The sequence below is a fragment of the Micromonospora sp. BRA006-A genome, from assembly GCF_033433935.1.
In the GTDB taxonomy this organism is placed as follows: Bacteria; Actinomycetota; Actinomycetes; order Mycobacteriales; family Micromonosporaceae; genus Micromonospora; species Micromonospora aurantiaca.
In genome coordinates, this window is record NZ_JANCLW010000001.1 from 5,433,359 (window position 1) to 5,486,609 (window position 53,251).

At 72.9% G+C, this 53,251-nt stretch carries 62 protein-coding genes, 1 tRNA gene and 1 pseudogene (1 of these 64 only partly in view); 32 read left to right on the forward strand and 32 right to left on the reverse strand.

Going from position 1 to position 53,251, the window contains the following annotated elements:
• Positions 1-781, forward strand: a 781-nt coding sequence (locus NMK34_RS24680; protein ID WP_318335406.1) for a hypothetical protein, incomplete at its 5' end; no start/stop codon positions are given.
• Positions 782-785: 4 nt separating this feature from the next.
• Here the strand turns inward: NMK34_RS24680 and NMK34_RS24685 are convergent.
• From NMK34_RS24685 to NMK34_RS24700, 4 genes are all read right to left on the reverse strand, one after another.
• Positions 786-2,369 (reverse strand): ATP-dependent DNA ligase, encoded by a 1,584-nt coding sequence (locus NMK34_RS24685; protein ID WP_318335407.1) that lies wholly within the window; start codon positions 2,367-2,369, stop codon positions 786-788.
• 89 nt (positions 2,370-2,458) lie between these two features.
• A complete protein-coding gene (locus NMK34_RS24690) occupies positions 2,459-2,665 on the reverse strand; it encodes a hypothetical protein (protein WP_030273275.1) in 207 nt (68 codons plus the stop codon).
• A 78-nt stretch (positions 2,666-2,743) separates the two neighbouring features.
• A complete protein-coding gene (locus NMK34_RS24695; protein ID WP_262014120.1) occupies positions 2,744-4,108 on the reverse strand; it encodes a dipeptidase in 1,365 nt (454 codons plus the stop codon).
• 21 nt (positions 4,109-4,129) lie between these two features.
• Positions 4,130-4,783, reverse strand: a complete 654-nt coding sequence (locus NMK34_RS24700; protein ID WP_412098916.1) for a uridine kinase — start codon at positions 4,781-4,783, stop codon at positions 4,130-4,132.
• Between the two features lie 111 nt (positions 4,784-4,894).
• Here NMK34_RS24700 and NMK34_RS24705 point away from each other — a divergent pair, with 111 nt between their 5' ends.
• Positions 4,895-5,296, forward strand: a complete 402-nt coding sequence (locus NMK34_RS24705; RefSeq protein WP_120573558.1) for a rhodanese-like domain-containing protein — start codon at positions 4,895-4,897, stop codon at positions 5,294-5,296.
• Here NMK34_RS24705 and NMK34_RS24710 read toward each other — a convergent pair.
• The 3 genes from NMK34_RS24710 to ssb form a co-directional block, all read right to left on the reverse strand.
• Positions 5,290-6,834 (reverse strand): cobyric acid synthase, encoded by a 1,545-nt coding sequence (locus NMK34_RS24710; RefSeq protein ID WP_318335408.1) that lies wholly within the window; start codon positions 6,832-6,834, stop codon positions 5,290-5,292. The two genes, NMK34_RS24705 and NMK34_RS24710, sit on opposite strands and share 7 nt — an antisense overlap.
• Positions 6,831-7,883, reverse strand: a complete 1,053-nt coding sequence (locus NMK34_RS24715; RefSeq protein ID WP_412098917.1) for a cobalamin biosynthesis protein — start codon at positions 7,881-7,883, stop codon at positions 6,831-6,833. The genes NMK34_RS24710 and NMK34_RS24715 overlap by 4 nt, the downstream gene beginning before the upstream one ends.
• A gap of 87 nt (positions 7,884-7,970) precedes the next feature.
• On the reverse strand, positions 7,971-8,792 hold the full coding sequence (gene ssb / locus NMK34_RS24720; RefSeq protein WP_318335409.1) for a single-stranded DNA-binding protein: 822 nt from the start codon (positions 8,790-8,792) through the stop codon (positions 7,971-7,973).
• 285 nt (positions 8,793-9,077) lie between these two features.
• On the opposite strand from ssb, the gene NMK34_RS24725 reads away from it, so the two are divergent.
• Complete coding sequence (locus NMK34_RS24725; RefSeq protein WP_135241681.1) at positions 9,078-9,488, forward strand: HPF/RaiA family ribosome-associated protein; 411 nt, start codon at positions 9,078-9,080, stop codon at positions 9,486-9,488.
• Positions 9,489-9,600: 112 nt separating this feature from the next.
• Positions 9,601-10,617, forward strand: coding sequence for an alpha/beta hydrolase (locus tag NMK34_RS24730; protein ID WP_318335410.1), 1,017 nt, complete (start codon positions 9,601-9,603; stop codon positions 10,615-10,617).
• Positions 10,618-10,673: 56 nt separating this feature from the next.
• On the opposite strand, the gene NMK34_RS24735 is transcribed toward NMK34_RS24730, so the two are convergent.
• Positions 10,674-11,408 carry a hypothetical protein gene (locus NMK34_RS24735; RefSeq protein ID WP_318335411.1) on the reverse strand — a complete coding sequence of 245 codons (735 nt, stop codon included), beginning with the start codon at positions 11,406-11,408 and terminating at the stop codon, positions 10,674-10,676.
• 169 nt (positions 11,409-11,577) lie between these two features.
• On the opposite strand from NMK34_RS24735, the gene NMK34_RS24740 reads away from it, so the two are divergent.
• Positions 11,578-11,653: transfer RNA gene (locus NMK34_RS24740), tRNA-Arg, on the forward strand.
• Positions 11,654-11,885: 232 nt separating this feature from the next.
• Complete coding sequence (locus NMK34_RS24745) at positions 11,886-12,413, forward strand: hypothetical protein (protein ID WP_318335412.1); 528 nt, start codon at positions 11,886-11,888, stop codon at positions 12,411-12,413.
• Between the two features lie 324 nt (positions 12,414-12,737).
• Here the strand turns inward: NMK34_RS24745 and NMK34_RS24750 are convergent, their stop codons facing one another.
• Positions 12,738-13,184 (reverse strand): hypothetical protein, encoded by a 447-nt coding sequence (locus tag NMK34_RS24750; RefSeq protein ID WP_030502225.1) that lies wholly within the window; start codon positions 13,182-13,184, stop codon positions 12,738-12,740.
• Positions 13,185-13,259: 75 nt separating this feature from the next.
• On the reverse strand, positions 13,260-13,901 hold the full coding sequence (locus tag NMK34_RS24755) for a hypothetical protein (RefSeq protein ID WP_318335413.1): 642 nt from the start codon (positions 13,899-13,901) through the stop codon (positions 13,260-13,262).
• A 230-nt stretch (positions 13,902-14,131) separates the two neighbouring features.
• Between NMK34_RS24755 and NMK34_RS24760 the strand changes: the two genes are divergently transcribed.
• Positions 14,132-14,263 carry an NUDIX hydrolase gene (locus NMK34_RS24760; protein ID WP_260038822.1) on the forward strand — a complete coding sequence of 44 codons (132 nt, stop codon included), beginning with the start codon at positions 14,132-14,134 and terminating at the stop codon, positions 14,261-14,263.
• A 6-nt stretch (positions 14,264-14,269) separates the two neighbouring features.
• Here NMK34_RS24760 and NMK34_RS24765 read toward each other — a convergent pair whose 3' ends face one another.
• Positions 14,270-14,812: a GrpB family protein gene (locus NMK34_RS24765; protein WP_193599505.1), complete on the reverse strand. Its 543-nt coding sequence runs from the start codon at positions 14,810-14,812 to the stop codon at positions 14,270-14,272.
• Between the two features lie 68 nt (positions 14,813-14,880).
• Positions 14,881-15,609: an SDR family oxidoreductase gene (locus NMK34_RS24770; RefSeq protein ID WP_030502228.1), complete on the reverse strand. Its 729-nt coding sequence runs from the start codon at positions 15,607-15,609 to the stop codon at positions 14,881-14,883.
• Between the two features lie 75 nt (positions 15,610-15,684).
• On the opposite strand from NMK34_RS24770, the gene NMK34_RS24775 reads away from it, so the two are divergent.
• Positions 15,685-16,044 carry a MerR family transcriptional regulator gene (locus NMK34_RS24775; RefSeq protein WP_128138284.1) on the forward strand — a complete coding sequence of 120 codons (360 nt, stop codon included), beginning with the start codon at positions 15,685-15,687 and terminating at the stop codon, positions 16,042-16,044.
• A 1,024-nt stretch (positions 16,045-17,068) separates the two neighbouring features.
• Here the strand turns inward: NMK34_RS24775 and NMK34_RS24780 are convergent.
• Together NMK34_RS24780 and NMK34_RS24785 are read right to left on the reverse strand one after the other, a co-directional pair.
• Entirely contained in the window at positions 17,069-17,479 is a 411-nt protein-coding gene (locus NMK34_RS24780) for a pyridoxamine 5'-phosphate oxidase family protein (protein WP_318335414.1), read from the reverse strand.
• A gap of 42 nt (positions 17,480-17,521) precedes the next feature.
• Entirely contained in the window at positions 17,522-17,962 is a 441-nt protein-coding gene (locus NMK34_RS24785; RefSeq protein ID WP_318335415.1) for a hypothetical protein, read from the reverse strand.
• Between the two features lie 73 nt (positions 17,963-18,035).
• On the opposite strand from NMK34_RS24785, the gene NMK34_RS24790 reads away from it, so the two are divergent.
• From NMK34_RS24790 to NMK34_RS24810, 5 genes are all read left to right on the forward strand, one after another.
• Positions 18,036-18,836, forward strand: coding sequence for a class I SAM-dependent methyltransferase (locus NMK34_RS24790; RefSeq protein ID WP_318335416.1), 801 nt, complete (start codon positions 18,036-18,038; stop codon positions 18,834-18,836).
• 148 nt (positions 18,837-18,984) lie between these two features.
• A complete protein-coding gene (locus tag NMK34_RS24795) occupies positions 18,985-20,160 on the forward strand; it encodes an ATP-binding protein (protein ID WP_318335417.1) in 1,176 nt (391 codons plus the stop codon).
• A complete protein-coding gene (locus tag NMK34_RS24800; protein ID WP_318335418.1) occupies positions 20,150-21,346 on the forward strand; it encodes a hypothetical protein in 1,197 nt (398 codons plus the stop codon). Before NMK34_RS24795 ends, NMK34_RS24800 begins: the two co-directional genes overlap by 11 nt.
• Complete coding sequence (locus NMK34_RS24805) at positions 21,316-22,032, forward strand: response regulator transcription factor (RefSeq protein ID WP_318335419.1); 717 nt, start codon at positions 21,316-21,318, stop codon at positions 22,030-22,032. The genes NMK34_RS24800 and NMK34_RS24805 overlap by 31 nt, the downstream gene beginning before the upstream one ends.
• Before the next feature lie 74 nt (positions 22,033-22,106).
• Positions 22,107-22,841, forward strand: coding sequence for a hypothetical protein (locus NMK34_RS24810; RefSeq protein ID WP_318335420.1), 735 nt, complete (start codon positions 22,107-22,109; stop codon positions 22,839-22,841).
• 34 nt (positions 22,842-22,875) lie between these two features.
• On the opposite strand, the gene NMK34_RS24815 is transcribed toward NMK34_RS24810, so the two are convergent.
• Positions 22,876-23,628, reverse strand: coding sequence for a lysophospholipid acyltransferase family protein (locus NMK34_RS24815; protein WP_318335421.1), 753 nt, complete (start codon positions 23,626-23,628; stop codon positions 22,876-22,878).
• A 118-nt stretch (positions 23,629-23,746) separates the two neighbouring features.
• Here NMK34_RS24815 and NMK34_RS24820 point away from each other — a divergent pair, with 118 nt between their 5' ends.
• Positions 23,747-24,136, forward strand: a complete 390-nt coding sequence (locus NMK34_RS24820; protein WP_194800686.1) for a VOC family protein — start codon at positions 23,747-23,749, stop codon at positions 24,134-24,136.
• 6 nt (positions 24,137-24,142) lie between these two features.
• Here NMK34_RS24820 and NMK34_RS24825 read toward each other — a convergent pair whose 3' ends face one another.
• The 7 genes from NMK34_RS24825 to NMK34_RS24855 form a co-directional block, all read right to left on the reverse strand.
• A complete protein-coding gene (locus tag NMK34_RS24825; protein ID WP_318335422.1) occupies positions 24,143-26,206 on the reverse strand; it encodes a glycogen debranching N-terminal domain-containing protein in 2,064 nt (687 codons plus the stop codon).
• On the reverse strand, positions 26,206-26,577 hold the full coding sequence (locus tag NMK34_RS24830; RefSeq protein ID WP_030502239.1) for an SCP2 sterol-binding domain-containing protein: 372 nt from the start codon (positions 26,575-26,577) through the stop codon (positions 26,206-26,208). The genes NMK34_RS24825 and NMK34_RS24830 overlap by 1 nt, the downstream gene beginning before the upstream one ends.
• 162 nt (positions 26,578-26,739) lie before the next feature.
• Positions 26,740-27,156, reverse strand: a complete 417-nt coding sequence (locus NMK34_RS24835) for a CBS domain-containing protein (protein WP_318335423.1) — start codon at positions 27,154-27,156, stop codon at positions 26,740-26,742.
• Between the two features lie 65 nt (positions 27,157-27,221).
• A complete protein-coding gene (locus NMK34_RS24840; protein ID WP_030502241.1) occupies positions 27,222-27,899 on the reverse strand; it encodes a TMEM175 family protein in 678 nt (225 codons plus the stop codon).
• 101 nt (positions 27,900-28,000) lie between these two features.
• A complete protein-coding gene (locus NMK34_RS24845) occupies positions 28,001-29,023 on the reverse strand; it encodes an aspartate-semialdehyde dehydrogenase (RefSeq protein WP_013475427.1) in 1,023 nt (340 codons plus the stop codon).
• Between the two features lie 97 nt (positions 29,024-29,120).
• Positions 29,121-30,464, reverse strand: coding sequence for a pitrilysin family protein (locus NMK34_RS24850; protein ID WP_318335424.1), 1,344 nt, complete (start codon positions 30,462-30,464; stop codon positions 29,121-29,123).
• Positions 30,464-31,753, reverse strand: coding sequence for a pitrilysin family protein (locus tag NMK34_RS24855; RefSeq protein ID WP_318335425.1), 1,290 nt, complete (start codon positions 31,751-31,753; stop codon positions 30,464-30,466). Before NMK34_RS24855 ends, NMK34_RS24850 begins: the two co-directional genes overlap by 1 nt.
• Before the next feature lie 85 nt (positions 31,754-31,838).
• Here NMK34_RS24855 and NMK34_RS24860 point away from each other — a divergent pair, with 85 nt between their 5' ends.
• Positions 31,839-32,552 (forward strand): phosphodiesterase, encoded by a 714-nt coding sequence (locus NMK34_RS24860; RefSeq protein WP_318335426.1) that lies wholly within the window; start codon positions 31,839-31,841, stop codon positions 32,550-32,552.
• Here the strand turns inward: NMK34_RS24860 and NMK34_RS24865 are convergent.
• Complete coding sequence (locus tag NMK34_RS24865) at positions 32,527-32,748, reverse strand: hypothetical protein (RefSeq protein ID WP_091423325.1); 222 nt, start codon at positions 32,746-32,748, stop codon at positions 32,527-32,529. The genes NMK34_RS24860 and NMK34_RS24865 overlap by 26 nt on opposite strands.
• A 253-nt stretch (positions 32,749-33,001) precedes the next feature.
• Between NMK34_RS24865 and NMK34_RS24870 the strand changes: the two genes are divergently transcribed.
• The 3 genes from NMK34_RS24870 to NMK34_RS24880 are packed head-to-tail and all read left to right on the forward strand — an operon-like array spanning position 33,002 to position 34,608.
• Positions 33,002-34,099 (forward strand): 3-deoxy-7-phosphoheptulonate synthase, encoded by a 1,098-nt coding sequence (locus tag NMK34_RS24870; RefSeq protein ID WP_135241713.1) that lies wholly within the window; start codon positions 33,002-33,004, stop codon positions 34,097-34,099.
• Between the two features lie 40 nt (positions 34,100-34,139).
• Complete coding sequence (locus NMK34_RS24875) at positions 34,140-34,373, forward strand: hypothetical protein (RefSeq protein WP_018786980.1); 234 nt, start codon at positions 34,140-34,142, stop codon at positions 34,371-34,373.
• 25 nt (positions 34,374-34,398) lie between these two features.
• Positions 34,399-34,608 carry a hypothetical protein gene (locus tag NMK34_RS24880; protein WP_318335427.1) on the forward strand — a complete coding sequence of 70 codons (210 nt, stop codon included), beginning with the start codon at positions 34,399-34,401 and terminating at the stop codon, positions 34,606-34,608.
• A gap of 60 nt (positions 34,609-34,668) precedes the next feature.
• On the opposite strand, the gene NMK34_RS24885 is transcribed toward NMK34_RS24880, so the two are convergent.
• The 3 genes from NMK34_RS24885 to NMK34_RS24895 are packed head-to-tail and all read right to left on the reverse strand — an operon-like array spanning position 34,669 to position 35,853.
• Positions 34,669-35,208 (reverse strand): DUF1360 domain-containing protein, encoded by a 540-nt coding sequence (locus NMK34_RS24885; protein WP_013288145.1) that lies wholly within the window; start codon positions 35,206-35,208, stop codon positions 34,669-34,671.
• Positions 35,209-35,242: 34 nt separating this feature from the next.
• Entirely contained in the window at positions 35,243-35,560 is a 318-nt protein-coding gene (locus tag NMK34_RS24890) for a hypothetical protein (protein ID WP_135241714.1), read from the reverse strand.
• Positions 35,560-35,853 (reverse strand): DUF6158 family protein, encoded by a 294-nt coding sequence (locus tag NMK34_RS24895; protein ID WP_135241715.1) that lies wholly within the window; start codon positions 35,851-35,853, stop codon positions 35,560-35,562. Before NMK34_RS24895 ends, NMK34_RS24890 begins: the two co-directional genes overlap by 1 nt.
• Before the next feature lie 124 nt (positions 35,854-35,977).
• Here NMK34_RS24895 and NMK34_RS24900 point away from each other — a divergent pair, with 124 nt between their 5' ends.
• Both NMK34_RS24900 and NMK34_RS24905 read left to right on the forward strand, forming a co-directional pair.
• Positions 35,978-36,406 (forward strand): hypothetical protein, encoded by a 429-nt coding sequence (locus tag NMK34_RS24900; RefSeq protein ID WP_318335428.1) that lies wholly within the window; start codon positions 35,978-35,980, stop codon positions 36,404-36,406.
• 25 nt (positions 36,407-36,431) lie between these two features.
• A complete protein-coding gene (locus NMK34_RS24905; protein ID WP_318335429.1) occupies positions 36,432-36,761 on the forward strand; it encodes a DUF3817 domain-containing protein in 330 nt (109 codons plus the stop codon).
• A gap of 7 nt (positions 36,762-36,768) precedes the next feature.
• Here the strand turns inward: NMK34_RS24905 and NMK34_RS24910 are convergent, their stop codons facing one another.
• Entirely contained in the window at positions 36,769-37,287 is a 519-nt protein-coding gene (locus NMK34_RS24910; RefSeq protein ID WP_318335430.1) for a DUF6232 family protein, read from the reverse strand.
• Positions 37,288-37,702: 415 nt separating this feature from the next.
• On the opposite strand from NMK34_RS24910, the gene NMK34_RS24915 reads away from it, so the two are divergent.
• A complete protein-coding gene (locus NMK34_RS24915) occupies positions 37,703-38,668 on the forward strand; it encodes an NlpC/P60 family protein (protein WP_318335431.1) in 966 nt (321 codons plus the stop codon).
• Between the two features lie 72 nt (positions 38,669-38,740).
• On the opposite strand, the gene NMK34_RS24920 is transcribed toward NMK34_RS24915, so the two are convergent.
• From NMK34_RS24920 to NMK34_RS24930, 3 genes are all read right to left on the reverse strand, one after another.
• A complete protein-coding gene (locus tag NMK34_RS24920) occupies positions 38,741-39,730 on the reverse strand; it encodes an RNA polymerase sigma factor RpoD/SigA (RefSeq protein ID WP_194800735.1) in 990 nt (329 codons plus the stop codon).
• 520 nt (positions 39,731-40,250) lie between these two features.
• Positions 40,251-41,198: an N-acetylmuramic acid 6-phosphate etherase gene (murQ, locus tag NMK34_RS24925; RefSeq protein WP_135241720.1), complete on the reverse strand. Its 948-nt coding sequence runs from the start codon at positions 41,196-41,198 to the stop codon at positions 40,251-40,253.
• Entirely contained in the window at positions 41,195-42,109 is a 915-nt protein-coding gene (locus tag NMK34_RS24930) for a MurR/RpiR family transcriptional regulator (protein ID WP_135241721.1), read from the reverse strand. The genes murQ and NMK34_RS24930 overlap by 4 nt, the downstream gene beginning before the upstream one ends.
• 268 nt (positions 42,110-42,377) lie before the next feature.
• Here NMK34_RS24930 and NMK34_RS24935 point away from each other — a divergent pair, with 268 nt between their 5' ends.
• Positions 42,378-43,055: an SDR family NAD(P)-dependent oxidoreductase gene (locus tag NMK34_RS24935; protein WP_318335432.1), complete on the forward strand. Its 678-nt coding sequence runs from the start codon at positions 42,378-42,380 to the stop codon at positions 43,053-43,055.
• Here the strand turns inward: NMK34_RS24935 and NMK34_RS24940 are convergent.
• Entirely contained in the window at positions 43,040-43,786 is a 747-nt protein-coding gene (locus NMK34_RS24940) for a dTMP kinase (protein WP_318335433.1), read from the reverse strand. The two genes, NMK34_RS24935 and NMK34_RS24940, sit on opposite strands and share 16 nt — an antisense overlap.
• 149 nt (positions 43,787-43,935) lie before the next feature.
• Between NMK34_RS24940 and NMK34_RS24945 the strand changes: the two genes are divergently transcribed.
• From NMK34_RS24945 to NMK34_RS24965, 5 genes and pseudogenes are all read left to right on the forward strand, one after another.
• Positions 43,936-44,517 carry a nucleotidyltransferase gene (locus tag NMK34_RS24945; RefSeq protein ID WP_318335434.1) on the forward strand — a complete coding sequence of 194 codons (582 nt, stop codon included), beginning with the start codon at positions 43,936-43,938 and terminating at the stop codon, positions 44,515-44,517.
• A 56-nt stretch (positions 44,518-44,573) separates the two neighbouring features.
• On the forward strand, positions 44,574-44,783 hold the full coding sequence (locus NMK34_RS24950; protein WP_318336417.1) for a hypothetical protein: 210 nt from the start codon (positions 44,574-44,576) through the stop codon (positions 44,781-44,783).
• A 10-nt stretch (positions 44,784-44,793) separates the two neighbouring features.
• Positions 44,794-45,574: pseudogene (locus NMK34_RS24955) on the forward strand (metallophosphoesterase family protein).
• Entirely contained in the window at positions 45,565-45,711 is a 147-nt protein-coding gene (locus NMK34_RS24960; RefSeq protein WP_013288160.1) for a GPGG-motif small membrane protein, read from the forward strand. Before NMK34_RS24955 ends, NMK34_RS24960 begins: the two are co-directional and overlap by 10 nt.
• A 151-nt stretch (positions 45,712-45,862) precedes the next feature.
• Positions 45,863-46,360, forward strand: a complete 498-nt coding sequence (locus NMK34_RS24965) for a TspO/MBR family protein (RefSeq protein ID WP_318335435.1) — start codon at positions 45,863-45,865, stop codon at positions 46,358-46,360.
• Positions 46,361-46,403: 43 nt separating this feature from the next.
• On the opposite strand, the gene NMK34_RS24970 is transcribed toward NMK34_RS24965, so the two are convergent.
• Positions 46,404-47,180 (reverse strand): M23 family metallopeptidase, encoded by a 777-nt coding sequence (locus NMK34_RS24970; protein ID WP_013288162.1) that lies wholly within the window; start codon positions 47,178-47,180, stop codon positions 46,404-46,406.
• Between the two features lie 237 nt (positions 47,181-47,417).
• On the opposite strand from NMK34_RS24970, the gene NMK34_RS24975 reads away from it, so the two are divergent.
• From NMK34_RS24975 to NMK34_RS24995, 5 genes are all read left to right on the forward strand, one after another.
• The gene (locus NMK34_RS24975) at positions 47,418-48,758 is read left to right on the forward strand and encodes an ABC transporter substrate-binding protein (RefSeq protein ID WP_318335436.1); all 1,341 of its coding nucleotides are present in this window, start codon (positions 47,418-47,420) and stop codon (positions 48,756-48,758) included.
• Between the two features lie 71 nt (positions 48,759-48,829).
• Positions 48,830-49,876 (forward strand): sugar ABC transporter permease, encoded by a 1,047-nt coding sequence (locus NMK34_RS24980; RefSeq protein WP_318335437.1) that lies wholly within the window; start codon positions 48,830-48,832, stop codon positions 49,874-49,876.
• A 1-nt stretch (position 49,877) separates the two neighbouring features.
• Complete coding sequence (locus NMK34_RS24985; RefSeq protein ID WP_318335438.1) at positions 49,878-50,837, forward strand: carbohydrate ABC transporter permease; 960 nt, start codon at positions 49,878-49,880, stop codon at positions 50,835-50,837.
• A 61-nt stretch (positions 50,838-50,898) separates the two neighbouring features.
• Positions 50,899-51,969, forward strand: coding sequence for a LacI family DNA-binding transcriptional regulator (locus tag NMK34_RS24990; protein ID WP_318335439.1), 1,071 nt, complete (start codon positions 50,899-50,901; stop codon positions 51,967-51,969).
• A 41-nt stretch (positions 51,970-52,010) separates the two neighbouring features.
• Positions 52,011-53,251: the 5' portion of an alpha-amylase family glycosyl hydrolase gene (locus tag NMK34_RS24995; RefSeq protein ID WP_318336418.1), read on the forward strand. Its footprint extends 403 nt past the window's final position; 1,241 of the gene's 1,644 nt are visible here — the first part of the coding sequence; it begins with the start codon at positions 52,011-52,013; its stop codon lies beyond the right edge, outside the window.

A 53,251-nucleotide genomic window follows, 5' to 3' on the forward strand; every position in this document is an offset into this window, starting at 1 on the left:
CCGCCCGAGGCGGTCCGCGCCCCGGTGCTGCCCGCGCCCGCCGCGCCGGTGCGCGCCGCCCGCGTACGACCCCTGGTCGGCCATGCCGCCCGCCATCGCGCCGCCCACCGAGCAGTTCCCGGTGATCGCCGCGCCGGACGCACCGGTCACCCCCGCGCCGTTCTCCGCCCCGCCGGCGCCGCTCTCCGCACCGCCCGCACCGGTCTCCGCACCGCCGCCCACCGCGCAGTTCCCAGCCGCGCCGCAGTTCTCCGCACCGCCCGCGCAGTACTCGGCGCCACCCGCGCAGTACTCGGCGCCACCCGCCCAGTACTCGGCGCCACCCGCGCAGTTCTCCGCGCCGCCGGTGCCACAGGCCGGGGCGGTCGCGCCGCACTACGGGCCGACGACCGGGCCGTACCCGCCGGGCGGGCCGGTGCCGCCCGCCCAGTCGGCGGTGGCGGTGCAGATCGCCGAGATCGTGGTGACGCCGCCGGTCATCCGTACCCCGGCCGGTGTCCTGCCGCTCGCCGGCGCCTCCTGGTACGTGACCGACTACTGGCAGAAGGAGGAGAAGATCGCGCCCTGGGCCGTCGTCGCCGCGATCCTCGGCTTCTTCTGCCTGACCGTGTTCAGCCTCCTGTTCCTGCTGGTCAAGGAGACGCGGCACTACGGGACCGTGCAGGTGACGGTGAGCAGCGGCGGGCACCAGTACGTCGCGCGGATCCCGGTCACCGACCAGTTCCAGGTGCAGCAGCTCAACAACCAGGTCAACTACGCCCGGTCGCTGTCGGCGGGCTGAGCCGTCAGCCGGTGACCCGGCCGGCGTGGATGGCGCGGACCGCGTCGATGGTGTCCGCCTCGGCGGCGGTCTTGTCGTCGCGGTAGCGCAGCACGCGGGCGAAGCGCAACGCCATGCCGCCCGGGTACCGGCTGCTCGTCTGCACGCCGTCGAACGCGATCTCGACCACCTGCTCGGGCCGGACCCGCACCACCCAGTCGCCCTTCTCCACGGCGAGCGACAGGAACCGTTCGGTCTGCCAGCGCAGCAGCTCGTCGGTGAGCCCCTTGAACGTCTTGCCGAGCATGACGAACTCACCGGTACGCGGGTCGCGGGCGCCGAGGTGCAGGTTGGACAGCCAGCCCTCCCGCCGGCCGCTGCCCCACTCGACCGCGAGGACCACCAGGTCGAGCGTGTGCCGCGGCTTGACCTTGACCCAGGCCGAGCCGCGCCGGCCGGCGTCGTAGGGCGCGGCCGGATCCTTTACCACCACGCCCTCCTGGCCGGCGTCGACAGCCGCGGCGAACGCCGTGGCCGCCTGCTCCGCGTCGTCCACCTCGACCCGGTCGACGAGCAGCGAACCGTCGACAGCGCGCGCCAGAGCCGCCCACCGCTCATGGCCGGGAGCGTCGATCAGGTCGGCGCCGTCGAGGTGCAGCAGGTCGAAGAAGTACGGCGTGAGCACCGGTTCGCCGGTGCGCTCGGCGGCGGCCAGCACGGCGGGCGCGACCGGCGCCTGCCCGGTGGTGCTGGGTGTGGTGCGCCGGGCCGCCCGGCTGGACGTCTCCTGGAACGGCAGCGGCCGGCCGGCGGCGTCCAGCCCGATCGCCTCACCGTCGAGCACCAGCTCACGGGCGGGCAGCGCGCGGACGGCTGCCACCACCTGGGGCAGCCGGCCGGTGATCTCGTCCAGGCTGCGGGTGAAGACCGCGATGTCGGCCCCGGAGCGGTGCACCTGGATGCGGATGCCGTCGAGTTTGACGTCGACCACCGCCGGCACGCCGGTGGCGGTGAGCGCCTCGTCAACCGAGGGCGCGCTCTGCGCCAGCATCGGCGCGAGCGGCCGGCCCACCTGGAGCCCGAACCCGGTCAGCGCGGCGGCGCCGCCGGTGAGCGCCGCGACCGCCACCGCCCGCAGGTCACCGGCGAGCAGCAGGGCCCGGCGTACGGCGGTCAGTGGCACGTCGGCGGCACGCGCGATTGCGTCGGTCAGCAGCCCGGCCTGCGCGCCCTGGCGCAGTTCGCCCCGGAACAGGCCGGTCAGCAGGCGCTGCTCGTCGGCGGTGGCGGCGGCGAAGAGGCGGCCGACCAGATCCCGCCGCCGGGCCTGGGATCCGGCCCCGGCGACGCGGGAGATCTCCTCGATCGCCGCGTCGACGGCGGCGACGGTGAGCGTCGGCTCGGCGGCCGGCGGGGGCAGGTCACGCAGACCCGCCCAGCCGACACCGGTCTGACGCTGGCGCAGCTCACCGGCGAGGTAGCCGGCACCGGCCGGGATCTCGCCCGGCTCCAGCCCGCGCAGCGCGGCGGCCAGCAGCTCCACCTTGGCCCGACGGCCGCTGGTGGCGCCGACCGCGGCCGAGGTGGCCGCCAGCTCCGCGAAACGCACGTCCACATCCTGCCAGCCGCCTGTGACATCGGGGCGGATCCGGCGACCCGGCACACCGCACGGGTGCGCCGGGGTCGCCGGGCCGACGGTCAGGCCGAGACCGGTTCCTCGATGCGCAGGCCGCGCCCGCGCACGCCCTCGGCGACCCGGGTGAGCAGCGCGTCGAGCGTGACCAGGGCGGCGGAGAGCTCGCCGATCTGTTCGTTGAGCGTGTCCTCGGACCACGCGGAGACGTCGACGTCCCCCAGAGCACGGACGGCGGCCTGAAGCCGCTCCATCTCGTCGTTCGTACGCATGTTCGAAAGGCTATAACACCCCGCCCGCCGACACACCACAAACTCCGACATCGGCCCCGAAGTTACGGTTTCGACACCTCAGGAGCGGTTTCCGGCCTCCGCCACCCGGGCCAGCAGCAGCGCCTCGGCCAGGCACACCCGGGCGAACTCGCCCAGGTGCAGGCTCTCGTTCGGGCCGTGCGCCCGCGCGTGCGGATCCTCCACACCGGTCACCAGGATCGCGGCCCGCGGGAACATCTCCTGGAACGTGGCGATGAACGGGATCGATCCGCCCACCCCGATGTCGACCGGGTCGGTGCCGTCCCAGGCCGTCCGGAACGCCGACCGGGCGGCGTCGAACATCGGCCCGGAGGCGTCGATGACGCAGGGCGCGCCGTCGTGCTCGAACGTCACTGACACCTGCGCACCCCACGGCGCGTGCCGCTCCAGGTGCGCGGTCAGCGCCGCGTACGCCTTCTTCGGGTCGTCGCCCGGCGCCAGCCGTACGCTCAGCTTCGCCTTCGCGGACGGCACCAGCGCGTTCGGGGCCTCGCCGGTGGACGGCGCGTCCACGCCCAGGATCGCCAGCGCCGGCTTGGTCCAGAGCCGGTCGGTGATCCGCCCGGTGCCGAACAGCGTCGCGCCGTCGACCAGGCCGGCCTCGGCGCGGAACCGGTCCTCCGGGTAGTCGACGCTGGCGCCCTCGCGGCCGACCAGCCCGTCCACCGCGACGTCGCCCGCCTCGTCGTGCAGCGTGCCGAGCAGCTTCACCAGCGCGGTGAGCGCGTCCGGCACGGCGCCGCCGAACATGCCGCTGTGCACCGCGTGGTCGAGCGTGCGCACCTCCACGAAGCAGTTGACGATGCCGCGCAGCGAGGTGGTCAGCGCCGGCACGCCCACGTCCCAGTTGGTGGAGTCGGCGATCACGATGACGTCGGACGCCAGGTCGTCACGGTGCTCGGCGAGCAGCCGCTCCAGCGAGTCCGAGCCGTACTCCTCCTCGCCCTCGATGAACAGCACCACGCCGACCGGGAGCCGGTCGCCGAACGCGCGCAGCGCGGCGACGTGCGCCATGATGCCGGCCTTGTCGTCCGCGGCACCCCGGCCGTAGAGCCGGCCGTCGCGCTCCACCGGCTCGAACGGGTCCGACTCCCACAGCGACAGGTCGCCGACCGGCTGCACGTCGTGGTGCGCGTACATGAGCACGGTGGGGGCGCCGGGCGGGGCCGCCTTCGTGCCGATCACCGCGGGCTGGCCGCCGGACCGGACGATCCGCGTGTCGAGGCCGCAGCCGCGCAGCAGCTCCGCCACCGCCTCGGCGGAACGCTCCACGTGCGAGTGGTCGAAGCCCTCGAAGGCGATGCCCGGGATGCGGACGAGTCGCTCGAGGTCGGCACGGACGCCGGGGAGTTCCCGCTCGACGGCGGCCCGCACCTCGGACTCGGAGAGGATCGGAGTGGTCATGACCGGAATCGTATGCTGGCCTTACCCCGCCACGTCGCCCGAGCCCGATCGCCGCCCCACTCGCACGTAGTAGCGGTCCGCGTCGTGCGGCAGGTCCGGGGCGCCGTCGACGACCAGGTCCACCGCTGCCGCAGTACCGTCGGCGGCGAAGTGCGACCGCTCCCCCGCGTGCCAGCGGCGCAGCTCCGGCAGGATCCGCTCGCCGTCGCGGGCCAGCGCCCGGCGCAACCGCAGCTCGGCCGGCGCGGTGACGAGCACCGACAGCGTCAGCTCGGGGCGTACCGCGGCGCGGGCGGCGCTCACCCCCTCGACGATCAGCACCGGACCGGCCGGCACCGGCACCACCCGGTCCAGGAAACGACGGCGCACCCAGCTGTAGCGGCGGTAACCGCCCGCCCGGCCGGCCCGCAGCGGGCCGAGCACCTGCTCCTCCAGCCGGGTCCAGAACGTGAGCTGGTCGTCCCAGCCGTCGAGCAGGTCGTCGGTGTGCACGAGCGGCGGGCGCACGCCGCCCGCCCGCTCCGCGAGGGCGTCCGCGAGGCGCGTCGCGAACCGGCTCTTGCCCGCGCCGCTGGGCCCGTCGACGGCGACCAGCCGGGTACGCCCCAACCGCGCCGGACCGGCCAGCACCCGACCGGCCAGCCCGGCGTACGCCTCGATCACCGCCACGTTCACCCGACCGACGCTAACGTTCCCCCGTCCGCTGGAAACTGCGACCCGGGCGGACCGTTTCGCCGAGCGGCGGCGCGGCCCGCTGGGCATCATCGGGGGGTGCTCCATGACGTGATGTGTCCGGGCGTCGACGCCCTCCTGGAACAGGCCCGCGCCGGTCTCCGCCGGCTGACCCCGCACGAGACCGTCGAGGCGGTCCGTGGCGGCGCGCTGCTTATCGACACGCGTACCGAGGCGCAGCGCCGCGAGGAGGGTGAGCTGCCCGGCGCGATCGTCATCGACCGCACCGTGCTGGAGTGGCGGCTCGACCCGGCCAGCGCGTGGCGCATCCCGGAGGCCACCGGGTACGACCGCGAGGTCATCGTGGTGTGCCGGGAGGGGTACAGCTCCAGCCTGGCCGCTGCCAGTCTCCAGACGCTGGGGCTGCGGCAGGCCACCGACATGATCGGCGGGGTGCAGGGCTGGCGGGAGGCCGGGCTGCCGATGTCCGACCGCCCGGCCGACGTGCGCTACTGAGCCGGTGGCGCGCCGGGTGGCACGAACGGCAGTCCCGGCGGTGGCCCGGACTCGATGAGCCGCCACAGCGCGTCCGTGTCGAGGTGCTCCTCCACCAGGTCGCCGAGCAGATCGAGCGTCCGTTCCCGGGCCGCCGCGAAGGACGTGTCCGGCGCGACCTTGAACCCGGTACGCCCGGCCGCCTCCGCCACCTCGGTCAGGAACCGGCGGCGGAACGCGTCGGAGGAGAAGGCGCCGTGCCAGTGCGTGCCGTACACCGTGCCGAGGCGGGCGCCCTCGCCGGTGCCGTCGGCGTAGCGCAGCAGCGGCGCGAGTCCCGGGTCGGCGGCCGTGACCCGGCCGTGGTGGATCTCGTATCCGTGCACCGGCACGTCGCCGGCGGCGGTGCCCTCGGCCCGGCGGACCGTCTTGCGCGGCTCGAAGGTGATCTCGACGGGCAGCAGCCCGAGGCCCGGTACGGTGCCCCGGCGGCTCTCCACCCCGTCGTGGATCGCCCGGCCCAGCATCTGGAAGCCGCCGCAGATGCCGAGCAGCGGCCGTCCGGCGGCGGCGTGCGCCCGGACCGCGTCGGCCAGGCCGGTCTCCCGCAGCCAGGCCAGGTCGGCGACAGTCGACTTGGTGCCGGGGAGCACCACCACGTCGGCGGCGGCCAGTTCGGCCGGCTCGACGGTGAGGCGGACCCGTACGCCCGGCTCGGTCGCGAGGGCCTCCACGTCGGTGGCGTTGCTGATCCGCGGTAGCCGCACCACGGCGACGTCGAGCCAATCGGTGCCCCGGGGTGCCGCCGGGCGGCCGAGCACCCGCCCGTACGCGAGCGAGTCCTCCGCGTCCAGCCACAGGTCCAGTGCCCAGGGCACCACCCCGTACGTCGGGCGGCCGGTGACCCGGCGCAGCATGTCCAGCCCCGGCTGGAGCAGGCCGCGGTCGCCCCGGAACTTGTTCACCACGAACCCGGCCAGCAGCGCCTGGTCGGCCGCGTCGAGCAGGGCGACGGTGCCGAACATCGAGGCGAACACGCCGCCCCTGTCGATGTCGCCGACCACGATCGTGGGCAGCCCCGCCTGCCGCGCCAGCCCCATGTTGACGTAGTCACCGTCGCGCAGGTTGATCTCGGCGGGGCTGCCCGCGCCCTCGCAGATCACCACCTCGTACTCGGCCCGCAGCTCGGCCAGCGCGGCGTACGCAGTGGTGGCGAGCCGGGACCGTACCTCGTGGTAGTTGCCGGCGGTGACCGTGTCGACGGCTTCGCCGAGCAGCACCACCTGGCTGGCGTGGTCGCTACCCGGCTTGAGCAGCACCGGGTTGAAGCGCAGGTCGGCGTCGAGCCCGCAGGCGGCGGCCTGCATCGCCTGGGCACGGCCCAGTTCGCCGCCGCGACCGTCCGGGCCGACCACCACGGCGGAGTTGTTCGACATGTTCTGCGCCTTGAACGGGGCGACCCGGACGCCCCGGCGGCGCAGCCATCGGCAGATGCCGGCGGTGAGCACGCTCTTGCCGGCGTCGGAGGTGGTGCCGGCGACGAGCAGCCCGCCGCTCACCGCCCGCTCCCCCGGTGCCCGCTGCCCGCCTCGGCCGCGCTGCCCGAGGCGCGAGCCGCTCGGCTGAGGGCGCCCAACGCGGCCCGGCCGGCGGCCCCGGCCAGACGGCCGACCGTCACCGGGTAGAGCGCGGCCAGGCCGAGCGCTGCCACACCGACCGCACCGGAGATCCGGGCGGCCCGCTTCAGGTGCCGCGCCTCGGGGCGGGGCCCGTCACCGAGGAACGGCCGGGTCTCGGCGCGGCCGAAGTAGACGTTACGGCCGCCGAGCCGGACGCCGAGCGCGCCCGCCATGGCCGCCTCGCACTGACCGGCGTTCGGGCTCGGGTGATCGGTCCGGTCCCGCCGCCACACGTGCCACGCGGCGGCGCGGTCCCCGTGCGCCACCGGCGCGACGGCCACCGTGAGCAGCCCGGTGAGCCGGGACGGCACCAGGTTCAGCGCGTCGTCCAGCCGGGCGGCGGGGGTGCCGAAGCGGGCGTACCGGGGTGAGCGGTGGCCGACCATCGCGTCGAGCGTGTTCGCCGCCCGGTAGCCGAGCAGGCCGGGCAGGCCCGCGACGGCGCCCCAGACCAGCGGGGCGACCACGGCGTCCGAGGTGTTCTCGGCGACCGATTCGACAGTGGCGCGGGCGAGTTCGGGCTCGTCGAGGGCGGACGGGTCGCGCCCGCAGAGGTTGCCCAGGCGGGCCCGGGCGGCGGGCAGGTCGGCCCGGCCCAGTGCCCGCGCCATCACCCGGGACTCGTGCCGCAGCGTGCGCCCGCCGAGCACCGTCCAGGTGCCGGCGGCCACCAGCGTGGCGCGCGCGATCGGATGGTGCCGGGTCGCCAGCGCGGAGGCGGCACCGAGCAGGACCGGCGCGCCGACGGCGAGCGCCGTGAACGCGGTGCCGGCCGCCCGGTCGGGGCGGTAGACCCGCCGTTCCAGCGCACCGGCCGCCGTGCCGAAGCCGGCCACCGGATGCCACCGGCGGGGGTCGCCGAGCAGCGCGTCGAGCGCGTAGCCCGCCACCAACCCGGTCGCGTTCGCCATGGCGGTCGCCTGCCGCACCCGTCACCACCTCCGGCCGGCCAGCCTAGTCGTACCGCGGGGTGGTGACGCCGGCGTCACCACCCCGCGCCCCCGTCGGACGAAGGGTCAGGCGGGCACCGGGGTCCGCCGACGACCGCGGCGCACCGACGCGGACCCGCCGGTCCCGCCCGGGCTCGCGCCGCCCGCCTCGCCCTCACCCGGTCCGGAACCACCCGGTCCGCCGACCTCCGGCGGTGCGACCTCGCCCAGTTCGTCGTCCTCGGCCGTCACCGGGCCGTCGTCCACCGCGTCGCCCAGCTCGTCCTCCTCCTCGGCCGGGCCACCCGAGCCGGGGTCGAAGCCGGTGGCCTGCCGCACACCGGGCCGGGCGTCGAACGGGTCGGGCTCGCCGGTGCCGGCCGACCCGACCCGGCCGCCCCCGTACTCCGGTGGCGGGAAATCGTCGTCGAAGGGCCGGTCGTCGAACGTCGCCGGGGCCTGCGCGTCCGGCACGGGCTCGGTCGCCTCGCCGTGCACCCGCTGCTCGGCCGCCGCGTCCTCGACGGTGCTGGTGGCCGCGCGCGGCTGGTTACGCAGGAAGCGGGCGCGGCCCCGGGACAGGTCGTGCCCGACGGCGACCGCCTCCAGCTCGTAGAGCGTGCGGTGGGTGCCCGCCTCGTCGGTCCAGTCCCGCGTGTAGAGGCGCCCGGCCACGATGACCGGGTCACCGACCGCCACCGAGGCGGCCACCCCCTCGGCGAGGCGGCGCCAGCAGTTGACGCGTACCCGAAGGCTGTTGCCGTCGACCCAGCGGCCGCTGTCGCGGTCGAGGCGGCGCGCGGTCGAGGCGACCTTGAAGTTGGCCACCAGCGTTCCGCTCTGCGTGGTGCGGCGCCACTCCGGCGCGGTCAGCACGTTGCCGACGATCGTCACGTACGTATCGAACATCGCCCCTCCCAGGGATCGACTTGTCCCGGTGAGCGTCGGCCGGACGCCCGGCCCGGGCCACCCGCCGGCCCGGACCTGTGGATGACGAGCGGGCCTGTGGACAACCACCTGATCAAGGTCCCGATCTGCTAGGCCGACCGACCCTAGGTGCCTGAGCTGCAAAGACGCACGATCGAGTGGAGCCGGCAAGCAGGCGTTCCGGAATCACGCCGGTTGGGTAAGTACTTGATCAACCGAGAGAAAGGGAGCTCCCATGCTTCTCCGAGACGTCCGCGAGGCAGCGCGATGAGCGCCGTGGCGAACCCCGCGACCGTGGCCGAGTGCCTGCGGGTCGGCGCCGGGTTCTCCCAGGGCGACCGCAACTGGATCGCCGAGCAGTTCGGAACCCTGGACGCCCGGCTCGCCGGCTTCCACGCCGACGCCACCGAGCTGGAGGTGTCCGTCAAGGATCGCGAGGCCCGGGGCCAGAAGGTGACCCTGGAGTGCTGGATCGCCGGGCGGCAGAAGATCGTCACCACCTCGACCGAGGAGGATCTGCACGCCGCGCTCAACGACGTCCGGGACGACCTGCGCCGCAAGCTCAACGACGCGAAGACCCGGCAGGAGCCCCGCCACAACAAGCACCTGCGCGCCGTCGACCAGCCCGAGGGCGCCCCGTTGCAGGACGCCGAGCGCGAGGACGCCGAGACCGCCTGACGTCCGGCACGGCCCGCCCGCAGGGTGCAGGCGGGCGGGCCGTGCCGTTTGGGCCCCCTCCTTACAACCCAGCCCCTACCGCCGGGTAGCAAGGCGGCGTACCGTCGCGGTCGTGGAACCGGACGTGCTGGGCGCCCCCTACGAGCGGCGGACGATCGAGCTGGGCACCGACGACGAGGGGCCGGTGGTCGCGACCCTCGTGCGGCGGCGTGCCGACCGCCCGACCGGCCGCGCCGTGCTCTACGTGCACGGCTTCGTCGACTACTTCTTCCAGACCCACGTGGCCGACTTCTTCGCCGAGCGCGGCTGGGACTTCTACGCGCTCGACCTGCGCAAGTACGGCCGCAGCCTGCTCCCGCACCAGACCCCGAACTTCTGCCGCGACCTGAGTGACTACTTCCCCGAGCTGGACGCCGCCGCGGAGATCATCCGCGCCGAGGAGGGTCACGACACCCTGCTCGCCATGGGCCACTCGACCGGCGGCCTGATCATCTCGCTGTGGGCGCACGACCGCCGCGACGCCGGCCTGGTCGACGGCATCGTGCTCAACAGCCCCTTCTTCGACATCAACGCGCCCTGGATGGTCCGTCGACCCCTCGCGGCCGCCGTCTCCCGCCTGGGCCGCAGGGCGCCTCAGCGTGTCCTGCCGTTCGGCCTGGGCACGGTGTACGGCGAGAGCCTGCACGCCGACCACCGGGGCGAGTGGCGGTACGACCTGGCCTGGAAGCCACTCGCCGGGTTCCCGGTCCGGGCCGGCTGGCTCAACGCGATCCGTACCGGTCAACGTCGCCTGCGGGCGGGGCTGAACATCCCGGTGCCGGTGCTGCTCGCCTGTTCCACGCGTAGTTTCCGGGGCACCAAGTGGCACGACAGCGCCACCGGCGCCGACGCGGTGCTCGACGTCGAGCACATGGTGCGCTGGGCGCCCCGCCTCGGCCGGCACGTCACGCTGGCCCGCTTCGACGGCGGGCTGCACGACCTCACGCTGTCCAGTCCCGGCGTACGCGAGAAGGTCTTCGCGGAGGTCGGACGGTGGGCGGAGGGATTCCTCCGCGCCGGGCCGACCGAGCCGGAGCCCACGACGCCGCCGGCCCCTCGGCGGCCGGCCGACGCGACCGCCGAGGGCTGAGGCCGGTCCGTCCCGCGCCACCGCTCGATTCGGGCGCGAGGGCCGGGACGGCCGGCTCAGTCGGTGACGACCGCCGTGAGCGCGGCGCGGATCCGGTCGAACGTGGCGATCGGATGGCCACCGGCCTGCGGCGGCAGCACCACGCCGAGGCAGCGCAGCGCGGGCCCGCCGTCCGGCCCGGCCTCGACCGCGAACACGGGCGCGCCCACGTAGCCTGCGGGCAGTTCCGTCGTGACCCGCACCTCGCCGCCGTCCCGGGCGACCCGCTCGACGACCGCCTCCAACGGTCGCGACCCGCCGTCGCTGACGCCCAGGGCCAGCACGAACGCCGACGCGGGCGCCGCGCCGATCCGCGCGACCGAGTCGGCCGGCGCGGCCACCGCCTCGGTGACCTGCTGGGTACGCCAGCGCCAGCCCCGATCGTCGGCCCAGCCGTGCAGACCGCCGGTCGGCATCGCGGCGAGCCCCAGTTCCGGCAGGTGCAGCCAGTGGTCGGCGAAACCGGGCAGGTCGATCGGCTCGTCCGCCCCCTCGGCCGGGTCGGTGACGCTCGGCCGCAAGCCGATCTCGCCGTACGCCCGGTCGGTGAGCGCGTCGGCGGTGAGCAGCCACTCGTGCGCGATCTCGCCGTCGTCCGTGGCGCCGACCAGCTCGCTGTAGAAGAAGGCCGTGCCGAGGACGCCCGCCGGGGCGCCCGGCCCGTCCGAGCCGGTGAGGGGCAGGATCGCCCGTCCGAGGAGCTGACACAGCTCGAAGACGATCTCGTTCTCGGTTTCCTGGTCGAGCAGCATCCGACGAGGGTACGGATCGCGTCCCGCCCGGCCCGCCCGGACCCGCCGGAACTGTGGTGCCGGTCCGGGCCCCGGCGTGGGACGCTGGACGGCGGAACGGACGCGCCGACCCGTACCCCCGGGCACGCCGGGACCGGCGGTACCCTCTTGGCGCGACGACCGTCGCCGCGCGCCCGTAGCTCAGCGGATAGAGCAGGGGACTTCTAATCCCAAGGCCGCAGGTTCGAATCCTGCCGGGCGCACCACCGTCATCGCAGGTCAGCGGCTTTCCGGTCTCGGTCGAGACGATCACCGCAGCCCTCGTGAAGCCAAATCAGCCGAAGACGAGACGTCCTGTCATGCGATAGCCGTGCGTACCTTGCCTGGATAGCGTGGGTGGCGTGACGGAGCCTGACTACAGTCTCGCGAAGATCAGGGTCATGGAGTTCGACGATTCCGTACGCGAGCGGCCCGGTATGTACTTCGGGGTGGGCAGGCATGATCCGTGTCTGGCGACTCGGGTGCTTTTGCGCGGTCGTAGGACACGCGTTTCATCCGGCAGCCACTGTCGCCGCGAGCCACACCCCCGACGTCGTAGCCGAGATCACCGCTGATCTCACTTTCTCGGTGACCGACGACCAGACGGACGTCCTGACCGGCCGGGGAACGCCGAAGCTCGGCTACTACGGCTCGCTGCTCACCAGCGAGCGTTGGTCGAGTGCCGCCGCGGCGGCGGTGAGTTCGCAGACCACTGTCGAGGTCTGGCGACACGGCCACGGCTTTCGGCAGCGCCTCGTCGGCTTGCGGCCGGTCGAGCCACCTGCGGAGTTCTCCGCTCCCGTCGGAGCCGGTACCCGTGTGGCCTTCGTCCTCGATCCCGCCTACTTCGGCTCGGCCGCGATCACCACCGATATCGCCAGCCTCGACGTGCACGGCCCGGCCTGCACCAACACCACCGGGTCCGGCAAGGTCGTGATTCGGGACCGCAGAGGGAGGAGTCGCCCGAACGAATACCGGTGTGCCTGACTCGGGCATCCGGATCTGCCCCGAGCTGGTCCAGGAACCGCTTGTGGGCCGGCGTGATGAACACCGTCAGGTCATGGACGCTGTTGACGGCCGCTGACTCGACGTCGAATTCCGACTGCTCCAGGTCTACGTCGCGGTCCTCCAGATAACTCCGGACGTGCAGCATGCAGTACCCCGACCAGTCGTACGTCTCGTGGAGTTCGCGGCCGTGTTCGGCCAGGTACGAGCGAAGTGACGAGGACGAGGTGCGGGCCGACCGAGCCAGTTCGGGGACGCTGCTCCTGGGGATCAAGGTCAGTGACGCGACAGCAGACAAGGCAGCCCTCAGAGTTGCCGCCGCAGATCGCCCACCGCGGCTATCAGAACCACCGGACCGTGGGTGTCGCACAGGCCGACGCCGACACAGACGCTCCGGTCTCCAAGGTGCCAGGCGGACACCTCCGACACGATTCCGGCGAGGAACCCGGGAAGTTTCGGCACCGACTCGCCGCGCACCATGCTGTCCATGAACGGCCGGAGGTCGACGCCCACTGCCGGCCCCCACAACTCGCTCACCGCCGCTTCGAGGCCGGCGCAGTCCTGCTCGAAGCGCTCCAGGACCTCGACCACGTGTCCGTTGTCCTCGAACTCTTCGCTGGCACTCAAGTACAGGACCAGGTAGCCGTGTCCCACGAGCCGCGAAGCGGCGGTATCGGGACCGGGTAGGGGTTGCGTTGCGAGATCAAGCGTCCGAAGGTCGAGCACCCGCTCCACGCAGCCGACGAGATCCACAGCCCGGACTCTAAGCGCTCCGCGATCTCCGTCTGTCCCGAGCCCGCAGGTTCGACACGCCCCCGGGCCATCGGCCTAGCCTTGGAGCCGCTGCGCCCAGTACGCCTGCCCGTCCGAACCCATGTAGACGAGGGCCAGCAGCAGGTCGGACATCTGCACCGGAGCGGTCGCCGTCGACGTCTCCGGATCAGGCTTCTCGGCGTACGGGAAGAGCGCGACGAAGGTGACCGGGGATGCCTTCTCGTCTGCCACATGCAGCCTGCTGCCGTTGCTCCGCCACTCGTCGTCCCCGAACGTGGCGTCACCAGCGCCACGGAGCCAGGAGTAGCGCTCGGCGATCCGGTGCTCGATGCCCGCGCTGCCGATGCCGACGGCCGCCTGTGGAGCGGCCACGCCGAAGACCGCTGGCTTGGAGTCGGTGCGCTTGTCGATGAGGAAGACCGCGAAGTAGCCGCCGTGGAGAGGCCGGGGCGGGGTCTGCCAGGTGAGCCGGCCGAGCACCAACTGGTCACGTCCGGAGGCGAACGGAGCGGATCCGTTCTCACCGAGTGCGGCCTGGGCCTCCTCGTTCGTCACGAAGCTGAGCGAGGACCGGAGAGCCAGCGCCTCGGGGCCGTACGGCGGATGGTTCTGCCACCACTGCCAGGCGATGACCGAGACCATCGCCACGATGGCCGCCAGGGCAGTCGCGACAAGCCGGCCCGTCCGCCACCTCATGCTCGACAGTGAAGCACGCGCGCACCGACTCTCAGGGTCGCCGAATTGACAGCTGCGGCCGTCCCCGGCGGACCGTACCGTGCCCTGATGGCCATCTCCCCGCACCTGGCCCGGCTCCGGATGATGATCGGCCACGAGCTGATCCAGATGCCGTCGGTGTCGGTCGTCGTCGTCGACGACCGCGCACGGATCCCGCTGGTACGTCACGCGAGGACGGGAACGGGTGGGCGGTGCCCGGCGGCGCCGTCGACATCGGAGAGTCCCCGGCCCAGGCGGCCGTGCGTGAGATCCGCGAGGAGATCGGCGTTCGGATCAGCCGGCCACGGCTGCTGGACGCGCTCGGCGCCCCGACTACGAGGTGACCTACCCTAACGGCGACCCGCGAATCGGCTCCACAGGCGGGCCTCGGCTGACAACTGCGCAAACACCTCCTCCTTTGCTGCGCCGTACTGGGCGCGACTGTGGGGATGCAGCTGGGCCGCACGCCTCTTTGCCGCCTCGTAGCGGCGGGCAGCGTCCGGACTGGCCGCGAGGTAGGCGCGAAAGACTCGGTTCGCCTCTGGCACCGGCGACGTGACGCCGAAAACGTGTAGGTGGTGGCTTCGCTTCCCGGCTGTGTCCTTCACGAAGAACAAGTGCTCTTCGTCGTCCGGGAAGGCCCACGGACGATAGGCGTACCCGAGCTGCTCGAGTGGCCGGACGTCGGCGGCGACCGCACCTACCTCAGATACGACCACCAGGATGTCGATGACGGGTTTGGCAGCCAGTCCGGGAACGCTGGTAGAACCGAAATGCTCGACGCTCAGCGCCGCGGGCAGTGCCTCGGACAACAGCCGTTCTTCGATCCTGAATCGCTCGGGCCAGGCCGGGTCGTAGGGCACCACCTCGACTACAGGCGCGTCGTCGCTCACGTCGGTCACCGTAACGGCTGGCACTCTCTACCGACCGAGGGACGGGGACAGGGCCGGGTGAACCTCGCTCAGGCCGCCGTCAGCGCCGCCAAGGCCCGGTCCATCGCGGCGTTGAACTCCTCCGGCGTCAGCGTCAGCCGGGACTTGACGTCGCGGCTCCACTGGTCGGCCAGCACCTCGGCGGCACCCGCCTCGACGCCGTCGAGCGCCGCGTCGGCCAGATCGGACGGCGCGATCTTGTCGACGGGCCACCCGGCGGACATGTCGGTGTCGGCCAGCCCGAGGTGCACCGCCGTCACGAGCGTGCCCTGGCCGGCGAGTTCCAGGCGTACGCCGTTCGTCATCGCCCAGGCTGCGGCCTTGGTCAGGTGGTACGCGCCTGCGCCCCTGGTCCCGAACCACGACATGGCGGAGAGCACGTTGACGATCGCGCCTCCGCCGTTGCCGGCGAGTGCCGGCGCGAACGCGCGGATCATCTCCAGGTGCCCGAGCACGTTGGTGTCCACCTCGTGTCGCACCGCGTCCAGCGAACCGGTCACCAGGTCGGTTCCGGTCTGGATGCCGGCGTTGTTGACGAGCAGCGTGACGTCCGGGGCGGCAGCGGCGACGGCGCGTACGGATGCGGGACTGGTGATGTCCAGCGGCAGCACCTCGACGCCGGGCAGGTCCACGGTCTCCGGACGGCGGGCTGTCGCGTAGACCTTGCGGGCGCCGCGTTCGCGCAGGCGCTGGGCGAAGGCGCGACCCAGGCCGCGGTTGGCGCCGGTGACGAGAGCGATCGAGTCGTTGATGTCCATGCCCGGTACGCTAAAACCTGACGTTGACGTCAGAGGCAAGTGTTGACCGCCGGGACCGGGGTGAGAGGGGTCACCGTGACCGAGCCGCTGATCCGCATCGGTGAGGTGGCGCGCGACGCCGGTGTCTCGGTGCGCGCCGTGCGCTACTACGAGGAACAGGGCCTTCTCTTCCCCCGGCGCAGCGCGTCCGGCCAGCGCCTCTACCGGCCGGACACGGTCACGCTGGTGCGCTTCATCCAGCAGATGTACGCGGCGGGCCTGACCAGCAGCCGGATTGCGGAACTCCTGCCGTGCTGGGACTCCGGGCACACCGACCCCGCACAGCGGGCCATGCTGCGCGCCGAGCGCGAGCGCATCCAGGCCAAGGTCGACGATCTCCGGGCCGCGCTGGACCGCCTCGACGAGGTCATCGCGATCACCGATTCGCACCCGTAGGCGCGACCACCCGCGCAAGGGAGACACGGACGGGCGTTCTCGCGGGAGGCACGCAACGCACCGGCGACCGCCAGTCCCGCACCGCCGAGAGCGACAGCCGTCTCCACTGCCGAGGACACCTCAAGGGCACCTCCCGCCGAGCCACCCACGCTCACCATGAATCCCGGTTGCAGGAAGGCGTCCCTGGCGGGCTCGACGAACGTCCACCAACTCGCCCACGCGGAGGCGAGATCCGCGCAGGCCCGCACGGCGACCACCGCCAGCAGGACCATCCCCGCCGTGAGGAGCCCGCGCCGGTCGCCCCGCCATCCGGACCACGCCAGCACCCCGGCGGTCACGAGCGCGGCGAGCAACGCCGGCTGCAGCGCCAGGAGCAGCTCGGGCAGCGGCGGGTCGCCGGGCGTCGCCGCCACGCTCAGCCCGCACCAGACGAGCACGGCCACCGCCAGGACCGTCGTCACCACACCCCGCCGTCCGCCGCGTGCCGGCAACGCCGGCACGGCAACGGAAAGCAGGAGTACGCCGAGAGCCAGGCCCCACGTGGTCAGGCGTTGCCGGTCCAGGCCCTCCCGCAGGCTCTCCACAAGGTACGTCCGCGTCGCCGCCTGGCTCCCCGGCGGCTCGCCCCCGTCCGCCACCCGTTCTCGGTGCCAGAGCAGGTTCGCGGCTGCCACCAGAGCGAACAGCCCGGCGCCGACGGCGACGGCCCATCGCACCCGGGGCGTACCGGATGCCGTGAGCGCGTGGCCGCACAGCGCCGCGAGCGTGACCACGGCCCAGAGAAGCGATGCGTCCGGCATGGCGAGCAGTGCCGCTCCGACCGACAGCAGGCCGGCCACGGCCGCGGCGACTCCCAGGCTTGGCGACAGACGCATGGCGCAGAGAGTGGCACAGGAATCCCGACCACGTTGACCCGCCGGTTTCGTCGGTGGTCTCCGGCATGATCGCCTGCGCCGCCCGACGGTGGCGGCGACGAGCGGGATCACCGGGAGGCAGCGTGGGCGCATCGGGCTGGCTCCGGTGACTAGCGTGCCGTTCCGGCCAGCAGCCACCGCCGGGCGGGCACCTCCAGCAGCACCCGCTCACCGTCCGGCGTGACCGGCTGCCGGATGTCCCATCCGCCGTACTTCTCCGCGAACGCCGCCACGATCGCGGGCGGGAAGTCGGCACGGTGCAGGCGGGCGACACCCTCCGCGACGACCGGGTGGACGCCGTCCTCCAGGGCGAGCGAGACGCGGGGGTCGGCCGTCACGTTGCGGGCCTTGACGCTGCGCCCCTCGCAGCCGATCCACCAGACGCCGTCCGCGTAGACGAACCACACCGGCGTGACGTGCGGGGAGCCGTCACGGCGCAGCGTGCAGAGCCAGACGTTGCGCTCGCGGGCGAGCCGGTCCTCGACGGCCGGCGGGAGCGATGTGGCGGGAGATGAGGCCATGCGACAAGTGGATCAGGTGTCACGCGGCGGCACGCGACCGGCTCACTCGCAGATCCGCCACTCGCCGTCTTCCTTGACCATCGGGAACGACTGGGTCACGTTCGTGCCGACCGAAGGCGTGAAGCGGATGGTCGTCGACCCGCTCACCCGCCCGTTGTTGTTCGACACGTTCAGCCCGGTGATCTCGTAGCCGGTGAACTCCGGCTGGGAGGACTGCTGCCGGGTGAAGTCCGCCTCGCTGACCCGGTCGCGTACGCGGGAGCAGAGCTGCCGGTACGCGGCCGGATAGTCGCGGTCGACGATCGCCTCGGCGAACGTCTCCGCTGTGGACCGCGCCGGGCCGGTGGCTTCCTGCACGGCCCGGAAGAGGAAGAAACCGGCGAGCACACCGCCGGAGCAACAGATCGCCAGCACCACGCCGAGCACGATGAACAGTGTTCGCTTGGACTTCTTCGGCGGCACCATGGCCGGCTGGTATGCCATACCCCGCAGGGTAGGAGTCGCCGGCAACCGTAAACCGGATGCTGTGGCTCCACTTCTCGGCGACCATTGATCGATGTCCGCACACCGACCGGCCGAACCGGACGTCAGTCGCTACTACACCGAGGTCTACGTCGAGGCCGACCGGCTGGACGGGTCGCCGCAGGGCCGGCTGGAGGCACGACGTACCCGGGATCTGCTCGCCCGCCTGCTGCCCGCCGCGCCGGCGGACGTGCTGGACGTCGGCGGTGGTCCCGGCGCGTACGCGGGTCCGCTCGCCGCGGCCGGTTACCGGGTGCACCTGGTCGACCTGGTGCCCGCGCACGTCGCGGCGGCGCGGTCCGCGTACCCGCTGGTGACCGCGTCGGTGGGTGACGCCCGCGCGTTGCCGTCGCCCGGCGCGGCGGCGGACGCGACGCTGCTGCTCGGTCCGCTCTACCACCTGCCGCGGCAGGCCGACCGGGTGGCCGCGCTGCGTGAGGCGGCGCGGGTGACCCGGCCGGGCGGGACGATCGTGGCAGCGGCGATCAGCCGGCACGCCGCGTTGATCGACCTGACCGTGCAGGGCCGCCTGGACGACGACAGCCGGCAGTTGCTGCGCGCCGAGTACGAGACCGGGGTGAACGATCCCCGGACCGGCTTCACCACCGCGTTCTTCCACCGGCCGGAGGAACTGGCCGCCGACTTCGTCGCGGCCGGACTGCCCACCCCGGAGGTGTACGGCGTGGAGGGTCCGCTGTGGCCGGCGCTGAACGTGCTCGGCACCGGGCCGGACGAGCGGCTGTTCGCCGACGCGGTGGCCTGCGCCGAGACGTTCGAGCGGGATGCCGCGATCCTCGGCGCCAGCGCTCACCTGCTCGCCGCCGCGCGCCGCTGACCGCCGGGCCGGGCGGCCTGCTGCTTTACGCCGGAGCGAAACTCGTCAAGCACCAAGGGTGACCAGTTGCGACAAAACATGTTATTCTCCAGCGTCAATCTATGCCGCGCGGACCCGGCCGGGTCGCAACCGGAAGGACATCTCCCCGATGCCGGTCGCTGCCGCCATACCCCTGCCACGGCCCCCGCTGGCCCGCCCGGCGGGTGACGCGTTCAGCCTGATCTTCACCACCCTGCCCGCACTGCTGCGGCTCACCTGCGGTCTGGTCGGCGCGATCGTCGCGCTGTCGGTGCGTACGCCGCCGGTGCGGGTGGCGCTGCTGATCCCCGCGGTCGCGGTGCTCACCACCTGGTCGGTCTGGTACGCGTGGCGCGCGCTGCGGCACGGCATCGGCGGCGCGCTCGTCGCCGGTGACGTGGCGCTGACCACCGCCGCCGCGCTCGCCGTACCGTGGCTCGTCGCGCCGGAGGTGCTACCGGGCGAGGCGAGCTGGATCGCGGTGCTGGCCAGCTCGACGGTCATCAACGCGCAGGCCACCGCCCCGGCCCGCTGGTCGGTGCCGGCCGGCCTGCTGGTCACCGCCGCGTACGTCACCGGCACCACGCTGGCCGGCAACCCGGTCGAGGCGCGGGCGCACGCCGGGACGCTGCTGGTGCAGACCGGCAGCGCGGCGGTGATGACGGCGGTGATGCGCCGCCGGATCGCCCGCGCCGACGCCGCGTTCGCCGACTACCAGCGGTTGTCCCACGAGGCGGTGGTGGCACGCGCCGCCCGCGAGGACGAACGGCGGCAGAACCGCGACCTGCACGACACCGTGCTGGGCACGCTCACCATGGTCGGCCTCGGTGCCGTACCCGACTCGGCGACGTTGCGCGAGCGGTGCGCGGACGACCTGCGTACCCTCACCGCCCTGGCGGGTGCGCGGACCGCGACCGCGGCCGGTGAGGCCGACCTGGACGAACGGCTGCGCCAGGTGCTCGCCGCGACGCCCGGGCCGGCGGTGACCGCGACGCTCGCACCGTGCCGGCTGCCGGCGGAGGTCGCCACGGCGCTCGCCGACAGCGCCGCCGCCGCGCTGGCGAACGTGGCGCGGCACGCGCCGGGCGCGACCGCGTCGCTGCGCCTGGCCCGCGAGGGTGGCACCGTCGTGGTCGAGGTGGTCGACGACGGTCCCGGTTTCGACCCGTCCACGGTCCCGGCGCACCGGTACGGGCTGCGCGAGTCGATCCACGGCCGGATGAGCACTGTTGGCGGTCGGGCGGTGGTGACCTCCGCCCCTGGCGCCGGTACCCGGATTCGGCTGGAGTGGTCCGATGGCGAGTGAGTCGGGTACGGCGGTGACGGCCGGACACGCGCTGCGCCCGCTGCCCCGGCCGCGGGTGGCGACGCGCTCCGGAGCGGCCACCGCCCCGCCGGAGGCGCACGCGGTGGCCGACGCGTCGGACCAGGGCGCGCGGGTCGCCGTGATCGTCATCGCGGCCGCCTGGCACCTGGGGGTCGCGTTGCCGGCCGTGTTGCGGGCCGGGCAGGGGATGGCGGATCCCGCCGTGGTGGCGGCGGGCTGGCTGGTGACCGCGCTGGTCGGGGCCGGGACCGGGGTACGGCTGCTGCGCCGCGGGCTGCCGCCGGCCGGGCCGCTGGCAGTGGCGCTGCTGGCGGTGGACGCGGCGGTGGTCGCCGGGGCCGGCGAGCGGTTCCTGTTCAGCACCGCCAACTGGGTGTGGGGCGGCCTGGCCTGGTTCTTCCTGCTGGTGCTCTGGCGGCGGCCGGTGCGCTGGCTGCTGCTCATGCTCGCCGCGCACGGCACGATCGCGCTGGCGGCGGTGGTGCTGTACGGCGCGACCGCACCGGCCGACCTGAGCCGCGCCGCCATGTACGTCTACGGCACCTCCACCCTGCCGGTGGCGGTCTTCGTCGGCGCGGCGGCGCTCACCGCACAGGCCCGGGACCGGGCGGCCACCGCGGCGGCGACGCTCGCCGTGGCCGCGGAGCAGGAGGCGGCCGAGCGGGCCCGCACCGAGCGGCAGGCGCGGCTGGCGCTGGTCAGCGGCACCGCCGAGGAGGTGCTGGCCGGGCTGGCGGCGGGCGACGCCGACCCGGCCGACCCGGCGGTACGGCGGCGCGCGGTGCTGGCCGCGGCCCGGCTGCGCCGGCTGATCGCCGAGTCGGACGACGTGCCGGACGCGCTGCTGCACGAACTGCGCGCGGCGGCCGACCTGGCCGAGCGCAACGGGCTGCCGATCGACCTGGTGTCGGTCGGTACGCCTCCGGAGCTGCCGGTGGGGATCCGGCGCGGGCTGGCCGACCCGCTCACGGCCGCGCTCGCCGGGGCCGAGGGCTGGGCTCGGCTCACCGTGGTGGCGGGCCCGGACGAGGTGGTGGTCAGCCTGGTGACGCCGGATCACGACGGCCCGGAGGAGCCGGCGACCGGCGGGGACGGGCCGGTGGAACACCTGCACGAGCGGGACGGGGAGATCAGATGGACGCAGACCCGCTGGCGGCGGACGTGAACGCCGGCACCCCGATCGGGGTGGCGATCGTGGACGACCATCCGGTGGTGATCGACGGGGTGCGTGCCTGGCTCGCCGGCGAACCGCGGTTGCGGGTGCTGGCCACCGGCGACGACCCGGACGAGGTGCTGCGGGCCGCGCCGGACGCCGAGGTGGTGCTGCTCGACCTGCGCCTGCACGGCCGGATGGTGCTGGACAAGCTGGCCGAGCTGAGCACGACCGGGCGCCGGGTGGTGGTCTACTCCGAGCACAGCGACCCGCAGACCATGCTCGCCGCCCTGGACGCGGGCGCGGTCGCGTTCCTGGCCAAGCACGAGGGACGCGAGCACTGCGTGGCCACGGTGCTGGCGGCGGCGAGCGACCGGCCGTACGTGCCGCCGGCGCTGGCCGGAGCGATGGTCGGTGACGCCCGTCCGGATCGTCCGTCCCTGTCGGACAAGGAGCGCGAGGCGCTGCTGCTGTGGTTCCAGTCGATGTCGAAGGCGTCGGTGGCGCGCCGGATGCAGATCAGCGAGCACACGGTGAAGCAGTACGTCGACCGTGCGCGGATCAAGTACACCCGAGCGGGCCGTCCGGCCGCCACGAAGGCGGCGCTGCTCGCCCGGGCGATCGAGGACGGACTCGTCCGACCGGAAGATATCGGCATCTACCGGTCGCAGGCGTCGGCCGACCGGCCGACCCCCTAACAGGTGTCATGACAGTCACCCCAGGAATCGGGCAGGCTCACCGGTACCGCCAACCGTCACCGGGAGGTCGTACCGTGCCGGAGGACGCCACACCTTTCTTCGTCGGGCCGCATCGGTTCGACGCCGACGGCGACCCCACCCGTCCCGTGCTCGACCGGCGCTACGAGCTGGTGCCCGAGCCGGGCGAGCGCCTGCTCGGTCAGCACTGCCTGCGCGTCGCCGGTCACCTGCTCGGCCCGACCGAGGACGTCCGCTGCTGGTCGCTGCCGGCACCGGCGACGATCACCGTGACCGAGCGCCGCCTGGCGTACGTCTGCACCGGCTCGGACCTGTCGGTGGTCTCCGGGCGGGACGGCCGGGCGGCCGCCCGGCACCGGCGTCCGGTCCGGTCGTCCCGCCTGGTCAGTGGGCAGATCCGCTGGCAGTGGCCGTCCCGGCTGGAACTGGCCGAGGTGGGCGACGGCACCGCCGAGCTGCGCATCGTCTGCGACGCGCTGCGCACCATCCGGCAGCCGGCGCTGGCACTGACCGGCCCGGTCGGTCAGGTGGCCGCGCTGGCCCGGCAGGTACGCCGCGCCGTGGCCGGTTTCCGGCTGGCGAACGCCGAACTGGTGGACCTGTCCCCGCCGGAGCGGGACGTGCTCGCCGTCCGGGTGGCCGCCTCCCCCGGCCCGACGCTGGGCACCGTGACGCTGCCGGGCTCGCTGCCGGTGGAGTTCCTGTCCCGCGACGACTACTACCGTCCGGCGGAGGCCGAGGCGTCGCCGTGGGGATGGTCCGGCTTCCCCCAGCCCGGCTCCGCCTGCTGACGCTCCCCCGTCGCGGGCGGGCGGCCGGGCGCGGTCAGGAGGCGCTGCGGGTGCGGCGCTCGGACCGGTCCAGCTCGACCGCCTCCTCCGGGGTCGGCGCGCTGCCGCCCAGGTGGGCCGGCTGCCACCAGGTGTCGTCCGGGCCGGACGGCTTGTCCGGGTACTCCCGCTGGGCCCGGTCGACCAGCGCCGACAGGCGGGTACGCAGGTCGGCGGTCATGACCGTGGCGTCCGGGTAGGCGGCCGGGTCCATCGGCTCGCCGACGATGATGGTGATCGGCGTGTGCCGGCGGGTCAGCGTGCGCGGGCGACCCTTGGTCCACAGCCGCTGGGTGCCCCAGAGCGCGACCGGCAGCAGCGGCACGCCCGCCTCCTGCGACATCCGGGCCGCGCCGTTCTTCAGATCCTTCACCATGAAGGAACGGCTGATCGTCGCCTCCGGGAAGACGCCGACCACCTCGCCCCGGCGCAACGCGCCGACGGCCGTGGCGTACGAGCCGGCGCCGGCGGCCCGGTTCACCGGGATGTGCTTCATGCCGCGCATCAGCGGACCGGAGACGCGGTGCCGGAAGACGCTGTCCTTGGCCATGAACCGGACCAGCCGCTTGGCCGGGTGCGCGCCGTAGCCACAGAAGATGAAGTCCAGGTAGCTCACGTGGTTGGACGCGAGCACCGCGCCGCCGCTGTGCGGCACGTGCTCGCTGCCGGACACGTCCAGGCGCAGGTCGAGCAGCCGGAACATCGTCTTCGCGGCGGTGATCACAGGTGGGTACACGAGTTCCGACATGGCGAAACTTTACCCCGAGTAGGTTACGCGACCGTAGGGCCGATCTGCCCTCGGCAGACAGGCAGCCGCGTTCCTGGACAGCGTCCTGCCCGCAGGCGCGGGCGACTAGGTTCGAGGCATGCCCGACCTCGCCGCGATCGTCATCCACTGCCGCGACCCCTACCTGCTCGCCCCGTTCTGGAGTGCGGTCACCGGGCTGCCGGTGGTCGAGGCGGACCGGGTGAAGCTCGCCGAGGGCACGCTCGCGCCGACGGAGGCGGTGCTGCTGCGCGACCCGCACGGGCGGCGCCCGGACCTGTGGATCAGCCCGGCCGAGACGCTGCCGGAGCCCGGCCGCATCCACCTGGACCTGGTCGGCGACGCCGAGGAGCGGGCCGCGGTGCTGGAGGCCGGCGCGACGGTCGTGCGTGAGCTGCCGCGCTGGACCGTGCTGGCCGACCCGGAGGGCAACGAGTTCTGCCTGCTCCCGCCGAACGAGGCGCACGACGCGTCGCCGCCCGGGCACTGACCGGGCTCAGTCGGCCAGTTCCTCGAGGTTGAGCCGCCCCCTGGCGAACGCGTCCACCCGGCCCCAGCGACCAGGGATGTCCAGCACCTCGATCCGTCCCATGCCCACCGGCAGCCGCGGGTCGACAGCCAGATGCTGCTCGTGCGGCTCCAGCCCGAGCATGGTGCGCAGCAGCAGCAGCGGCGCACCGGTGGACCAGGCCTGCGGGCTGCACGCGGTCGGGTACTCCACCGGGAACTTGGTCAGCTCGCGCTGGTAGCCGCCGAACGCCTCCGGCAGCCGGCCGTCGAAGTAGGTGGCCGCGTCGAGGATGCCGTTGGCGACCGTGGCGGCCTCCTCGGCGAAGCCGTACCGGCGCAGACCCCAGGCGACGAACGAGTTGTCGAACGGCCAGATCGTGCCGTTGTGGTAGCCGATCGGGTTGTAGCGGACCTCGCCCTCGGCCAGCGTCCGCACCCCCCAGCCGGACCAGAGCCGGGGACCGACCAGATGCTCGGCGACCTTCGGCGCCCGCTCGTCGTCCACGATCCCGCTCCACAGCAGGTGGCCCATGTTGGAGCTGAGCACGTCGCACTGACGCCCGTCCGGGTCCAGCGCGAGCGCGTAGAAGCCGCGGTCGGCGACCCACCAGTCGTTGTTGAAGCGCCGCTTCAGCTCCGCCGCCTCGCGTTCCAGCTGATCGGCGTACGCGGGGTCGTCCCAGAACAGCCGGGCCATCCGGGCGGCCCGCATCTTCGCGTCGTACGCGTACCCCTGCACCTCGCAGGTGGCGCGGGGGAACGGCGGCAGCGTCCCGTCGGCGTACGAGATGGAGTCCCACGAGTCCTTCCAGCACTGGTTCTCCAGGCCGGTGTCGGTGTTGCGCCGCTCGTACCAGATGTAGCCGTTGCCGAGCAGGTCGGCGTAGTCGTCGATCCATTTCAGCGCCGCCCGGCACTCCCGTTCCAGTTCCTTGACCAGCGCGCCGTCGCCGCTCCACCGCTCGTACTCGTCGAGCAGCACCACGAACAGCGGCGTCGCGTCCACCGAGCCGTAGTACGGCGAGTGCGGCTGCTCCTCGAACGCGGCGGTCTCGCCGTACCGCATCTCGTGCAGGATCCGGCCCGGATCCTCGTCCCGGAAGTCGTCGAACCGGGTGCCCTGGAGCGCACCGAGGATCCGCAGCGTGGTCTTGGACATCTCCGGCGCGAACGGCAGCACCTGGAGGCAGGTGAGGATGCTGTCCCGGCCGAAGATGGTCATGAACCAGGGCAGGCCGGCCGCCGGCAGCGTCTGCCCGCCCAGCGACAGCGGCGAGAAGCGCAGCGCCGCGAGGTCGACGAGGCTCCGCCGGTACGTCGCGGCGAGTTCCTCGTGCTCGCTGTTCAGCTTCGGGGCCCGGCTGATCCACTCCTCCAGGTCGTGCTGGAGCGCGAGCCGCTCGGTGCCGTGCGCGCGCAGTCCCATCCGCAGGTTCCGGCCGCCGGGGCCGATCGCGAACGTCTGCACATCGATGACGGCGTCCCACTGCTCGTTGGGTTCCAGCCGGATGCTCCAGGCGAAGCCGCGCTGGTCGTAGCGGGCCGGCTGGTTGGCGGAGACGAGCGTCTCGCGCCGGAAGTTGCCGCGCCGGTAGCCCAGGCGCAGCCGGTCCGACTCGGCCTCGGCGTAGTGTTCGCCCTTCTTGTTCAGGATCTCGTCCTTGACCTGGAACAGGTCGGCGAAGTCGGACCCGGCGTCCATCCGGATCTCCAGGTCGACCGGCTTCTCGTCGTGGTTGAGGATGGTCAGCGTCTCGCGGAAGCTGCCGCCGACGGCCCGCTCCCGGATGATCGACAGCTTCGCGTCGACGTAGTGCGTGGCCATGCCGGGCACCAGGAAGAACCGGGCCTCGTAGTACTGGAGGTCGTCGTAGGACAGCGCGTTGAGGCGCTCGCCGTTGACGGTGAGCACCCACTTCGACAGGTAGCGCGTGTCGAGCGAGAACAGGCCGGTCGGCTCGCTCGGGGTGGCCTCGATGTCGCCGGTGTCCTCGCTGACCACGAACGTGTTGCCGTCCAGGATCCGGACGGTGTTGCCGCTGCCGGGCATCAGGCACCCCTCCCGCCGAACGTGTGGTGTGGTCCCCGGGAGTCCGGCGGGCCGGGGAAGACCCGCTCGACCTGCAACACGAGCCGCAGGTCGCCGACGACAGTCATGTCGCCGCGCAGCAGCGCCGCGATGGCGTTCTCCTCACCGCCGACCAGCTCGGCGAACAGGCGCGGCTCGGTGCCCACCACCGTGTCCGCCTCGCCGTCCTCCTGCCGGACCCGCAGGTTGCCGTGATCGATCTCCAGCAGCCAGTGCGTGGTGTGCGGACCCTCGTGCAGGTCGAACCGGAGCGTTCCGGATGTCTTGACCAGCAGCGGCTCGAACCCCCGCCGGTCCAGGTCCTCGAAGAATCTCGTGGTCATGTCCACCATCCGGGCGACTCCTCCCGCGATCCGCGGTCTCCCTGTCCGAGGCTCCGTGTCCCCACCCGTTCCGAGGCCAACCTCGCCCGAACCGGGTGAACGCCGCGCCACCGCGCGCACGCGCGACGCCGGCCCCCGAACCGGGAGCCGGCGTCTTCGCGGCGGACAGGTCTAGTTGTTGGGGTCGTCGGCGCTGATGTCCGCGAGCACCGACTGGGGTTCCCGCTCCACCGCCAGGTCACCCATCGAGATCAGGCCGATCAGCCGGCCGTCGTCGACCACCGGGAGGCGGCGGACCGCGTACGTGCGCATCAGGTCGGCGGCGGCCACCGCGTCGTCGTACTGGCTCACCGTCACCACGTCCTTGCTGGTGATCTGGTTGAGCCGGGTGGTGGTGGGGTCCATGTTCTCGGCCACGCCCCGTACCGTGATGTCCCGGTCCGTCACGATGCCGACCACGTTGTCGCCGTCGGTCACCACCACGTCGCCGATGGCACTGTCGCGCATCTCCTGCGCCGCGGCGATGAGCGTGTCGTTGCCGTCCATCGTCACCAACCGGGTCGTCATGAACTCTCCGACCGTTGTCATGGTGCTTCCCCTCTCGGTGTCGGCACGGCCGTCTACCCGCCGCCGCAGGCGGGGTAACGCCCGCGTCACCGCCGGGGGCGCAGGCGCCGGCGCAGGTCGTAGGAGCCGTTGCTGGACAGCCCGTAGAAGATCGGCAACAGCAGGAGCACCACGAGCGCCGCCGGCACGCTCAGCAGCACGCCCACCAGACCGGCGATCGCGTACGCGAGCACGCCGAGCAGCGCCCGGACGCGTTCGGCCTCGAAGAACCGGGCGGTGACGTGCGGTTCCAGCAGCTCCCGGTGCCGGCTCAGGTAGTGGTAGAGCCAGAGCCAGGTCATCGACAGGATCACGCCGACCAGCGCGTACGCGGACACCGCGACCCGCTCGTCGGCGACGTCGCCCTCCTCGACGGCGCGGGAGACGAGCCCGGTGACGAACGGCAGCAGCGCCACGCTGAACAGCACGCCGAGGTTCGCCCAGTGCAGTCCCCGGTCGGCGCAGCGGACCCGGTGGAACGTCCCCTTGTGGTTCAGCCAGTTGACCGCCACGTACAGGTACGACGTGACGTAGGCGAGGTAGACCGGCCACTGGTCGCGCAGCGCGCGCAGCATCCCGCCCGGCGCCGTCTCGGGCACCCGCAGGTCGAGCACCAGCAGCGTGATGACGATGGCGAAGACCGCGTCGCTGAACCCGATCGCCCGGACCGTGTCCGAGCGCATCCCGTCGGTCGCGGCGTCCCCGGTGTCCCCTCCGGCCGTCATCGGCACCCCCGCCCTGCCGGCGCGGGGCGGCCGGCGACCCGGCGGGCATACCCGCTGTGCGGGCGTCCGTGCCGGGTGGCAGGGCACGGACGCCCGGCGGGTCAGCGCTCGGCGGCGACCAGCTCGGCGAGCTGCACGGCGTTGAGCGCCGCGCCCTTGCGCAGGTTGTCGTTGGCGCAGAACAGCGCGAGCCCGTGCTCGACGGTCTCGTCGGCGCGGATCCGGCCGACGTACGTCGGGTCCTGGCCGGCCGCCTCCAGCGGCGTCGGCACGTCGCGCAGCGCCACGCCGGGCGCGCCGTCGAGCAGCTCGCGGGCCCGGGCCGGGTCGATCGGCCGGGCGAACCGGGCGTTGATCTGCAACGAGTGGCCGGTGAAGACCGGCACCCGCACGCACGTGCCGGAGACCTTCAGGCCGGGGATCTCCAGGATCTTGCGGCTCTCGTTGCGCAGCTTCTGCTCCTCGTCGGTCTCGTCGGAGCCGTCGTCGACGATCGAGCCGGCGAGCGGGAGCACGTTGAAGGCGATCGGGCGGGCGAACGAGCGCGGCGCCGGGAACTCCACCGCCGCGCCGTCGAAGGCGAGCCCGGCGGCGTCCTCGGCCACCTTGCGGACCTGCTCGTCCAGTTCCGCCACACCGGCCAGGCCGGCGCCGGAGACCGCCTGGTAGGTGGCGACGACGAGGCTGACCAGTCCGGCCTCGTCGTGCAGCGGGCGCAGCACCGGCATGGCGGCCATCGTGGTGCAGTTCGGGTTGGCCACGATGCCCTTCGGGCGGTCCGCGATCGCGTGCGGGTTGACCTCGGCCACCACCAGCGGCACCTGCGGGTCCATCCGGAACGCCGAGGAGTTGTCGATCACCACGGCGCCGGCCTCGGCGACCCGGGGAGCCAGCTCCTTCGCGGTCCCCTTGCCCGCCGAGAAGAGCACGATGTCCAGGCCGCGGTAGTCCGCGGTGGCCGCGTCCTCCACGGTGACCTCGCCGTCGCGCCAGGGCAGCGTGCGCCCGGCCGACCGGGCCGAGGCGAACAGGCGCACCTGCTCCGCCGGGAACTCGCGCTCCGCCAGCACCTGCCGCATGACGCCACCGACCTGACCGGTGGCTCCCACAATGCCGATCCTCATGCCCGCGAGGCTACCCAGCCGGGCGGTGCGGGTGGGAAACGTTTCCCACCGCGCGGATGCGGGGCGACGGGAATCACAGGCCCGCCGCCCCGCCCGGTCACGTGTGGTCGACCACCTCGCCGAGACCGCTGGCGACCAGCTCGTCCCGGATGACCGCCGCGTCCCCCTCGATCACCATCGTCAGCGACTCCGGGTGCAGATAGGTGGCGGCCGCCGCGGAGACGTCCTCGACCGTCGCCGCGAGCAGTTGCTCCCGCAGCCGCGCGTGGTAGTCGTCCGGCAGGTCGTGCACGACCAGCGTGGTCAGGGCCGCGGCGATGGCCCGCGGGCTCTGCAACTCGACCGAGAGCTGCCCGGCCCGCCAGGAACGCGCCACCTCCAGCTCGTCCTCGGTGACGCCGGTGAGCCGGGTACGCGAGATCTCGCCCACCGACTCGACGAGCGCCGGCGCGGTCACCGCCGTCTGGACGCCGGAGCTGACCGCGAACCGGCCGAACCGCCGGGACGAGGCGAAGTCGCCCCGGATCCCGTACGTGTAGCCGCGCACCTCGCGGATCAGGTGGTTGAGCCGGGACGTGAACGCGCCGCCGAGCACGGTGCCGGCGAGCGTCATCGGCACGTGGTCGGGGTGGGCGCGGTGCGGGGACGGATGGCCGAGCCGCAGCGTGGACTGCACCGAGCCGGGCCGGTCGACCAGGATGACCCGGCGCTGCCCGGCCAGCGGCACGTCGATCGGGCCGCCGCGTTCCACCGGGCCGCCGCCGGCGCCGGCGAACGCCGTCGCGGCGAGCGCGTCCAGGTCGATCCGCTCCAGGTCGCCGGCGACGACGAGCGTGCCGGGGCGGATGAACCACTCCGAGTGGAAGACGGTGACGTCGTCCACCTCCAGCGCGGCCACGCTGTCCGGGTCGCCGTAGAGCGGGCGGCCCCACCGGTGCTGCGCGCCGAACAGCTCGGCCCGCAGCACCGCGTCGGCACGCGGGCCGGGGTTGGCCCAATCCATCCGCAGCGCGGTGGCCTCGTCGTCGCGTACGCGCAGCACGTCGGCCGGGTCGAGCCGGGGCGTACGGACCGCCTCGGCCAGCAGCTCCACGGCGGCGGTCAGCCGGTCCACCGGCACCTGCACGCTCACCTGGAACGAGTCCCAGTCGAGCCCGGTCGCCAGCTCGGTGCCGAGCGCCTCGATGGCCAGCGCGTACGCGGTGGCGTCCCGCTGCGCGGTGCCCTCCTCCAGCGCCTTGGCCAGCACCGCGCCGAGGCCCTCCTTGCCGACCGGCTCCCGGCCCGCGCCGCCGTCGAGCAGCAGCAACGCGACGGCGAGGTTCTGCCCGGGCAGGTGCGCGGCGACCACCTGACCGCCGGCCACCGTCCGCCGGACCACCTGCGGGAACCGGTAGGCGCGGGCGGCGCCGGGGCCGGGACGGGTGGCGATCAGCGACATCAGTTCTCCTCGGGCAGGTAGGTCAGGATCACCCGGTCGGCGGCGCCGAGCAGCTCGGCGGCCTGCTCGGCGATCTGCTCCGCGGTCACCGCGAGCCAGGCCGGCAGCCGGTCGGCCGCGCGGGCCGGGTCGCCGAACTGGGTGGCGTAGCGGCCGAGCGTGTCCGCCCGACCGTCGACGGTGGACATCTGCCGCCACCACATGGTGCTCAGCAGCGCCTTGGCGCGGTCCAGCTCGGCGGCGGTCACCGGCACGGTGGCCAGCTCGTCGACCACCTCGGCGAGCCCGTCGCGCAGCCGCTCGGCGCTCACCCCGGGACGGGCCGTGGCGGTGGCGATCAGCGGGGCGGGCGCGTGCGCGAGGTCCACCCCGTACGCGCCGACCAGGTCCGGCTGGGCGATCCGCTCACCGTCGGCGAGCCGCTGGTAGAGGCGGCTGCCCCGGCCGCTGCCGAGGACCGTGGCCAGCACCGTCGTCACGTCGTACCCCGGGGTGCCGAACGGGTGGGTGCGGTGCGCGACGTAGACGCGGGGGGCGGGCACGTCGGCGGTGACCGTCTCCACCGCCGGAGCGCCGGTGGCGGGCACCGTGCGGCCGTCCGGCGCGGCCGGGATGTCGGCCCGCGCGGCCAGGCCGCCGAAGTACTTGTCGGCGAGCCCGAACACCTCCGCCGCCGTGGTGTCGCCGACCACTGTGAGGACCGCGTTGTTCGGCGCGTAGTAGGTGCTGTGGAACTCCTGGAAGGTGGCCAGGTCGGCGGCGTTCAGGTCGGCCATCGACCCGATCGTCGCGTGGTGGTACGGGTGGCCCGGCGGGTAGAGCAGCGGCAGCAGGCGCAGCCAGGCGTCGCCGTACGGCATGTTCTCGTAGCGCTGGCGGCGCTCGTTCTTCACCACGTCACGCTGGTTGTCCAGCGTCTCCTGGGTCAGCGCCGGCACCAGCCCGCCCATCCGGTCGGCCTCCAGCCAGAGCGCCAGTTCCAGGTGCTCGGCCGGGACCGTCTCGAAGTAGTTGGTCCGGTCCGGGTTGGTGGTCGCGTTGAGCGAGCCGCCCGCGCCCTGGATCAGCTTCATGTGCTCGGTCTTCGCCACGTTCACCGAGCCCTCGAACATGAGGTGCTCGAAGAGGTGGGCGAAGCCGGTCTGTCCCGCCGGTTCGTGGCGTGAGCCCACGTCGTACCAGAGGTTGACCGCCACGGCCGGGGCGGTGCGGTCCTCGCTCACCACCACGCGCAGGCCGTTGTCCAGTCGGGTCGTCTCGATCGGCCAGGGGAAACCGCTGTCGGGCATGAGACGACGCTATCCGATCTCGGCGGCGGAAAGGTGACACGCGCGCCGGAGCATCGTCGGTGCGCGCCGGGGTACCCGTGCGGGCATGGCCGCCATCAGACCCTCCGCCGTCGAGCGCGCCGCCGCCGCGCTGGCCCGGCTCCGGCACGCCCGGCTGCTGCACCCGGCCGGGCGGACGTTCGCCGGCGAGACCCGGATCTGGGGTACGCCGGGACCGCCGACCGGTGTGCCGCTGCTCGACCTGCCGGGCCGGTGGCCGGCCACGATCCGCCTGTCCAAGGGCGTGCCGACGCCGGGTGCCTGGCCGGACGTGCTGGGCGTGGCGGTACGGCTGCACCGCGCTCCGGAGCCGCCGGTGGACCTGCTGTGGAGTTCCAGCGGCGCCGCGCCGGTGCTGCGGAACCTGCCGCTGCCCCGGCGGCGCTTCACCGGGACGTACACGTCGATCATGCCGTTCCGGGCCGGCGGGCGGCGGCTGTTCCTGGCCGTGCTGGCCGACCCGGAGTCACCCGACCTGGGTCGCGGCCTGGCCGGGGCGGGCGCGGCGGTCGCGGCGGACGAGCCCCGGCTGGTGCTGGCGGTGGCCTCGGCGGTGGGCCGGTGGCGGCCGTTCGGCGAGGTACGCCTCGACGACGAGCGCGGCGCCGCCGAGGACGCCGCGCTCGCGTTCGACCCGATCGGCAACGTGCCGCCGGGGTTGCGCCTGGCCGGCCCGCTGGCCCGGCTGCGGGACGACAGTTACCGGGGTTCCCGCCGGGCCCGGGGCGCCGGGCTCAGTCGGGCGGCTCGACGGGGGTGACGGTCTGCTCGGAGGTGCGGTGCTCCAGCACCGTGTCGGGGGCGGCGTTCTGGTCCGCCTCGCGGATGTCGGACTCGGTGAGGATCGCGTCGGCCTGCGCCTGGGCGTCGTCGCTGCCCGCCGCCGCCTCCTCCGGCAGCAGATGCGCTCGGGACTCGATCCGTTCCTGGTCACTCGGGTCGTGGCTCGTGGTCATGCCGATCACTTACCCCGCGTTCCGCACTTCGGAACGAGCGCGGGCTTTCCGCCGCGCGTCGGGTACGCTGGCCGACGTGACGCGGTCGTATCGATGGTTTAGGCAGCCGGCTGGAGGAGCCGGTGACTCGACCATGAGCTGACGTCACCACCTCTTCGAGCCGGCGGGCAGGGATCGATTTCCCTGCCCTTTCGTATGCGAGCAGCCGGCTCGATCCCCCGGACCCGGCACGGGGGCACGGTCGGCGGAAGGAATCCCCACCGTGACCACGTCCCAGGACGCCCATCGGGTCATCGACCAGCGCATCGACCGTGTGGTGCCGCTGACCACCCCGGCCCTGCTGCACCACCACCTGCCGCTCGACACCCCGCTGGCCGAGGCCGTCGTGGCGGGCCGCCGTGCCGTCGGCCGCGTGCTGGACCGCGACGACGACCGGCTGCTCGTCGTCGTCGGCCCCTGCTCCGTGCACGACCCGGCCGCCGCCCTGGAGTACGCGGGCCGGCTGCGCGAGGCCGCCGCCCGGGTCGCCGACGACCTGCTCGTGGTGATGCGTGTCTACTTCGAGAAGCCGCGCTCGACGGTGGGCTGGAAGGGCCTGATCAACGACCCGGCGCTGGACGGCTCCGGCGACGTGAACACCGGTCTGCGTACCGCGCGGGCGCTCCTGCTCGACGTGCTGCGGCTGGGTCTGCCGGTGGGCTGCGAGTTCCTCGACCCGATCACCCCGCAGTACATCGCGGACACGGTGGCCTGGGGCGCGATCGGCGCGCGGACGGTGGAGAGCCAGGTGCACCGGCAGCTCGCCTCCGGGCTGTCCATGCCGATCGGCATGAAGAACCGCCCGGACGGCAGCATCGCCACCGCCGTGGACGCGATCCGGGCGGCCGGGGTGCCGCACGTGTTCCCCGGCATCGACGTCTCCGGCACCCCGGCGATCATGCACACCCGGGGCAACGCGGACGGGCACCTGGTGCTGCGCGGCGGGGGCGGCCGGCCGAACTACGACGCGGAGTCGGTGGCCGGGGCGCTGGAACTGCTGCGGGCCGCGGGCCTGCCGGAGCGGGTGGTGGTGGACGCCAGCCACGCCAACAGCGGCAAGGACCACCGCAACCAGCCGCTCGTCGCCGCCGACGTGGCCGCGCAGCTCGCCGCCGGTCAGCGCGGGATCGCCGGCATCATGCTGGAGAGCTTCCTGGTGCCGGGCCGGCAGGACCTGGACCCGACCCGGGAGCTGGCGTACGGCCAGTCGGTCACCGACGCCTGCATCGGCTGGGACACCACGGCCGAGGTTCTGGAGCACCTGGCCCAGGCCGTCCGGGCCCGCCGGGCCACGCTTCCGGCCCGGGCCTGAGCGGGGTTGGGGCGAGTTTGACCGGTTCGGTGCCGGGTAGGTGGTCGGCGTGACCGATGACGCGCCCGTGACCGAGCAGCCCGACACGCGGCCGCTCGACGACCTGCTCGACGACATCTACCACGGCCAGGAGCGGATCACCCAGGCGGACATCTACCGCCGGGCGGTGGCCGCCGAACTCCCCGCGGAGCTGCTCACCCGGATCGCCGCGCTCCCCCAGGGCGAGTACGCGGCGGACGAGGCGGCCGATCTGCTGGGCGGCACGGTCGCCTGAGCCCCCGCCGACGAGAGGACGCGAGATGACCGACCGCAACCCCGAGCACGAGCACCTGGCGGCGCTCGGCCAGCCCCCGGAGGGCGTCGACACGCTGCCGGAGCCGGACTTCGCCAACGAGCACGACCGCACCGCCGTGGACCGGGACGTCGTCACCGGCGAGGACGAGGACGAGCGGGAGCCGGAGGCGTCGCGCGGCTGGGCCGGCGAGGACCACGGCACCACCCCCACCTGACGGTGGGAGACACGGAAAAGGGGGGCCGGCGTGCGCCGGCCCCCCTTTCGTGTGTTCGTCTCACGCCTCGTGGCGACCGCCCTCGGCCGCCTGCTGGGCGACCGCGTACCCCATCTGGAGGAAGTCGGAGGCGGCCACCGCGGTCAGCGCGGTGGCGACCAGCCGGGTCAGCCGGGGCGCCAGCACCAGGCCGCCGGTGAGCCCGGTGGCGACCCAGACCGCCAGGCAGAACGGGCAGCTCACCAGCTCGCCGAGCGCGTGCCGGGTCGGGCTGCCCTCGTCGCGGACCTGCTCCATCACCTCGCCGCTGCCGATCGGGTGGTCGTAGCGGGTGAACGGCGCCCGCAGCGGACTGGTGATCGCGTCCTTGGACAGCAGCCGGCTGAGCTTGTGCGTGGCGATCGAGAGCAGCACCACGTCCGCCGGCGTGGGCCGCTCGGGCACCGGCCGGCCGGTCGCCCGGACCAGGCCGACGAGCGCGGCCGTCACACCCGCGTACGTGCCCATCGCCTTCAGGTAGCCCTCCAGCGGCCGATGCTCGTGCGGCGCGTACGCCTGGCGCAGGCGCGCCACCTTCTGCTTCAGGCCACTCCCGGTCAACCCGGCCTCCTCGTGCTCGTCGTGCGGGCCGGGCTCAGCCGGCGGTCAGGTTGTCGGCCACCTCGCGGTCGAGGTTGGCCAGGATCTCGTCGGCCAGGTCGTGGTCCGGCCCGGCCAGGTCCAGCCGTACCCGGGCACCGCCCGCGCCGGCCGGCTCCACGTCGATCTCGGCGGACCAGTCCGCGGCGCTCCACCGGGCCCGCATGTCGTCGGCGTCGACGACCTCCACCCGGCAGGTGCCGGAGGTACGCAGCCGCTCGGGCAGCCAGGCCGAGGAGCGGTCCGGATCAGTGGCGGTGTTGAACACCACCTCCGGCGGCGCGGACATGCCGCGCTCGGCGTGGCTGGCCATCAGGCGTCCCGCAGCCGGCTCGGGTCGACCTCCCGGCCGGGGTGCCGGGCCAGGTACTCCGTCTCCAGTTCGGCGGTGCGCCGCAGGTGGTTGGCGAGCGCCGAGTCGGTGGCGTGGCGCAGCGTGTCCAGCCGGGTGCGGTGCAGGCTCTGCATCTCCCGGACGAGGTCCTCGTCGCCCAGTTCCACCGGGTCCACCCCGAGCTGATCGCCGTCGACGGTGCGGGCGTGATCGCCGTCCCACTCCGCGACCCGCTGTTCCGGGCTCGCGTCCCGGCGTACCGATTCGGTCATCGTCGCCCCCTCGTCTCGTTCGGGTTGGCACCTGTTCGGATGCCCAGCGGGCGTGCCACCAAACCACCGCCCGGACTACGACGCCGTGTCGGAGAAGCCCGGCGGCCCCGGTACTCTCGTGGGCATGGAACGGCTCTGGACACCGGCGTGGATCGTCCGCCACGTGGCCATGGTCGTGCTGGTGGCGGGTTGCCTCGGGATGGGCTGGTGGCAGGTCACCCGCGCCGCCGGGGGGAACGCGATCAGCTTCGGTTACGCGATCGAGTGGCCGGTGTTCGCCGGTTTCGTGGTCTTCGTCTGGTGGCGTGAGGTCCGCCAGACGCTGCGCGCGACACCGGGCGACGCGCGGCCGGCGGCCGATCCGGCGCCGTCGGCGGCTGCCGGCACCGCGCCGGTCGCCACCACCCCTGCGGTACGCCGGCCGGTGCGCGTCGTGCGGGTGCCGGCCGCCCCGGCCGACGGGGCGGACGACGCCGAGCTGGCCGCGTACAACAGCTACCTATCCTGGTTGAACGCCAATCCGGGCGCCCGGCCCGGCGACTATCCCGGCTGAGGCCGGCGCGGAAGGACGGACGACGGTGGGCGGAGCCTTTACCCGGTACCGCGTGATCGCCTGGATCGTGGGCGTGGCGCTCGTGGTGCTGGTCCTGATCGGCATGCCGCTGAAGTACGGCTTCGACAACCCGAGCGTGGTGGGCGTGGTCGGCGTGGCGCACGGCTGGCTGTACATGCTCTATCTGGCGCTCACGTTCGACCTGTCGCGCCGGGCGAACTGGCCGCTGAAGCGGATGCTGCTGGTGATGCTCGCCGGCACCGTGCCGTTCGTCTCCTTCTACGCCGAGCGGCGGGTGAGCCACTGGGTGGCCGCCGAGGCCCGGCCGCGGACGCCGGAGCCGGTCGCGGGCTGACCGCCGGTCACCGGGCCGGCCGCCACGGCTCGGCCGCCGGCGGGTCGGCCCAGCCGCCCAGCCGTGCCGCCTCCCGGGCCCGCCCCAGCGCGCGGGCGACCTGGCCGAACTGCCGCTCGTCGTCGCTGCTGAACAGCAGCACCTCGGTGCCCCGGACCCGGCCCCACAGCTCGTGCGCCGGGGGCCGCACGCGGTCGCCGACCAGCACGAGCAGCATCGGCACCAGCCCGACGGCACCGAGCAGGAGGTACGCCCCGGCGGTGAGCCGGTGCAGGCCGCCGGTGAAGCCGAGCAGCAGGCCGACCGCGGCGATCATCGCGCCGGACACGGCGACGGCCCGGATCGCGAGCCGGTCGTGCGGCCCCCGGTCGATCCGAAGCTGGGTGATCTCGGCCACCGGCCAGGTGTTGCGGCCGACGGTGAAGCGCTCGGCGGTGACGACGATGCCGGGCCGGGCGTAGAGCAGCCTGGGTCCGGCCGGTCGCGGCGAGCGGGGCGGCTGGGTGGCGGAGCGGTCGGTCTGCACGGCGGCCTCCCGGGAGCAGGGATCCCGTGGTGGGATTTCCCGTCCGGGCTTCATTGTGTTTGCCTCGCGCCACCTGACCTCGGGGTTTCGGCTGTCGCAGGGGTCACCGGCCCGGCCGCACCCGCCGGAAACAGAGAACGATTTCCGTCTTTGTCATGACTTTGCCTGGCGTGGCCTGGCGACATCCGCCCAGAACGACGAATCGGGCGAGTCGCCTCATCCACCCACCGGCTCCCCCTCATCACCTTCCGCCACTTTGCCAACTTTCGCCCCTGCTTGAACTCCCGGCTACTGCGATCACGGGTTAGGTTGTCCAGGTCGGCCCGGTCGACAGCCGTCCACCCGGACGGCCCCGGGCCGGTGTCGCCGGGTCGCGAACGCGCCCGGCGACCGGTGGGAGAGGAGCTTTCCGCTCTTGTCGTCCTTACGGATGCTGCTCCGCTCGCTGGCGGTGGCCGGCCTCTCGGCCGCGTTGCTCGCCCCGGCGCAGGTGGCCCGGGCCGAACCGACCCCCGCCGAGCTGACGAAGCAGATCGAGAAGTCCTCGACTGAGCTGGAGCGAATCGTCGAGTCCTACAACAAGCTCAACGAGGACATCAAGGCCAACAAGGCCACCGCGGCCACGTTGGAGGCCCGGATCGGGCCGCTGCAGGAACAGGCCGAACGCAGCCGCGCCGACGTGGGCGTGCTGGCCGCGACGGCGTACAAGACCGGTGGCATGCGCACCGCGGCGGCCCTGCTGGACCCGGGCGGCCAGGCCACCCTGCCGGAGCGGCTGGGCACGCTCGACCAGCTCACCCGCCAGCGGCAGCGCACCATCAACAGCTTCACCGCCGACCAGAAGCGGCTGATCGACCAGAAGACCGCGCTGGACGTCACGCTCGCCCGGGAGGCGGCGCAGGCCAAGCAGCTCAAGTCCGCGAAGACGCGGATCGAGGCGGACCTGTCCGACCTCTACGAGATGCGGCGCAAGGCGTACGGGCGGGCCACCGAGGCACCCGGCAACCCCAGCTCGGCGGGCAAGCCGCCGGCCGTCTCCGGCGACGCCGGCACGGCGGTGCGGTACGCCTACGGCGCGGTCGGCAAGCCCTACGGCTACGCCCAGGACGGCCCCGGCAGCTACGACTGCTCCGGTCTGACGCTCGCCGCCTGGCGGGCGGCCGGGAAGTCGCTGCCGCACAGCGCGGCGCAGCAGTGGGGGGCCACCACGCGGATCAGCCGCAGCCAGCTGAAACCGGGTGACCTGGTGTTCTACTCCGGGCTCGGGCACGTGGCGCTCTACGTCGGCAACGGCCAGATCATCGACGCGCCCAGCGCCGGACGCAACGTCAGCAAGCGCGGCATGAACATCATGACGATCGCCGGCTACGGCCGGGTCTGAGCACCACGAACACGGCGAACGGCCGGCGTCCCCCTGTCGGACGCCGGCCGTTCGCCGTTCATTGTTACCAGGTCAGGCCGCCTGGAGCCCCTCCGCGCGAGCCAGCTCACGCAGCCGGCCGAGAGCCTGGATCTCCAGCTGGCGGATGCGCTCGCGGGAGAGCGAGAACCGCGACGCGACCTCGGTCAGCGAGTGCTCGCGCCCGTCCTCCAGGCCGTACCGGGCCCGCATGATGCCTGCGGAACGGTCGTCGAGGTGGTTGAGCAGGCCCTCGATCCGCTGCCGCTCCAGGCCGGTGAGCACGATCTCCTCCGGCGACGGCGCGTCGCTGTCGGCGACCAGGTCACCGAGGTTGGTGTCGCCGTCGTCGCCCACCGGGGTGTCCAGCGAGACGGTGTCCTGCGACCAGCGGACCAGCTCGTTCACTCGCTCGACGGTGACGCCGAGCGCGGTCGCGATCTGCTCCGGCTCCGGGTCGCTGCCCAGCTCACGGGTGAGCTGCCGGGCCACGTTGCGCATCCGGTTGACGTCCTCGACCAGGTGCACGGGCAGCCGTACGGTCCGCTCCTGCTGGGCGATCGCCCGGCTGATGGCCTGACGGATCCACCAGGTCGCATAGGTGGAGAACTTGAATCCGCGCTCGTAGTCGAACTTCTCGACCGCCCGGACCAGGCCGGTGTTGCCCTCCTGGATCAGGTCCAGCATGGGCATCCCGGAGCGCACGTAGCGCCGGGCGATCGACACGACCAGTCGCAGGTTCGCGCGGATGAACAGGTCCTTCGCGCGCTCACCCTCGACGACCAGCCGCTCCAGGTCCTCCCGGTCGGCGCCCTCGGGGATCCGGTCCTCGTCGAGCAGGTGCTCGGCGTAGAGGCCGGCCTCGATCGCCTTGGAGAGGTCGACCTCCCGGGCGGCGTCGAGCAGCGGCGTCCGGGAGATCTCGTGCAGGTAGACGCCGACCAGGTCCCGCTCCTCGGCGACCTCGTCGGTACGCATGCCGATGTTCTTGTCCACGATTGCCACGGTCCCCTCGCTCGCGCCGGTTGCCCGGTTCCTTGCCATCCCCACGTTCATCAGCCCTCCCCGTAACCTCCGCTGTGCCCGTAGGTGCTGACACCTACACAACAGATGTGACGCGTCGGGGATTCCATGTCGTGAGTCGAAACTGTCACGAATGCCTGAGTAGTAGCTGAGAGCCCGGTCCATGTTTCCTGTTACCGGCCCGGTTCGGGCGGCTCGCGGGCGCCGTTTTCGGCACACACCGGAGCTGCGAAATCGCCGGTCGCCCATGGAATGGCACCATTGCCTGTTCCATGAACACAGCGAGCCGCGTCACCGAGTCGTTGCGATCCTGGTCACTGCGAGATACGCGCCTGCGGACCGGTCGGTTCAGCCATGCTCAAGGATTACCCTCCGCCTCGTTGAACAATCCGTGCGGGAGGAGTCGTCCCCCTCCCGCACGTGATACGCGTCGCACCCGCCGGGCGGATGCGCCGCGCGGGTGGATCGGACGAGTGGATCGGGCGGACGGACCGGGACGGGGCCAGGACGGGCCGGGCTCGCGGCGAGGGCCCGGAGACGGTCAGGAGGCGAGCAGGGCGAGCGCGCCGCGTACCTGGTGGGCGGAGCGGGCCAGCGCGGCCCGGGCGGCGGGCACCTCGGCGCCGGACACCAGCGCCACCAGCGCCGTCTTGAGGTCGCCGTCGGCCTCCCGCAGGGCGACCCGGCACACCTCCTCGGCGCAACCGGTGGCCTCCACGAGAATCGAGATCATGCGGCCGCGCAGTTTGGCGTTCGTCGCCACCATGTCGATCATGAGGTTCGAGTAGACCCGGCCCAGACGCACCATCACGGCCGTGGAGAACGTGTTGAGCACCAGCTTCTGCGCCGTGCCGGCCTTCATCCGGGTCGACCCGGTGACCACCTCCGGTCCGGTGTCCACCCCGATGAAGACGTCCACCGACGCGGCGGCCTCGGCCTCCGGATTCGCGCAGAGCAGCACCGTACCGGCCCCCTGCGCCCGGGACGCGGCGAGCGCCCCGAGGACGTACGGGGTGCGCCCGCTGGCCGCGAGGCCCACCACGAGGTCACCGGGGCGTACGCACTCGGCGGCGTCGGCGGCGCCACCGCGCTCGTCGTCCTCGGCGTCCTCGACGGCGCGCCACATCGCCTCCGGGCCGCCCGCGAGGTGCGAGCAGAACCAGTGCCGCGGCGAGTTGAACGTGGGCGCCAGCTCGGCGGCGTCGAGCACGCCGAGGCGACCGGAGGTGCCGGCGCCGAAGTAGTGCACGCGGTGCCCGTCACGCAACGCGGCCACGGCCAGGTCGACCGTCTCGGCGATCTCGTCCAGCACCGCGGCGACGGCGGCCGGTACGCGCCGGTCCGCCTCGTTGATGACGGTGAGCACGTCCCGGGTGGACATCAGGTCGAGGTCGACGCTGTGCGGGTTGCGCCGCTCGGTCGGCGCGCCGACTCGCACCACCGGTCGTACCGCCGCCACGCCGTCCCGCTCCACCCGACCCGCCGTCATCCCCGCCTCCGCCCGGGACCGACCCGGTGCGACTGGACCGCCTCGGCGGTGGCCTCCAGGGCCTTCTTGGTCCGGGCCCGGCTGCGGGCGGCCACACCGACGAAGAGGCAGTCGACCACTGTGAGCTGGGCCAGCCGGCTCGCTGTCGCGCCGGAGCGGTAGGTCGTCTCCCGGGCGGCGGTGGTGAGCACGTGGTCCGCGACCTCGGTGATCGGCGAGCGCGGGAAGTTGGTCAGCGCCACGGTGGTGGCGCCGCGCGCCCGCGCCTGCTCCAGCACCTCGATCACGTCGGAGGTGGTGCCGGTGTGCGAGATGCCGACCGCGACGTCGCCGCGGCCCAGCAGGGCGGCGGAGGTGAGCGCGGTGTGCACGTCCGGGAAGTAGAACGCGATGCGGCCGATGCGGTGCAGCTTCTGCTGGAAGTCGGAGGCGACGAAGCCGCTGGCGCCCGCGCCGTAGACGTCGATCCGGCCGGCCGCGCCGATCGCCTCGACCACCTGCTCGCAGACCGCCGGGTCGAGTTGCTCGGCGGTCTCCTCGACGGCCCGGGCGTCGTTGAACGCGATCGTGGCGATGATCTGGGCGAGGTCCGCGCCCGGCGGGATGTCGCCGCCGACCACCCGCGCGTCCGGCGGCTCGACCCGGCGGGCGGCCTCGGCGGCGAGCCGGATCCGCAGCTGCGGGTAGCCGTCCATGCCGACCGAGCGGCAGAAGCGGATCACCGTCGCCTCGGACGTCTCGGCGGCGGTGGCGAGGTCGGTGATCGTACGCCGGGCCGCGTCCGCCGGATCGGCGACGACCAGCCGGGCCACCCGCTGTTCGGCCGGGGACAGCGAGGGCAGCAGGCCGCTGATGTGGACGATCAGTCCACCGGTCTCGTGACTCGCAGAAATCTTCGGACTCTTCGCCACGGATGAAACTTACTTTCACGAGGCGTGAGCGTCAACCATGACACCGCGTATCGGGAAATTTACCGTCTTCCGTGCCCGCCCCCGGGCCAAGGATCCCATTGTCGCAGCCCCACTGCCTCATCCGGTCCGGTCGAGTCACTCCTGCCGCCCGACGTGCCGGTCCGCCGTCGCGCGGCACGGCCTGCCTGGTCGGCCTCGGCCGGGCGGACCGGACGGCGCGCGCGGGTCACCGGTCGGTCGGCGCGGCCGTTGGCTAGCGTGTGTGTCCATGACGGAACGCACGGTGCTGGTGACCGGAGGCACGGGCGGGCTCGGCGGCGCGGTCACCGCCGCCTTCCTCGACACCGGCTGGCGGGTGGTCGTACCCCAGCGGGAGCCCGGGACGGACGACGGCCCGGTCCGGGTCGTGGCCGACCTGCTGACCACCGAGGGGGCCGCGCGGGCGGTCGAGGCGGCGACCGCCGAGCCGGCCGCGCCGCTGCGCGCGGTGGTCAACCTGGTCGGCGGGTACGCCGCCGGCGGCCTGGTGCACGAGACCCCGATCGAGGACTTCGAACGGATGCTGCGGCTCAACCTGCGCCCGACGTACCTGGTCACCCGGGCGGCGCTGCCGCACCTCGTGGCGTCCGGCGACGGCGCGGTGGTCTGCGTCTCCGCCCGGGCGGCGGTCTCGCCGTTCCCCGGCGCCTCCGGCTACGCCACCGCCAAGGCCGCGGTGCGGGCGTTCGCCGAGACGGTGGCGGTCGAGTACCGGCAACGCGGCGTGCGGTGCAACACGGTGCTGCCGAGCGTGATCGACACCCCGGCCAACCGCGCCGCCCAGCCCGACGCCGACCACGGGCGCTGGGTGCCGCCGGCCGAGATCGCCGACGTGATCCGCTTCCTGGCCTCCCCCGAGTCCGCGCCCACCAGCGGCGCGAGCATCCCGGTCTACGGACGGGCCTGAACCGGCACCGGCCCGTCCCGCCCGGCGCCACCGGCCGGGCGTCGCGGGCCGGCCGGAGCCGGCCCCGCCGGAGCCGGACCGGGACCGGCGGACGGGTCGTCGGGCAGCCACTCGCTCAGGTGCGCCCGGATCCGGCGGGCCACCTCCTCCGGCGGCCCGTTGCCGTCCACCACCACGAAGCCGCCGTACTCCGGCAGCTCCCGGTAGGCGGCGTCCGCGGCGGTCAGCCACGCCATCGTCTCGTGGTCGGTGCCGCGCCGTTCGATCCGCCGGTACGCCTCGGCGGGGTCGACGGTGAGCAGGAACGTCACCCGGGGCGCCGGGAAGATCCGGTACCCGGCCCGGGCCAGCCGCTCCCACCGCTGCCCGCCGTGCGCCCGGATGCTGGCGTACTGGCAGGCCGACCACCTGTCCATCACCGCGGTCCGGCCGGTCACCAGGCAGCTGAGCAGCGCGAGCGCGATGGCCAGCCAGCGCAGCACCGACTCGACCACGAGCAGGCCGTCGCGCCCGACGAGCCGCTCCGCGTCCGGGCGGCCGAGCCGCTGCGCGATGCGGCCGAGCCAGCGGCGGCCACCCGCGTTGCGGTGGTACGTGGCGGGAAGGCCGGCGGCGGTGAGCGCCTGGGCGAGCCGATGGGCCTGAGTGGTCTTACCTGAGCCGTCGATGCCGATCAGGGCGACGGCGCGCAGTCGGGCCCTGCCCCGCCGCGTCCGCAGTGAGCTGGCCACCCTCCCGAGGTTATCCGACCGATGCTCACACCGGCCCGTATGTCGCTTTCCTGCCCTGACGGGCCGATCGCACCGCAACAGGTGTGACCGGAGCGTCCGCCGGGTACGCATCGTGGTCCCACCGCCCAATGACGAAGAGGGAGCCGCAGATGGCCGAGCGCGGGGACGAGACCCTGGTGCACACGCTGAAGAAGGTCGCCGCCGTGCTCAAACAGTCCGACATCCCGTTCGCGCTCGGTGGCAGCTTCGCGGTGTACGCGCACGGCGGCCACTCCAGCGACCACGACGTGGACTTCCTGCTCCGCGAGGCGGACGTGGACCGGGCGCTGGAGGCGCTGGTCGAGGCCGGGTTCACCGCCGAGCGCCCGCCGGAGGACTGGCTGGTCAAGGTCTACGACGAGGACCGGATGGTGGACCTGATCCACCGGCCGGTGGAGACCCCGGTCACCGAGGAGACGTTCGCCGACACGATCGTGCGCCCGGTCGACGCGATCCACATGCCGGTGCTGTCGGCCAGCCAGCTCATGGTGCACAAGCTGCTCAGCTTCTCCCAGCACTACTGCGACTTCGCCCGGGCCCTGCCGCTGGCCCGTTCGCTGCGGGAACAGATCGACTGGGAACGGGTACGGAAGGAGACGCAGCACTCGCCGTACGCCGAGGCGTTCCTGGTGCTGCTCGACCGGCTGGACGTGCTGCCCGGCGGCGCGCCCGGAGGAAGGGAAACCCTGTGACCGGACTGTCCGGCGACGTTCCCCCCGACGAGTACGTCGAGGCGGAGATCCAGAGCATGCTGGCCGAGGACCCGACGGTGGCCGAGCAGGGCATCACCGTGGTGCGGCGGGAGAACGGGCTGGTGCTCTACGGCGAGGTGGAGAGCCCGCACCGGCGGGAGGAGATCCTGCGCCGGGTGGCCGAGCGCTTCCCGGACACGCCCGTGACCAGCGACATCGGGTTGATCCGCACACAGGCGCCCACCCAGGTCGAGGAGTTGCCGTGAGGGAGGTTCGATGGTGATCCGGATCGCCGCCGTGGGCGACGTGCATCTGGACCAGGACGTGGTGGGCCGGTTCCGCCCGGCGCTGGAGGAGCTGCCCGGCTGCGCCGACGTGCTGCTGCTCGCCGGTGACCTGACCCGGCACGGCACCGAGGCCGAGGCGCGGTGCGTGGCCCAGGAGTTCGGCGACCTCGGCGTACCGGTGATCACCGTGCTCGGCAACCACGACCACCAGTGCGACGAGGTGCCGCAGGTGGTGAAGGTGCTGGAGGACGCCGGGATCACGGTGCTGGAGGGCACCGGCACGGTGGTGGAGACCCCCGGCGGGCGGCTCGGGGTGGCAGGCGTGAAGGGGTTCGGCGGCGGGTTCGCCGGGCGGTGCGCCAGCGACTTCGGCGAGCCGGAGATGAAGGCGTTCGTGCGGACCACGCGGGAGAGCGCCGACGCGCTCACCGACGCGCTGCTCTCGCTGGAGTGCGACGCGCTCGTCGCGCTCACCCACTACTCCCCCGTACCGGACACGCTCGCCGGCGAGCCGCTGGAGATCTACCCGTTCCTCGGCTGCTACCAGCTCGGCCAGGCGATCGACTCCGCCCCCACCGCGCTGGCGCTGCACGGGCACGCCCACCACGGCACCGAGCGCGGCACCACGCCGGGCGGGGTGCGGGTCCGCAACGTGGCCCACCCGGTGATCAAACAGGCGTACAGCGTCTTCCACCTGGGCGGTGATCAGGTCGACTGACCGGGAGGTTTCCGGTATCGGGCGCACGGGTATTCAGCCGACATGGAGCTGATTCTCTGGATTCTCGCAGTCGTACTGGTGGTCGCCGGAATTCTCGCCCTGTTCCGCCGGCAGATCCTCTGGGGCATCGTCCTCATCGTCGTCGGCCTGCTGGTCGGCCCGGGTGGCGTCAGCATCTTCAACACGTAACAGCGGTTCCCGTACCCGCCGGGGTCGCCGGGCCCGGGTGTTCCGTCCTGCCGGACCGGAACGCCCGGGCCGGGTGACCCCGGCTTCTCCGCGTCCGGGTCCGGCGGCGCCCGGGCGTTTGCCGGGCCGGTCGAGCGGAAACATCTCGGCCATGGAGATGTCGCAGAGTGCCGCCCGGCGTACCACCGGCGCCCGCACGTGGTGGGCGCTGCTCGGCTTCGGCGCCGCCACCTTCGCCGCCGCCGCGATCGGCGGGCTGGGTGTCCAGGGCACCTCCGCCGAGTACCAGAGCCTGGAGCAGCCCGCCTGGGCGCCGCCGTCGTGGCTGTTCGGCCCGGTCTGGACCGTGCTCTACGTGCTCATCGCGATCGCCGGCTGGCTGGTCTGGCGCCGGGCCGGGTTCGGCCCCGCGGTCTGGGCGTGGGTGGTGCAGCTCGTGCTGAACGCGATCTGGACCCCGCTGTTCTTCGGCGCCGGGGCGTACGGGCTGGCGTTCGCCGAGATCGTGCTGATGTGGCTGGCGATCGGGGTGACGGTGGCACTGTTCCGGCGGATCTCCCGGCCGGCCACGCTGCTGATGCTGCCGTACTGGGCCTGGGTGACGTTCGCGTCCGCGCTGAACCTCGCGGTGTGGCGGCTGAACTCCTGACCGGTACGGGCGCGGGGGCCACTCGCCTCCGCGCCCGCCGGGTTCAGCAGCGGGGTACGCCCGGGATGTAGCCGTCGTACCCGGTGTAGACGTACGCGTCGGAGATGAACCGGCCGGAGCCGATCCGGTCCCAGATCGAGCTGGTGCCGTACGTGCCGGTGACGCTGGTGCCGCTGGTCTGGCACTGGATGGTCACCTTCGCCCCGTCGGCCACCGTGCCGACCGAGCTGTAGCCGGTGCCGGGGCCGGAGCGGACCGTCAGCGGGGAGCCGGCCGTGTTGACGGTGCCCTCGCCGGTGTTCGTCCCGCCGCAGCCGTTGTCACTGGTGTAGGTCTTGGTGCCCCAGTAGAGCGCCTGGACGCCGTTAAACTTGATCTTCACAGAGCTGCCGTTGAGACGCTGCTCGTAGTGCAGGTGCGGGCCGGTGGAGCCGCCTGTCGTGCCGACGTACCCGATCACCCGGCCGTAGCCGACGGTCTGCCCGACGGAGACGTTGAAGGCGTTCAGGTGGGCGTAGTAGGTGGTGTGGCCGCCGCCGTGGTTGATCCGGACGTACTTGCCGTAGCTGGTGTCGCCGAGGTTGGTGACCACGTCGACGGTGCCGGGCGCGCTGGCGACCACCGGGTCGCCAAGGTCGTCGGTGCGGTTGAAGTCGATGGCGTTGGCCGGGCTGTGGTTGGTCCGGGTCTGACCGGACCAGGACTGGTTGCACGGGAACGGGACCTTGAACGTCGGGGCGGCCATCGCCGGCGCGGCCGGCACGAGGGTCGCTGCCAGGACCGCGGCGCTCGCTCCGAGGGCGAGCCATCGCTTACGCATCCACTGCCTCCAATGTTGAAAGTCTTCAATGTGATGCGGACATCCTGACAGAAAGTTCCGTTCCCGGGAAGATTCGTGGGAGCGAACCCATCACCGGTGGCCAGGGTTTCGGGATTGTTACCGGGCCGTGTCCGGCCAGGGGTGGACCCGGCACGATGCAAGCGCTTACATGTGAGGACGACCATCGGACCGGCGCGGGTTCGATCCCCCCACGCGCCGGCAAGGAAGGAGATCGGCATGGCGTTTGCCAGATCGCGCCAGGCGCTCGCGGTCGCCGGCGTCCTGGGGCTGGCGCTCGGCGTCGCCGCCTGCGGCACCGGCAACGACAAGAAGAGCAGCAACGCGGGCTCGGCCGAGTGCGGCGCATATGAGAAGTACGACGGTCACGACGGCAAGAAGGTGACCATCTACTCCTCGATCCGTGACATCGAGGACGAGCGCCTCCAGCAGTCCTGGAAGGAGTTCGAGGACTGCACCGGCATCGAGATCGACCACGAGGGCTCCGGCGAGTTCGAGGCGCAGCTGCCGGTGCGGGTGGACGGCGGCAACGCCCCCGACCTCGCCTTCATCCCGCAGCCGGGTCTGCTGAAGCGGTTCGTCGACTCGGGCAAGCTCAAGCCGGTCGGCGCCGACACCAAGGCGATGGCCGAGCAGAACTACTCCGCCGACTGGCTGAAGTACAGCACCGTCAACGGCCAGCTCTACGGCGCCCCGCTCGGCTCGAACGTGAAGTCCTTCGTGTGGTACTCGCCGAAGACCTTCAAGGAGAAGGGCTGGACGGTCCCCACCACGTGGGACGACATGATCAAGCTCTCCGACCAGATCGCTGCGAGCGGCACCAAGCCGTGGTGCGCGGGCATCGAGTCCGGTGACGCCACCGGCTGGCCGGCCACCGACTGGATCGAGGACGTGCTGCTGCGCACCGGCGGCCCGGAGGTCTACGACAAGTGGACCACCCACGAGATCCCGTTCAACGACCCGCAGGTGGCTGACGCCCTCAACCGGGCCGGCACCATCCTGAAGAACGAGAAGTACGTCAACGGCGGCTTCGGCGGCGTGAAGAGCATCGCCACCACCTCCTTCCAGGAGGGCGGCACGCCGATCACCGCCGGCAAGTGCGCGCTGCACCGCCAGGCGTCCTTCTACGCCAACCAGTGGCCCGAGGGCACCAAGGTGGCCGAGGACGGCGACGTCTTCGCGTTCTACTTCCCGGCCATCGACCCGTCGAAGGGCAAGCCGGTTCTGGGTGGCGGCGAGTTCGTCGCGGCCTTCGCCGACCGTCCCGAGGTCCAGGCGGTGCAGACCTACCTGGCCTCCGGCGAGTACGCCAACAGCCGCGCCAAGATCGGTGACTGGGTCTCCGCGAACAAGAAGCTGGACCTGAACAACGTCCCGAACCCGGTGGACAAGCTCTCCGTGGGCATCCTCCAGGACGAGAAGACGGTCTTCCGCTTCGACGGCTCGGACCTGATGCCGGCCGCGGTCGGCGCCGGCACCTTCTGGAAGGGCATGGTGGCCTGGATCAACGGTAAGGACACCACCGCCGTCCTGAACGACATCGAGGGCAGCTGGAAGTGATCTAGCGGGTGGCCCGGTCCGCACACGCGGACCGGGCCACCTCTGCTAGCCGAACCCTTGAGGGAGGGTCGATGGAGTTCGACTTCGCGGCGGAGCAGCCGAAGTTCCTCATGCTGATGTACGGCTTGATCGCCTTCGTCGCGGTGGTGGGCGGGCTGCTCCTGCTCCTCGACGTGGTGCCGTCGTACTTCGCCCGGCGCCGGGAGGCGCAGCTGGTCGCGGCCTCCGCGAGCGGCGCGCCGCTGCCCCGCCGGCGCAAGCAGCGCGAGGGCGCGTTCGCGTTCTTCTTCCTGTTGCCGACGCTGCTGTTGCTCGCCGTCGGACTGGTGGTCCCCGCCATCCGCACCACGCTGCTCTCCTTCATGGATTCCGGCAGCGACAACTGGGTGGGCCTGGACAACTACCGCTGGATGTTCGCCGAGGACTCGATCGTCCGGGTCCTGATCAACACGCTGATCTGGGTGCTCCTGGTGCCGCTGGTGGCCACCGCGTTCGGCCTGATCTACGCGGTCCTCGTGGACAAGGCCCGGTTCGAGGCCGTGGCCAAGTCCCTGATCTTCCTGCCGATGGCGATCTCGTTCGTCGGCGCCTCCATCATCTGGAAGTTCGTCTACGCCTACCGGGGCGAGGGCGACCAGATCGGCCTGCTCAACCAGATCGTGGTGAGCCTGGGCGGCGAGCCGAAACAGTGGCTGCTGGACTCGCCGCTGAACACGTTCCTGCTCATCGCGATCATGGTGTGGATCCAGGCCGGCTTCGCGATGGTGGTGCTCTCCGCGGCGATCAAGGCCATCCCGGCCGACATCGTCGAGGCGGCCCGGCTGGACGGCACCACCCCGTGGCAGATGTTCTGGCGGATCACCATTCCGAGCATCCGCCCGGCGCTGATCGTCGTCGTGGTGACGATCTCCATCGCCACGCTCAAGGTCTTCGACATCGTCCGGACCGCCACCAACGGCAACTACGACACGAACGTGATCGCGACCGAGATGTACAACCAGGCGTTCCGCTACCAGGAGAACGGTCAGGGCTCGGCGCTGGCGGTGTTCCTGTTCGTCCTGGTGATCCCGATCGTGATCTACCAGATCCGCAACCTGCGCAAGCAGCGGGAGGGCTGAGATGACCACCACCACGCCCACCGCCGGAGTCGGCGCCCAGGCCACCGAGCCGACCACCCGGGGCGCCCGGGTGCGCAAGCGCCTGAACAGCCGTACCGCCACGCTCGTGTCGATCGTCATCGCGATGCTCTGGACGATCCCGACCTTCGGCCTGTTCATCTCCTCGATCCGGCCGGAGAACGAGATCAAGACCACCGGGTGGTGGACGTTCTTCACCGACCCGCAGATCACGCTGGAGAACTACCAGGAGGTGCTGTTCAGCCGCGGCTCGTCCGGGCAGCTGGCCAGCTACTTCATCAACTCGCTCGCGATCACCATCCCCTCGGTGCTCTTCCCCCTGGCCTTCGCGTCGCTCGCCGCGTACGCGCTGGCGTGGATGAACTTCAAGGGGCGGGACTGGGTCTACATCGGGATCTTCGCGCTCCAGATCGTGCCGCTGCAGATGGCCCTGGTGCCGCTGCTGCGGTTCTTCTCCACCGGTGTCACCGTCGCCGGCGTGCAGATCATGCCCGCGTGGGACCTGGTCGACGAGCAGAAGTTCGCCCAGGTGTGGTTCGCGCACACCTGCTTCGCGCTTCCGTTCGCCGTGTTCCTGCTGCACAACTTCATCTCGCAGCTCCCCGGCGACCTGATGGAGGCGGCCCGGGTCGACGGCGCCACCCACCCGAAGATCTTCCGCACCATCGTGCTGCCGCTGGTCATGCCCGCGCTGGCGGCGTTCGGCATCTTCCAGTTCCTCTGGGTCTGGAACGACCTGCTGGTCGCGCTGATCTTCGCCGGTGGCGGCGACGAGACCGCCCCGCTCACGGTCCGGCTCGCGGAGATGGCCGGCACCCGGGGCAACGAGTGGCAGCGGCTGACGGCCGGCGCGTTCGTGTCGATCGTCGTACCGCTGATCGTGTTCCTGTCCCTTCAGCGCTTCTTCGTGCGAGGCCTGCTCGCCGGCAGCGTCAAGGGTTGATCCGGCACCCCGCCGCCGGCTCGGCCGGCGGCGGGGCTCGGGTCACAGCGGGGAGCCCACCATGACCAAGATTGACGACGTCGCCCGCCTGGCCGGAGTCTCCACGGCCACCGTCTCGCGGGCGCTGCGAGGCCTGCCGACGGTCTCGGCCGCGACCCGCCGCCGGGTTCTCGCCGCCGCCGAACAGCTCCAGTACGCGGTGTCGCCCAGCGCGAGCCGGCTGGCCGGCGGCCGGACCGGCACCGTGGCGGTGGTGGTGCCCCGGATCACCAGATGGTTCTTCGGCACCGTGGTCGAGGCGGTCGAGGAATTCCTCCAGGACAGCGGCTACGACCTGCTGCTCTACAACCTCGGCGGCCGGGAGCAGACCCGCCGCCGGGTGCTGCGCCCGGCGAGCCTGCACAAGCGGGTGGACGCGATCATCCTGGTCGCCACCCCGCTGCGGGCCGCCGACGTGCACGCGCTGACGAAGCTGGACCTGCCGGGCGTGACGATCAGCTCCGGCAGCGAGGTGCCCGGGTGGCCCTGCGTCCGGATCGACGACGTGGCCGCCGCCCGCACCGCCACCCGCCACCTGCTCGACCTCGGCCACACCCGGATCGCGCACATCTCCGGCGACCCGGACGACGAACTGGCCTTCACCACCCACCTGGACCGGCGGCGCGGCTACCAGGAGGCGCTGCGGGCCGCCGGGCTGCGGCCCGACCCGAGCCTCGACGTCGAGTCGCGGTTCACCATCGACGGCGGCACCCGGGCCACCGCGGAACTGCTGGCCCGGGGCGAACCGCCGACAGCCATCTTCGCCGCCTGCGACGAGATGGCGATGGGCGCGATCACCGCGCTGCGCGACGCCGGGCTGCGGGTGCCGCAGGACGTGAGCGTGATCGGCATCGACGACCACGACCTGGCCGGCGTGCTCGGGCTCTCCACGATCGCCCAGCCGGCCGCCGACCAGGGGCTACTCGCCGCCCGCATCCTGCTCGACCCGCTCGGCGTACGGGCCTCCGAGCCGTACCCCGGCCTGGTGCCCGCCCCGCGCGGCGCCGACACCGACGGCGGGACGCCGCCCCCGGTGATCCTGCCCACTCGCCTGGTGGTGCGCGAATCGACAGCGCCGCCCCGGGCACACTGAAGAACTCGCTGGTCCCGCACCACCCAGACAGGAGTAAGGCGCTGAACACCGACGCGACGCAGCAGACCCCGGGCACCGGCTGGTGGACCGAGGCGGTGATCTACCAGGTCTACCCGCGCTCGTTCGCCGACTCCGACGGCGACGGCATCGGTGACCTGCCGGGCATCACGTCCCGGCTCGACCACCTCGCCGAGCTGGGAGTCGACGCGCTCTGGCTGTCCCCGTTCTACCCGTCCCCGCAGGCCGACGCCGGGTACGACGTGTCCGACTACCGCGACGTCGACCCGCTGTTCGGCACGCTCGCCGACGCCGACAAGCTGATCGCCGAGGCGAAGGCGCGCGGGCTGCGGGTGATCGTCGACCTGGTCCCCAACCACACCTCCTCCGCGCACCGCTGGTTCACCGAGGCCGTCGCCGCCGCGCCGGGCAGCCCGGAGCGGCAGCGCTACGTCATCCGCGACGGCAAGGGCCCGGACGGCGCCGAGCCGCCGAACGACTGGGTGAGCGTGTTCGGCGGCCCCGCCTGGACCCGGCTGCCGGACGGGCAGTGGTACCTGCACCTGTTCGACTCCGGCCAGCCCGACCTCAACTGGGACAACCCGGAGGTACGCGCGGAGTTCCTCGACGTGCTGCGCTTCTGGCTGGACCGGGGCGTGGACGGCTTCCGGGTGGACGTGGCGCACGGCCTGATCAAGCAGGCCGACCTGGCCGACTGGCAGGAGCCGCAGGAGATCCTCTCCGGCAGCGAGGTGGACAAGCCGCGCCCGCCGATGTGGGACCAGGACGGCGTGCACGAGATCTACCGGGAGTGGCGGCGGGTGCTCGACTCGTACCCCGGTGAGCGGATCCTCGTCGCCGAGGCGTGGGTGGAGCCGGCCGAGCGGCTGGCCCGGTACGTACGCCCGGACGAGATGCACCAGGCGTTCAACTTCGAGTACCTGATGGCCGCCTGGACCGCGCCGGCCCAGTACGCGGTCATCACCCGCTCGCTGGAGGCCACCGACTCCGTCGGCGCGCCCACCACCTGGGTGCTGTCCAACCACGACGTGGTCCGGCACGCCTCCCGCCTCGGTCTCGGCACCGCCGGTGGCCGGGCCAACGGCGTCGGCGTGGACGACCCGCAGCCGGACGCCGCGCTGGGCCTGCGCCGGGCCCGGGCGGCCAGCCTGCTGATGCTCGCGCTGCCCGGCTCCGCCTACCTCTACCAGGGCGAGGAACTGGGGCTGCCGGAGCACACCACGCTGCCCGACGAGGCCCGGCAGGACCCGACCTGGAAGCGCAG

What these genes read in the sequence shown, in the direction of transcription:
- NMK34_RS24690 (WP_030273275.1), bottom strand. Translation starts at nt 2,665, where the DNA reads ATGCGTACGAACGACGAGATGGAGCGGCTTCAGGCCGCCGTCCGTGCT.
- NMK34_RS24695 (WP_262014120.1), bottom strand. Translation starts at nt 4,108, where the DNA reads ATGACCACTCCGATCCTCTCCGAGTCCGAGGTGCGGGCCGCCGTCGAG.
- NMK34_RS24705 (WP_120573558.1), top strand. Translation starts at nt 4,895, where the DNA reads ATGTGTCCGGGCGTCGACGCCCTCCTGGAACAGGCCCGCGCCGGTCTC.
- ssb (WP_318335409.1), bottom strand. Translation starts at nt 8,792, where the DNA reads ATGTTCGATACGTACGTGACGATCGTCGGCAACGTGCTGACCGCGCCG.
- NMK34_RS24725 (WP_135241681.1), top strand. Translation starts at nt 9,078, where the DNA reads ATGAGCGCCGTGGCGAACCCCGCGACCGTGGCCGAGTGCCTGCGGGTC.
- NMK34_RS24735 (WP_318335411.1), bottom strand. Translation starts at nt 11,408, where the DNA reads ATGCTGCTCGACCAGGAAACCGAGAACGAGATCGTCTTCGAGCTGTGT.
- NMK34_RS24745 (WP_318335412.1), top strand. Translation starts at nt 11,886, where the DNA reads ATGATCCGTGTCTGGCGACTCGGGTGCTTTTGCGCGGTCGTAGGACAC.
- NMK34_RS24755 (WP_318335413.1), bottom strand. Translation starts at nt 13,901, where the DNA reads ATGAGGTGGCGGACGGGCCGGCTTGTCGCGACTGCCCTGGCGGCCATC.
- NMK34_RS24770 (WP_030502228.1), bottom strand. Translation starts at nt 15,609, where the DNA reads ATGGACATCAACGACTCGATCGCTCTCGTCACCGGCGCCAACCGCGGC.
- NMK34_RS24780 (WP_318335414.1), bottom strand. Translation starts at nt 17,479, where the DNA reads ATGGCCTCATCTCCCGCCACATCGCTCCCGCCGGCCGTCGAGGACCGG.
- NMK34_RS24785 (WP_318335415.1), bottom strand. Translation starts at nt 17,962, where the DNA reads ATGGCATACCAGCCGGCCATGGTGCCGCCGAAGAAGTCCAAGCGAACA.
- NMK34_RS24790 (WP_318335416.1), top strand. Translation starts at nt 18,036, where the DNA reads ATGTCCGCACACCGACCGGCCGAACCGGACGTCAGTCGCTACTACACC.
- NMK34_RS24795 (WP_318335417.1), top strand. Translation starts at nt 18,985, where the DNA reads ATGCCGGTCGCTGCCGCCATACCCCTGCCACGGCCCCCGCTGGCCCGC.
- NMK34_RS24800 (WP_318335418.1), top strand. Translation starts at nt 20,150, where the DNA reads ATGGCGAGTGAGTCGGGTACGGCGGTGACGGCCGGACACGCGCTGCGC.
- NMK34_RS24805 (WP_318335419.1), top strand. Translation starts at nt 21,316, where the DNA reads ATGGACGCAGACCCGCTGGCGGCGGACGTGAACGCCGGCACCCCGATC.
- NMK34_RS24815 (WP_318335421.1), bottom strand. Translation starts at nt 23,628, where the DNA reads ATGTCGGAACTCGTGTACCCACCTGTGATCACCGCCGCGAAGACGATG.
- NMK34_RS24820 (WP_194800686.1), top strand. Translation starts at nt 23,747, where the DNA reads ATGCCCGACCTCGCCGCGATCGTCATCCACTGCCGCGACCCCTACCTG.
- NMK34_RS24825 (WP_318335422.1), bottom strand. Translation starts at nt 26,206, where the DNA reads ATGCCCGGCAGCGGCAACACCGTCCGGATCCTGGACGGCAACACGTTC.
- NMK34_RS24830 (WP_030502239.1), bottom strand. Translation starts at nt 26,577, where the DNA reads ATGGTGGACATGACCACGAGATTCTTCGAGGACCTGGACCGGCGGGGG.
- NMK34_RS24835 (WP_318335423.1), bottom strand. Translation starts at nt 27,156, where the DNA reads ATGACAACGGTCGGAGAGTTCATGACGACCCGGTTGGTGACGATGGAC.
- NMK34_RS24840 (WP_030502241.1), bottom strand. Translation starts at nt 27,899, where the DNA reads ATGACGGCCGGAGGGGACACCGGGGACGCCGCGACCGACGGGATGCGC.
- NMK34_RS24845 (WP_013475427.1), bottom strand. Translation starts at nt 29,023, where the DNA reads ATGAGGATCGGCATTGTGGGAGCCACCGGTCAGGTCGGTGGCGTCATG.
- NMK34_RS24850 (WP_318335424.1), bottom strand. Translation starts at nt 30,464, where the DNA reads ATGTCGCTGATCGCCACCCGTCCCGGCCCCGGCGCCGCCCGCGCCTAC.
- NMK34_RS24855 (WP_318335425.1), bottom strand. Translation starts at nt 31,753, where the DNA reads ATGCCCGACAGCGGTTTCCCCTGGCCGATCGAGACGACCCGACTGGAC.
- NMK34_RS24860 (WP_318335426.1), top strand. Translation starts at nt 31,839, where the DNA reads ATGGCCGCCATCAGACCCTCCGCCGTCGAGCGCGCCGCCGCCGCGCTG.
- NMK34_RS24865 (WP_091423325.1), bottom strand. Translation starts at nt 32,748, where the DNA reads ATGACCACGAGCCACGACCCGAGTGACCAGGAACGGATCGAGTCCCGA.
- NMK34_RS24880 (WP_318335427.1), top strand. Translation starts at nt 34,399, where the DNA reads ATGACCGACCGCAACCCCGAGCACGAGCACCTGGCGGCGCTCGGCCAG.
- NMK34_RS24890 (WP_135241714.1), bottom strand. Translation starts at nt 35,560, where the DNA reads ATGGCCAGCCACGCCGAGCGCGGCATGTCCGCGCCGCCGGAGGTGGTG.
- NMK34_RS24895 (WP_135241715.1), bottom strand. Translation starts at nt 35,853, where the DNA reads ATGACCGAATCGGTACGCCGGGACGCGAGCCCGGAACAGCGGGTCGCG.
- NMK34_RS24900 (WP_318335428.1), top strand. Translation starts at nt 35,978, where the DNA reads ATGGAACGGCTCTGGACACCGGCGTGGATCGTCCGCCACGTGGCCATG.
- NMK34_RS24920 (WP_194800735.1), bottom strand. Translation starts at nt 39,730, where the DNA reads ATGGCAAGGAACCGGGCAACCGGCGCGAGCGAGGGGACCGTGGCAATC.
- murQ (WP_135241720.1), bottom strand. Translation starts at nt 41,198, where the DNA reads ATGACGGCGGGTCGGGTGGAGCGGGACGGCGTGGCGGCGGTACGACCG.
- NMK34_RS24935 (WP_318335432.1), top strand. Translation starts at nt 42,378, where the DNA reads ATGACGGAACGCACGGTGCTGGTGACCGGAGGCACGGGCGGGCTCGGC.
- NMK34_RS24945 (WP_318335434.1), top strand. Translation starts at nt 43,936, where the DNA reads ATGGCCGAGCGCGGGGACGAGACCCTGGTGCACACGCTGAAGAAGGTC.
- NMK34_RS24950 (WP_318336417.1), top strand. Translation starts at nt 44,574, where the DNA reads ATGCTGGCCGAGGACCCGACGGTGGCCGAGCAGGGCATCACCGTGGTG.
- NMK34_RS24960 (WP_013288160.1), top strand. Translation starts at nt 45,565, where the DNA reads ATGGAGCTGATTCTCTGGATTCTCGCAGTCGTACTGGTGGTCGCCGGA.
- NMK34_RS24965 (WP_318335435.1), top strand. Translation starts at nt 45,863, where the DNA reads ATGGAGATGTCGCAGAGTGCCGCCCGGCGTACCACCGGCGCCCGCACG.
- NMK34_RS24970 (WP_013288162.1), bottom strand. Translation starts at nt 47,180, where the DNA reads ATGCGTAAGCGATGGCTCGCCCTCGGAGCGAGCGCCGCGGTCCTGGCA.
- NMK34_RS24975 (WP_318335436.1), top strand. Translation starts at nt 47,418, where the DNA reads ATGGCGTTTGCCAGATCGCGCCAGGCGCTCGCGGTCGCCGGCGTCCTG.
- NMK34_RS24980 (WP_318335437.1), top strand. Translation starts at nt 48,830, where the DNA reads ATGGAGTTCGACTTCGCGGCGGAGCAGCCGAAGTTCCTCATGCTGATG.
- NMK34_RS24985 (WP_318335438.1), top strand. Translation starts at nt 49,878, where the DNA reads ATGACCACCACCACGCCCACCGCCGGAGTCGGCGCCCAGGCCACCGAG.
- NMK34_RS24990 (WP_318335439.1), top strand. Translation starts at nt 50,899, where the DNA reads ATGACCAAGATTGACGACGTCGCCCGCCTGGCCGGAGTCTCCACGGCC.